The sequence below is a fragment of the Nostoc sp. genome (genome assembly GCF_036916655.1).
In the GTDB taxonomy this organism is placed as follows: Bacteria; Cyanobacteriota; Cyanobacteriia; order Cyanobacteriales; family Nostocaceae; genus Nostoc.
Genome location: NZ_JBALFY010000038.1, coordinates 1 through 57,671 on the forward strand (window position 1 = coordinate 1; position 57,671 = coordinate 57,671).

Annotated in this window: 49 protein-coding genes, 1 other RNA gene and 2 pseudogenes (1 of these 52 running past the window's edge); 21 read left to right on the plus strand and 31 right to left on the minus strand. The window is 40.8% G+C overall.

Features of this window, described 5'->3' with window-relative positions:
- Positions 1-197: 197 nt before the first annotated feature.
- Positions 198-1,010: a calcium-binding protein gene (locus tag V7L31_RS10575; RefSeq protein WP_334696227.1), complete on the plus strand. Its 813-nt coding sequence runs from the start codon at positions 198-200 to the stop codon at positions 1,008-1,010.
- Between the two features lie 124 nt (positions 1,011-1,134).
- Here the strand turns inward: V7L31_RS10575 and V7L31_RS10580 are convergent, their stop codons facing one another.
- On the minus strand, positions 1,135-1,587 hold the full coding sequence (locus V7L31_RS10580) for a MerR family transcriptional regulator (RefSeq protein ID WP_334696180.1): 453 nt from the start codon (positions 1,585-1,587) through the stop codon (positions 1,135-1,137).
- 54 nt (positions 1,588-1,641) lie between these two features.
- Positions 1,642-2,662, minus strand: a pseudogene (locus V7L31_RS10585) (IS701 family transposase).
- A 353-nt stretch (positions 2,663-3,015) separates the two neighbouring features.
- Between V7L31_RS10585 and V7L31_RS10590 the strand changes: the two are divergent.
- From V7L31_RS10590 to V7L31_RS10625, 8 genes are all read left to right on the plus strand, one after another.
- Positions 3,016-3,234, plus strand: coding sequence for a type II toxin-antitoxin system HicB family antitoxin (locus tag V7L31_RS10590; protein ID WP_041565577.1), 219 nt, complete (start codon positions 3,016-3,018; stop codon positions 3,232-3,234).
- A gap of 2 nt (positions 3,235-3,236) precedes the next feature.
- Positions 3,237-3,425, plus strand: a complete 189-nt coding sequence (locus V7L31_RS10595; RefSeq protein ID WP_334696181.1) for a type II toxin-antitoxin system HicA family toxin — start codon at positions 3,237-3,239, stop codon at positions 3,423-3,425.
- Between the two features lie 333 nt (positions 3,426-3,758).
- On the plus strand, positions 3,759-4,328 hold the full coding sequence (locus tag V7L31_RS10600; protein ID WP_334696182.1) for a Uma2 family endonuclease: 570 nt from the start codon (positions 3,759-3,761) through the stop codon (positions 4,326-4,328).
- A gap of 121 nt (positions 4,329-4,449) precedes the next feature.
- Complete coding sequence (locus tag V7L31_RS10605; protein ID WP_334696183.1) at positions 4,450-6,306, plus strand: aspartate kinase; 1,857 nt, start codon at positions 4,450-4,452, stop codon at positions 6,304-6,306.
- A 230-nt stretch (positions 6,307-6,536) separates the two neighbouring features.
- The gene (locus V7L31_RS10610; protein ID WP_334696184.1) at positions 6,537-8,597 is read left to right on the plus strand and encodes a tetratricopeptide repeat protein; all 2,061 of its coding nucleotides are present in this window, start codon (positions 6,537-6,539) and stop codon (positions 8,595-8,597) included.
- A 145-nt stretch (positions 8,598-8,742) separates the two neighbouring features.
- Positions 8,743-8,898, plus strand: a complete 156-nt coding sequence (locus V7L31_RS10615; RefSeq protein WP_334696185.1) for a hypothetical protein — start codon at positions 8,743-8,745, stop codon at positions 8,896-8,898.
- Between the two features lie 91 nt (positions 8,899-8,989).
- Positions 8,990-9,970, plus strand: a complete 981-nt coding sequence (locus V7L31_RS10620; protein ID WP_334696186.1) for a magnesium transporter CorA family protein — start codon at positions 8,990-8,992, stop codon at positions 9,968-9,970.
- 142 nt (positions 9,971-10,112) lie between these two features.
- Positions 10,113-11,618 carry an acyl-CoA synthetase gene (locus V7L31_RS10625; RefSeq protein WP_334696187.1) on the plus strand — a complete coding sequence of 502 codons (1,506 nt, stop codon included), beginning with the start codon at positions 10,113-10,115 and terminating at the stop codon, positions 11,616-11,618.
- A 153-nt stretch (positions 11,619-11,771) separates the two neighbouring features.
- On the opposite strand, the gene V7L31_RS10630 is transcribed toward V7L31_RS10625, so the two are convergent.
- Complete coding sequence (locus V7L31_RS10630) at positions 11,772-12,077, minus strand: DNA methyltransferase (protein ID WP_334696188.1); 306 nt, start codon at positions 12,075-12,077, stop codon at positions 11,772-11,774.
- Between the two features lie 773 nt (positions 12,078-12,850).
- On the opposite strand from V7L31_RS10630, the gene V7L31_RS10635 reads away from it, so the two are divergent.
- The 4 genes from V7L31_RS10635 (at position 12,851) to V7L31_RS10650 (ending at position 16,567) form a co-directional block, all read left to right on the plus strand.
- On the plus strand, positions 12,851-13,567 hold the full coding sequence (locus V7L31_RS10635; RefSeq protein ID WP_334696189.1) for a biliverdin-producing heme oxygenase: 717 nt from the start codon (positions 12,851-12,853) through the stop codon (positions 13,565-13,567).
- A 126-nt stretch (positions 13,568-13,693) separates the two neighbouring features.
- Positions 13,694-15,076 (plus strand): oxygen-independent coproporphyrinogen III oxidase, encoded by a 1,383-nt coding sequence (gene hemN / locus V7L31_RS10640; protein ID WP_334696190.1) that lies wholly within the window; start codon positions 13,694-13,696, stop codon positions 15,074-15,076.
- 354 nt (positions 15,077-15,430) lie between these two features.
- A complete protein-coding gene (locus tag V7L31_RS10645) occupies positions 15,431-15,709 on the plus strand; it encodes a GlsB/YeaQ/YmgE family stress response membrane protein (RefSeq protein WP_334696191.1) in 279 nt (92 codons plus the stop codon).
- Positions 15,710-15,874: 165 nt separating this feature from the next.
- Positions 15,875-16,567: a manganese catalase family protein gene (locus V7L31_RS10650; protein WP_334696192.1), complete on the plus strand. Its 693-nt coding sequence runs from the start codon at positions 15,875-15,877 to the stop codon at positions 16,565-16,567.
- Positions 16,568-17,317: 750 nt separating this feature from the next.
- Here V7L31_RS10650 and psaK read toward each other — a convergent pair.
- On the minus strand, positions 17,318-17,578 hold the full coding sequence (psaK, locus tag V7L31_RS10660; protein WP_292851518.1) for a photosystem I reaction center subunit PsaK: 261 nt from the start codon (positions 17,576-17,578) through the stop codon (positions 17,318-17,320).
- 792 nt (positions 17,579-18,370) lie between these two features.
- Between psaK and V7L31_RS10665 the strand changes: the two genes are divergently transcribed.
- The 4 genes from V7L31_RS10665 to V7L31_RS10680 all read left to right on the plus strand — a co-directional run bounded on the left by V7L31_RS10665 (position 18,371) and on the right by V7L31_RS10680 (position 22,737).
- Complete coding sequence (locus V7L31_RS10665; RefSeq protein ID WP_334696193.1) at positions 18,371-18,616, plus strand: hypothetical protein; 246 nt, start codon at positions 18,371-18,373, stop codon at positions 18,614-18,616.
- Positions 18,616-19,005, plus strand: coding sequence for a hypothetical protein (locus V7L31_RS10670; protein WP_334696194.1), 390 nt, complete (start codon positions 18,616-18,618; stop codon positions 19,003-19,005). Before V7L31_RS10665 ends, V7L31_RS10670 begins: the two co-directional genes overlap by 1 nt.
- A 432-nt stretch (positions 19,006-19,437) precedes the next feature.
- Positions 19,438-20,766 carry a glycosyltransferase family 4 protein gene (locus V7L31_RS10675; RefSeq protein ID WP_334696195.1) on the plus strand — a complete coding sequence of 443 codons (1,329 nt, stop codon included), beginning with the start codon at positions 19,438-19,440 and terminating at the stop codon, positions 20,764-20,766.
- Between the two features lie 243 nt (positions 20,767-21,009).
- A complete protein-coding gene (locus V7L31_RS10680; RefSeq protein WP_334696196.1) occupies positions 21,010-22,737 on the plus strand; it encodes an Rqc2 family fibronectin-binding protein in 1,728 nt (575 codons plus the stop codon).
- Between the two features lie 100 nt (positions 22,738-22,837).
- On the opposite strand, the gene V7L31_RS10685 is transcribed toward V7L31_RS10680, so the two are convergent.
- The 4 genes from V7L31_RS10685 to V7L31_RS10700 form a co-directional block, all read right to left on the minus strand.
- Positions 22,838-23,065, minus strand: coding sequence for a type II toxin-antitoxin system HicA family toxin (locus V7L31_RS10685; protein ID WP_322704835.1), 228 nt, complete (start codon positions 23,063-23,065; stop codon positions 22,838-22,840).
- Positions 23,058-23,267 (minus strand): type II toxin-antitoxin system HicB family antitoxin, encoded by a 210-nt coding sequence (locus V7L31_RS10690; RefSeq protein WP_094330857.1) that lies wholly within the window; start codon positions 23,265-23,267, stop codon positions 23,058-23,060. Before V7L31_RS10690 ends, V7L31_RS10685 begins: the two co-directional genes overlap by 8 nt.
- Positions 23,268-23,335: 68 nt before the next feature.
- A complete protein-coding gene (locus V7L31_RS10695) occupies positions 23,336-23,908 on the minus strand; it encodes a hypothetical protein (RefSeq protein WP_334696197.1) in 573 nt (190 codons plus the stop codon).
- Positions 23,909-24,197: 289 nt separating this feature from the next.
- The gene (locus tag V7L31_RS10700; RefSeq protein WP_334696198.1) at positions 24,198-26,828 is read right to left on the minus strand and encodes a DNA polymerase III subunit alpha; all 2,631 of its coding nucleotides are present in this window, start codon (positions 26,826-26,828) and stop codon (positions 24,198-24,200) included.
- 193 nt (positions 26,829-27,021) lie between these two features.
- On the opposite strand from V7L31_RS10700, the gene V7L31_RS10705 reads away from it, so the two are divergent.
- Entirely contained in the window at positions 27,022-28,314 is a 1,293-nt protein-coding gene (locus V7L31_RS10705) for a dicarboxylate/amino acid:cation symporter (protein ID WP_334696199.1), read from the plus strand.
- A gap of 20 nt (positions 28,315-28,334) precedes the next feature.
- Here the strand turns inward: V7L31_RS10705 and V7L31_RS10710 are convergent, their stop codons facing one another.
- The 5 genes from V7L31_RS10710 to V7L31_RS10725 all read right to left on the minus strand — a co-directional run bounded on the left by V7L31_RS10710 (position 28,335) and on the right by V7L31_RS10725 (position 36,268).
- Entirely contained in the window at positions 28,335-28,514 is a 180-nt protein-coding gene (locus V7L31_RS10710; protein ID WP_334696200.1) for a hypothetical protein, read from the minus strand.
- A gap of 396 nt (positions 28,515-28,910) precedes the next feature.
- Entirely contained in the window at positions 28,911-28,994 is an 84-nt protein-coding gene (locus V7L31_RS32595) for a hypothetical protein (RefSeq protein WP_442944400.1), read from the minus strand.
- Between the two features lie 69 nt (positions 28,995-29,063).
- Positions 29,064-32,081: a hypothetical protein gene (locus tag V7L31_RS10715; protein ID WP_334696201.1), complete on the minus strand. Its 3,018-nt coding sequence runs from the start codon at positions 32,079-32,081 to the stop codon at positions 29,064-29,066.
- A gap of 578 nt (positions 32,082-32,659) precedes the next feature.
- A complete protein-coding gene (locus tag V7L31_RS10720; protein WP_334696202.1) occupies positions 32,660-34,372 on the minus strand; it encodes a diflavin flavoprotein in 1,713 nt (570 codons plus the stop codon).
- A 156-nt stretch (positions 34,373-34,528) separates the two neighbouring features.
- Positions 34,529-36,268 (minus strand): diflavin flavoprotein, encoded by a 1,740-nt coding sequence (locus V7L31_RS10725; RefSeq protein WP_334696203.1) that lies wholly within the window; start codon positions 36,266-36,268, stop codon positions 34,529-34,531.
- A 1,035-nt stretch (positions 36,269-37,303) separates the two neighbouring features.
- On the opposite strand from V7L31_RS10725, the gene V7L31_RS10730 reads away from it, so the two are divergent.
- Positions 37,304-37,795: a helix-turn-helix domain-containing protein gene (locus tag V7L31_RS10730; RefSeq protein ID WP_334696204.1), complete on the plus strand. Its 492-nt coding sequence runs from the start codon at positions 37,304-37,306 to the stop codon at positions 37,793-37,795.
- On the opposite strand, the gene V7L31_RS10735 is transcribed toward V7L31_RS10730, so the two are convergent.
- From V7L31_RS10735 to V7L31_RS10820, 18 genes are all read right to left on the minus strand, one after another.
- Entirely contained in the window at positions 37,792-38,460 is a 669-nt protein-coding gene (locus V7L31_RS10735) for an ABC transporter ATP-binding protein (RefSeq protein WP_334696205.1), read from the minus strand. The two genes, V7L31_RS10730 and V7L31_RS10735, sit on opposite strands and share 4 nt — an antisense overlap.
- A 1-nt stretch (position 38,461) precedes the next feature.
- Complete coding sequence (locus tag V7L31_RS10740) at positions 38,462-39,751, minus strand: ABC transporter permease (protein ID WP_442938146.1); 1,290 nt, start codon at positions 39,749-39,751, stop codon at positions 38,462-38,464.
- Positions 39,752-39,766: 15 nt separating this feature from the next.
- The gene (locus V7L31_RS10745) at positions 39,767-41,350 is read right to left on the minus strand and encodes an HlyD family secretion protein (protein ID WP_334696206.1); all 1,584 of its coding nucleotides are present in this window, start codon (positions 41,348-41,350) and stop codon (positions 39,767-39,769) included.
- 87 nt (positions 41,351-41,437) lie between these two features.
- The gene (locus V7L31_RS10750) at positions 41,438-41,635 is read right to left on the minus strand and encodes a hypothetical protein (RefSeq protein WP_334696207.1); all 198 of its coding nucleotides are present in this window, start codon (positions 41,633-41,635) and stop codon (positions 41,438-41,440) included.
- A gap of 143 nt (positions 41,636-41,778) precedes the next feature.
- Positions 41,779-43,626, minus strand: a complete 1,848-nt coding sequence (locus V7L31_RS10755; RefSeq protein WP_334696208.1) for an ATP-binding cassette domain-containing protein — start codon at positions 43,624-43,626, stop codon at positions 41,779-41,781.
- A 58-nt stretch (positions 43,627-43,684) separates the two neighbouring features.
- On the minus strand, positions 43,685-44,995 hold the full coding sequence (locus V7L31_RS10760) for a type III polyketide synthase (RefSeq protein WP_334696209.1): 1,311 nt from the start codon (positions 44,993-44,995) through the stop codon (positions 43,685-43,687).
- A gap of 86 nt (positions 44,996-45,081) precedes the next feature.
- Complete coding sequence (locus tag V7L31_RS10765; RefSeq protein ID WP_334696210.1) at positions 45,082-46,950, minus strand: cytochrome b5 domain-containing protein; 1,869 nt, start codon at positions 46,948-46,950, stop codon at positions 45,082-45,084.
- Positions 46,951-47,588: 638 nt separating this feature from the next.
- Positions 47,589-47,979, minus strand: a transfer-messenger RNA (tmRNA) gene (ssrA, locus tag V7L31_RS10770).
- Positions 47,980-48,151: 172 nt separating this feature from the next.
- Positions 48,152-49,099 (minus strand): F0F1 ATP synthase subunit gamma, encoded by a 948-nt coding sequence (locus tag V7L31_RS10775; RefSeq protein ID WP_334696211.1) that lies wholly within the window; start codon positions 49,097-49,099, stop codon positions 48,152-48,154.
- 93 nt (positions 49,100-49,192) lie between these two features.
- Positions 49,193-50,713 carry a F0F1 ATP synthase subunit alpha gene (gene atpA / locus V7L31_RS10780; RefSeq protein ID WP_334696212.1) on the minus strand — a complete coding sequence of 507 codons (1,521 nt, stop codon included), beginning with the start codon at positions 50,711-50,713 and terminating at the stop codon, positions 49,193-49,195.
- 182 nt (positions 50,714-50,895) lie between these two features.
- The gene (gene atpH, locus V7L31_RS10785; RefSeq protein ID WP_334696213.1) at positions 50,896-51,450 is read right to left on the minus strand and encodes an ATP synthase F1 subunit delta; all 555 of its coding nucleotides are present in this window, start codon (positions 51,448-51,450) and stop codon (positions 50,896-50,898) included.
- On the minus strand, positions 51,447-52,019 hold the full coding sequence (locus V7L31_RS10790) for a F0F1 ATP synthase subunit B (protein ID WP_334696214.1): 573 nt from the start codon (positions 52,017-52,019) through the stop codon (positions 51,447-51,449). The genes atpH and V7L31_RS10790 overlap by 4 nt, the downstream gene beginning before the upstream one ends.
- 161 nt (positions 52,020-52,180) lie before the next feature.
- On the minus strand, positions 52,181-52,612 hold the full coding sequence (locus V7L31_RS10795) for a F0F1 ATP synthase subunit B' (RefSeq protein ID WP_334696215.1): 432 nt from the start codon (positions 52,610-52,612) through the stop codon (positions 52,181-52,183).
- Positions 52,613-52,935: 323 nt separating this feature from the next.
- Positions 52,936-53,235, minus strand: a complete 300-nt coding sequence (atpE, locus tag V7L31_RS10800) for an ATP synthase F0 subunit C (protein ID WP_292851579.1) — start codon at positions 53,233-53,235, stop codon at positions 52,936-52,938.
- A gap of 121 nt (positions 53,236-53,356) precedes the next feature.
- Complete coding sequence (atpB, locus tag V7L31_RS10805; protein WP_292851582.1) at positions 53,357-54,121, minus strand: F0F1 ATP synthase subunit A; 765 nt, start codon at positions 54,119-54,121, stop codon at positions 53,357-53,359.
- A gap of 60 nt (positions 54,122-54,181) precedes the next feature.
- The gene (locus V7L31_RS10810; RefSeq protein WP_334696216.1) at positions 54,182-54,622 is read right to left on the minus strand and encodes an ATP synthase subunit I; all 441 of its coding nucleotides are present in this window, start codon (positions 54,620-54,622) and stop codon (positions 54,182-54,184) included.
- 434 nt (positions 54,623-55,056) lie between these two features.
- The gene (locus tag V7L31_RS10815; protein WP_334696217.1) at positions 55,057-55,200 is read right to left on the minus strand and encodes a hypothetical protein; all 144 of its coding nucleotides are present in this window, start codon (positions 55,198-55,200) and stop codon (positions 55,057-55,059) included.
- A gap of 33 nt (positions 55,201-55,233) precedes the next feature.
- Entirely contained in the window at positions 55,234-56,415 is a 1,182-nt protein-coding gene (locus V7L31_RS10820) for a class I SAM-dependent methyltransferase (protein ID WP_334696218.1), read from the minus strand.
- Between the two features lie 196 nt (positions 56,416-56,611).
- On the opposite strand from V7L31_RS10820, the pseudogene V7L31_RS10825 reads away from it, so the two are divergent.
- Positions 56,612-57,270: pseudogene (locus tag V7L31_RS10825) on the plus strand (vWA domain-containing protein).
- Positions 57,271-57,280: 10 nt separating this feature from the next.
- Positions 57,281-57,671, plus strand: the 5' portion of a protein-coding gene (locus V7L31_RS10830) for a PP2C family serine/threonine-protein phosphatase (protein ID WP_334696219.1). It continues 380 nt past the right edge of the window; only the first 391 of its 771 coding nucleotides appear in the window; its start codon is at positions 57,281-57,283; its stop codon lies beyond the right edge, outside the window.

A 57,671-nucleotide genomic window follows, 5' to 3' on the forward strand; every position in this document is an offset into this window, starting at 1 on the left:
AACTACGAACTTCAGCTTAACGGATGAGTTTTCAACAATTCTGGTATTAGTAAACCCCCTAATTTATCACAAAATATTTATGCAAGAGTTCTATTGTCGATAACAGTGCAGATAAAATAGTCGAAAACGCTAATGAAGGAACGGATACTGTTCGCTTATCAATTAGCTACACCTTAGGCGAAAATTTAGAAAATCTGATTTTAACTGGCACTAGCAACCTTTCAGGCACAGGTAACGCACTCAACAACATAATCACTGGAAATAGTAGCAGCAATACTCTCAATGGCAAAGCTGGTGATGACATCATTAATGGAGAAACTGGTGACGATACCCTTAAAGGAGAATTAGGCAATGATACCCTTAATGGCAGTGCTGGTAACGACATACTAGACGGCAATGCTGGCAACGATATAATGATTGGCGGTGCTGGTAATGACACTTACTACACTGACAGCAGTAATGACCAAATCATAGAAGTAGTCAATGAAGGAACAGATATAGTCAGTTCTGCCATCAGTTGGACGCTAGGCTACAACTTAGAAAACCTAATCCTCACAGGTAGCAATGCTATCAATGGTACTGGCAATGCATTGAAAAATAGTATTACTGGTAACGCTGCTAATAACACCCTCAACGGTGGTGATGGAAATGATACTCTCAATGGCGGTAATGGAAATGATACCCTGATTGGTGGTACAGGTAACGATATACTCGTTGGTGGTGCTGGCAATGACAAATTTGTCTACGCTAGTCTGGGTGAAGGCATTGATACCATTACTGATTTCAGCAGTACAGATGATGTTCTGGTGGTGCAAGCTTTGTTCGCTAGCTTGAACTACAAAGGTACAAATCCAATTACTAATGGTTACATCAGAGGTATTCAATCCGGGTTAAATACTCTCATCCAAATTGACAATGATGGTGTTGCTGGAAATGCAAGTTTCAGCACCTTAGTAACACTCAGCAACTTTAATGCTAGTAATTTCACTCAGAACAACTTGATTTTCTAGCTAAGAGAAACTTGCTCAGATATCAAAACAGAGATCGTCGCTTCCACGTTACCTGGTTATCAGACTACCTTAATTTTTAGCTGCCGCGATCGCTCTTAGCATTATTCAAAATGTTTAAGTCAAATTAGCTACTAAAACTTTTGAGATTATCCTTCAATTGTTGATGAATGCGATCGCACCAAAAAGGAATCACAGTCTGCCCCTGACAAAGTGCTTCTAGCGCTACTTGCTTGTCAAACTCTGCCAATTGTAAAGGTTTTTCAGGCGATCGCGTGGTTAATAACATTAGCCGCTTCATCTTTTCTTCGGGGACAGACTCATTAAATAACCAAGGTTCCTGTTCGCGCAGTGTTTCCAAGGCTGCATGGCAAACCTCAAAGTTTAACCCAATTGACAGCAACTGCTCCATTACTGTTAACACCAACAGGTCAGCTTTGGAATAGTAAACATTACGACCTTTGCCAGTACTGTTAACCGTAGGTACTATAACTCCCTTCTCCCGCCAATACTGCAACTGGCGGCGAGAGCAATGAGTAATTTCTGCTGCTTCTGTGCTTGTGTAAAACTTTCCTTCCATAAGAATCATCCTATATAGGACTTACGCATTGACAAAAAGAATGATCTATGGAGTCTAGATAATGCGATCGCTACTAAGGTTTGCAAAAATATGTTCACGTACAACTAATGTGAACATATTTCGTTGTACTTCGTACCAATTCTAATTATTTTTTCAGACCGCATAAACTCCAATCTAACAAAAGCTTGAAGGGAGCAAAATATGTGAGTCTTGATTGCATAGGTATCCCTAACCATGAACCGACAAATTCCACATACTTTATGGCTCGATGAAAGGTTTCGATTCCCCAATGGGTATCATGAATTGTGATAAATTCATTTCTGGTTATATCCTTGATTCTTTCCTCATCTGGAATATACAAAATATAGTGCCTAGAGTCTTCTTTCTTGAAGTCTTTCCTAAACAACTTTATAAATCCAAATTCTTTCAGATGAGTTCTTAATCCTGACTCTAGAATCACCAGAGTACTTACTTGGCAATACTTATGCGGCTCATGTGAGACAGTTCTGTTTTTTTCAATTCCGAATAAAAAACCCAATTTCTGGTTTTTTAGAAATTTTAAATTTTCTACTCCTGAATACCAACTATCTCCTGTTACTATTCTTGGCTGGACTCCCCAGCTTATTATCTCACTCACCATTTCTCTAAAATAATCGTTTTTTGTTTTCTCCTCCTTTTTGTCATATATTCTGTAATTTATTGGGACTGAATTACCATTAATATCGCTGTAATATAAAGTAATTAAATTTAAGCCAATAATAGTTTTATGGGCTTTTCCTGACCAAAAATAACTGATTAATTCGGCATTTTTTGGGTCGCTGTAAATCTTTTCTATCACTGTATCGTCTACACTTAGTATTCCTCCTACCAAATTAATGATTTTCTTTATTATCTTGAATAAATCTTTCGGTTCATATCTCTCTCTTAATAAAAACCGATTTACACTATCATGTGAAACGTCTCCCAATATCTCTGCCAACCTACTGCACCCCCCAAACTTTGGCTCTGACAGCAAAAATAAGGTGTAGAGGTCTAGATTGCATTGTCCTGTCGATGGTTTAGTAATTTCTCTAATTGTTCGATACCTGTAAAGTAGACGACCCTTATTTATGAATTCACTCTTTTGTTATTTTGTCAATGCGTAAGTCCTAGCTTTTACTTTCTCATTTTGGTGTTTTCCGCAAGCAAAAGCAGCTTTTACTTATTCAAACCCCAGTTTGCTTTCTCATTTTGGTGTTTTCCGCAAGCAAAAGCAGCTTTTACTTTCTCAAACCCCAGTTTCCTTACTCATTTGAGTAATTCACGCATTCATTTTGGTATATCATTGAGCCGAAAGCTATTGTGCAGTTGTGAATGATGAAGAGCAATGTCTCCCGCAAGAAAAAATCAGCTACGATAAATCATATAATTATCTTCACAAACATAGCAATGTTAATTACATACACTGCAAAATATACAAAAACTAATAGCGGATATATGGGACAACTTATTGAATGGCAAGAAGTCATCACAGAAGGAGAAACCATAGAAGAATGTAGAGCTATGTTACAAGATGCAACTAAAGAAATGGTTCTTGCCTATCGTCAACAAAATAAAGAAATTCCCACAGGTGGTTCTTTGCTGGAACAAATTCCTATAGAGGTCTGAGTGTGTCAGTCAAACGAAAAGAGCTAATTAAATACTTAGAGCAAAATGGCTTTTATTTATTAAGGGAAGGAGGAAATCATTCTATATATACTAATGATATGAAAACTCTTCCGGTAAAACGGCATCGTACAATTGATCGGATTACTGCTAATGAAATTTGTAAACAAGCAGGTTTATCACCTAATTTTTAACTGCCACTTAGAACCGTAGAAGGTAATGAAATTTTGGGCAGCTTGTAAACTCAGTGAAGGCGAGTATTTGTAAGTTAAAGATAAACTATTTGCTAAAGAAACGGTTGCCAGCTTATATGCCAAAATCAAAGAATATCAAGATAATGAGACTCTACTTTAAAGTGTAAATCGACAAGCGATCGCTCTTAAAGACGCGATAAATCGCCGTCTCTACAAAAGATTCATTCTTGTAAAGACGGCGATTTATCGCGTCTCTTGCCTTCACGGAAACGTATTGGATTATAAAATATACTTACCATCAATAAATATCACTCAAACCTTGAAGGTTCAACTATGATAGCCTCGCCCCAACAAAACTATCTTACTGCTGAAGAATACCTCCAAATGGAGGAACAGAGCGATATCAAGCATGAATATATAGACGGCTATATTTACGCAATGGCTGGAGCGCTCGATCCACACGTTACCATTGCGGGAAACCTGTTCGCTCTCCTCCGTAATCATGTGCGCGGCTCTGATTGTCGTGTTTACATCGCTGACATGAAAACCAGAATTGAATCTCTAAATCGCTTTTATTATCCCGATGTGATGGTTACTTGCGATCGCCGAGATCAAGAAACGCCAGGTTATAAAAGATTTCCCTGTTTAATTGTCGAAGTTTTATCTAATTCTACCGAAGCCTTTGATCGGGGCGACAAATTTGCCGATTATCAAACACTGGAAAGTCTGCAAGAATATGTTTTAATTAATACCAAACGTCAGCGAGTTGAGTGTTTTCGCCGCAATGAGCAGGGGTTGTGGGTTTTACAATCTTACACATCAGAGCATCAATCATTTCGACTCAATAGCGTGGATTTTGAGGAAACAATGGAAACACTTTACGAAGATGTAGTTTTTGAATAATCAATTATTATAGGGTATTCGACGCAATATTTAGTAAACTATATAACTGATAAGCCTTAAAGGCTTCCTAACCAGGTGGAAGCGTTGATGAAAGCAGGCACAATTGATTAAATAAAAAGTTATGGCGCTCATAGTTCAGAAATACGGTGGTACATCTGTCGGTTCAGTGGAACGTATTCAAGCTGTTGCACAGCGTGTTTATAAAACTGTTAAAGCTGGAAACTCTATTGTCGTAGTGGTTTCGGCAATGGGCAAAACCACCGATGGACTCGTCAAACTAGCTAATGAAATTTCTCCAAATCCTAATCGCCGGGAAATGGATATGCTGCTTTCTACTGGCGAACAAGTAACCATTGCTTTACTCAGTATGGCATTGCAGGAACTCGGACAACCCGCAATTTCCATGACTGGCGCTCAGGTAGGAATTGTTACTGAAGCTGAATACAGCCGCGCTCGAATTTTGCATATTGAAACTACTCGCCTAACTCGGCACATAAATGAAGGTAAAGTAGTTGTAGTAGCTGGCTTCCAAGGTATCTCTAGCGCCGGAGAGATGGAAATTACGACTTTGGGTCGTGGTGGTTCTGACACGTCAGCAGTGGCGATCGCAGCCGCATTAAGAGCAAATTTTTGCGAAATTTATACCGATGTTCCAGGTATTCTCACTACAGACCCCCGCTTAGTTGCTGAAGCTCAGTTGATGGATGCCATCACCTGCGATGAAATGTTGGAATTAGCTAGCTTGGGCGCAAAAGTGCTGCATCCCCGTGCTGTGGAAATTGCCCGTAACTATGGTGTACCCCTGGTAGTTAGGTCTAGTTGGACGGATCAGCCAGGTACTTGGGTGACATCAGCCAAACCCCAAGGGCGATCGCTCATCAATCTAGAAATTGCCCGTCCAGTGGATGCTGTAGAATTTGACACTGACCAAGCAAAAGTCGCTTTGTTGCGCGTACCCGATAAACCAGGTGTAGCAGCAAGATTATTTGGCGAAATCTCTCGGCAAAAAGTAGACGTAGATTTAATTATTCAATCAGTTCATGATGGTAATAGTAATGACATTGCCTTTACTGTCACCACACCAATATTAAAACGGGCAGAAGCAGTAGCAACAGCGATCGCCCCAGCACTGAGGAGTCAATCTAACCCCAAGTTGGAAGAAGCCGAGGTAATGGTAGAACATAACATTGCTAAAGTTAGCATCGCAGGCGCAGGAATGATTGGCCGTCCTGGTGTCGCGGCAAAAATGTTCGCTACTTTAGCTGAAGCAGGCGTGAATATTCAAATGATTTCCACTAGCGAAGTGAAAGTAAGTTGCGTAGTCGATGCCAACCAATGCGATCGCGCTGTCTTAGCACTCCGCGCTGCTTTTGAAATTGAGGCAGGGGAGCAGGGGAGTAAGGGAGCAGGGGAGAATGCGTGCATAGATTCCCCTCTGCCCCTCCGCCCCTCTGCCCCTCTGCTTAATTGTCCCCCCGTTCGCGGCGTTGCTCTCGATTTGAATCAAGCGCGTCTTGCTATTCGCCAATTACCAGATCGTCCAGGGATGGCGGCGAAGTTGTTTGGATTATTAGCGCAACATAATATCAGCGTTGATATGATTATCCAATCTCAGCGCTGCCGGGTGATTGATGGTGTTCCCAGACGAGATATTGCTTTTACAGTCTCGCGGATCGATGGGGAAAATGCCAAAAAAATGCTTACTCAAGTAGCGGCAGAATTAGGATGGGGTGAAGTTGTTTTAGATAGTGCGATCGCTAAGGTGAGTATTGTTGGTGCAGGGATGGTTGGACAACCAGGTATTGCCGCTAAAATGTTTGAAGCTTTAGCCCAACAACAAATCAATATTCAAATGATTGCTACCTCAGAAATCAAAATTAGTTGTGTTGTGGCGCAAGAGCAAGGTGTTAAAGCTTTGCAAGCCATTCATGCAGCCTTTGAACTGGCTGGAAGCGAGAAATTTGTCGTGCCAGCGTAAAACTTAACTGAATAATTCGTAATTAACCGTGTGGTTTATTTACTCTTTTGGTAAGTAGGCGTGAATAATTAAAGGTTTGTAGTAAGCGGCTCCAGCCCTATTCTAAGGACTGGAGCCGTTTATACTAAAATCTATGTGAGGCTGCGCTTAATAAATAAATATTTATATTTTAAAGCTAATAATAATACGTAAGCTATAATCGAACAATTTATCAGACTATATTTATATTGATGGATAGTCATTTCCTAAATGGACATTATCAAATACTAAAAATTCTCAATGATGGGGAAAAAGGAAAAACCTATCTAGTTGAAGATGTTAATCTTCCTGGCAGCCAATTTATTGTAAAGCAGTTATCTCTTCCTAATAGCAATCCTCAAGCTTTAACAAGCTTACACCGCTTATTTGCTAGTAAAGCAGCAACTTTAGAAAAACTCGGACAGAAACACGAGCAAACTCAAAAGCTAATTGCTTATTTTGAAGAAAATGAAGAATTTTATATAGTTCAAGAATTCATCCCTGGGAATCCTTTAACTGACGAAATTATCCAGGGACAACCTTTGAGAGAAGACGAAGTAATCACTCTTTTATCAGAGATATTAGAAACTTTAGTTGTTATACACAGCTATGGCGTAATTCATCAAGATATTAAACCAGCAAATATTATTCGCCGTGAATCAGATAAAAAGTTAGTTTTGGCTAATTTCGTTACTGTTAATGAAGCTATCACTAATACTGTTGAAAATTCCGAGTATATGCCGATAGAACAAGTTAATGGCAATCTCAAATATAACAGTGATATATATGCTTTAGGTATAATTGCGATCGCAGCACTGAAAGGTTTACCTGCAAAAGAAATATCTAATTTACAAAACCAGAGAAATAAGCTGACAGGTGAAATAGTTTGGCGCGATAAAAATCTCAAAGTTAACAGAAGATTAGCAAAAATTATCAATAAAATGGTGCGTTTTGATTATCGTAAGCGTTACCAGTATGCAACGGAAGTTTTAGACGATCTGAAAAAGATAACAAATGTTGATGACGATGAACAAAAACAGCTTCAAAAAAAATTATTACTAGTTCTAATTGGGGTAATTGTCTGTATCACCCTTGGTGTTGCAGCGTGGCAATTCAGATCACCCAAACCTGTACGTAATACTCAACAAACATTGTACCAAAAGGGAGAAAATAAATATGATGAAGGAAATTATGAAGGAGCAATTGAAGATTTCAATCAAGCTATTAAATTAGATCCGCAAAATGCTTTAGTTTATAATAGGCGAGGTGATGCTTATTATCGATTAGGAGACTACGAGCAAGCACAAGCAGATTCTAGTCAAGCCATTGTGCTTAATCCTCAAGATGCTAATGCCTATTTTGATCGAGGATTTGCTTTTTCGGCATTAGGCAAATACAAAGAAGCGATCGCAGATTATACTCAAGCAATTAAGTTAAATTCTAAAGATGCATACCCTTACTATGGGCGAGGATTAGCTCGTGTTCAATTGAAGGATAATAAAGGTGCAATTGAAGATTTTAGCAAAGCGATCGCTCTTAAGCCTGAGTATACTGAAGCTTACTTGCAGCGAGGAATTCTCCGCCGTCGTCTTAGACAAAGACTTGAAGCTATCCAAGATTTTGATAAAGTAATTAAGATTAATCCTAGTGATGCCAAAGCTTATTATCAAAGGGGTTTAACTCAATCGATTAATAAACAAAAATATGAAGCAATTAAAGATTATACAGATGCAATTAACATCAATCCCAAATATATAGAAGCTTATCTGAATCGTGGTGATATTTACAGCGATTTGGGAAATAAAGTAGAAGCTACTGAAGATTACAAGACTATTTTACAGATAGATCCTAAATTTATTGCAGCTTATATTCACAGAGGTATTCACCGCTTTTCTTTCGGAGATTATAAAGGTGCTATTGAAGATTACACCGCAGCACTAAAACTAGACACTAATAATGTAGCAGCTTACAACAACCGTGGTAACGCTTATCTCGAACTGGGAAATAAAAAAGCTGCAAATCAGGATTATTCACGAGCGATCGCAATTAATGCTAACAATGCCTTAGCCTATTATAACCGGGGCGTGATTCGCACCAAGCAGAAAAATAAATCGGGTGCGATCGCAGATTTCAAAAAAGCTGCAAAACTATTCCAACAGCAAGGGGAACAAGATAGTTATCAAGATGCACGGCGGGAAATTGCAATTCTGCAAAATAATTCAGCGCCAGCGCCAACTACGCGCCCTAAATCTGGGAAAATAGAAAAAAATTGAGCCACAATTCAATATAATGTTGACTGTCAACAGTCAAAACTCTTAGAAAGTGATTGTGCTATTTAAATGTGTTTTACTTTACAAATTTACGACTATTACTTTATCAAACTAGTTTTGAGAGATGGTAGTAAGCGGGAGCATCTCAGTGAAAGCAAATATACCGGCGATTAGAAATCGCGGCTACACAAACCAAGTCCGCCTGCGCGGACTCAAGAAATTTGAAACCCACGGAGGTGGGTTTTGTCTGTATAGCCGCCGCGAATTCTATTCGCCACGGCTAGATATATTTTTACGAAAGTGAGATCCTCTCTAGTCCCTACTACTTAGCGTTATATAAATTATTGCTCAATATGAGTCACCGTATTTTTTCACGACTCAATTAGGATTGCTATATGCTAATTCTCCTGACTTTTTATCCAGATAACCTGGAAATATTTACCAGTAGGGATGTCGATACGGTACTGGAAAGAATTGATAGCTCTCATAATATTTGGTTGCGTTGTATTCACTTCCGCGATCGCACTGGAACAGCTAGAATTATCAAGCACTTTGGACTCAATTCCTCTCGTGTTAACATGATTTTTAACCATTCACCTCTAGGAATTGATGAAGACGTAGAAGATTGTTTATTTGACAGCTATGAAATCCTAACTCCTCAAATAAAAAATCATGAGTTTGAGGTGGTGCGTGGCAATATTGTCGTTGGGAAGAACTTCATTATAACTTTTGAAATCACTGAATTAAAAATTTTAAGTGTTCTAGCTAATAATCTCCAAAAACGAACTCTAGATATTCAAAAATTGGGAATAGACTATCTTTTTTATCTTATATTTAAAGATATTTTGAATAATTACGAAACTGTATTTACCTATATTTCTAGAAAGCTTGATGATTTAGAAGATGAAGTTTTAGATAATTCTGGTGATGAATCAACATACCAAAAAATTGCCACAATGAGGCAATCTACTCGTTCGGGACGCCGTAATTTTCAAAGCCTCAAGTTACTTATGGCGATTATGGATAATGAAGATTTCCAATGGATCGGCCAGCCAGTAAAAGAACTATTCAATCAAGAGTTAGTTCATCACGTTGATAAACTCTGGCAAGAATATCAAGCTATAAGAGCCTGGATGTCAGAATTAATGGAAATTCAACGTGATAATATTGCTAGCAAAACAGGTGAACGAATTAATCGTCTGACTATCCTCTCGACAATATTTTTACCAATCACTTTTATGTCTGGTTTTTATGGTATGAACTTCAAATATATGCCGGAATTAGAACAACCTTGGGCTTATCCTATGGTGATTTGTATGATGGCATTAATTGTAATTGGCAGTATTGCCTATGCAAAAAAACAACGTTGGTTGTAGTGTCTATAAAGTTACGAATAAAAAGATCCCCGACTTCTTCAAGAAGTCGGGGATCTGAGTCTGTTGGTGCAAAGCCAATTAAATCAGATTTATATATATTTTCTGTAAGTAGACTGAATCAACCTTAAATTGATAAACAAACGTGAACCTACCATTGATTATTCGTGCTGAAGAATATAACGAAAAAACAGCAATTGTGACAACGGATGGAGCATTTACTTATCGAGATTTGCTACACACTTCCAGTCAAATAGCAACAAGTCTTCTTCAAAATATAGAAGATTTACAAGAGCAGCCAGTCGCATTTCTTATTCCGCCTGGGTTTGAGTATGTAGCCACTCAATGGGGAATTTGGCGTGCTGGTGGCATAGCTGTCCCTCTGTGTGTTTCCCACCCACGTCCAGAATTGGAGTATGTAATTACTAATTCTGGAGCATCGATTATTATTGCTCATCCCAATTTTGAGAGTATACTGCGTAGTTTACTGCCGCAGGCATCGCTCGCCCAAAAACACAATTTACGATTTATCCTCACCTCAGAAACGCTTCCACATAATATTAGTCGCCTCCCAGACATAGATATCACCAGACGCGCCTTAATTCTCTATACCAGTGGTACAACAGGTAAACCCAAGGGTGTAGTTACAACTCATCAAAATATTCAAGCGCAAGTGACTAGCTTAATCACCGCTTGGGAATGGACATCTAGCGATCGCATTTTACATATTCTGCCACTACATCATATTCATGGAATTATTAACGTACTGACTTGTGCTTTATGGGCTGGCGCGGAGTGCCATATATTGAGCAAATTTGATGCCGAAACCGTTTGGAACCGAATTTGTGATGGTGACTTAACCCTATTTATGGCAGTACCAACAATTTATGTAAAGCTAATTACTGCTTGGGAAACAGCCTCTAAGGAACGTCAAAAAAGTATGTCAGAAGGCTGTGCTAAGATGCGCCTGATGGTTTCTGGTTCGGCAGCATTACCAGTCCAAGTTTTAGAAAAGTGGCAGACTATCAGCGGCCATTTTCTGCTTGAGCGCTATGGGATGACTGAAATTGGTATGGCGCTATCAAACCCTTTACATGGTGAGCGGTTGTCTGGATATGTTGGTAAACCTCTACCTCATGTTGAAGTCAGATTAGTGGATGAGAACGGAGAGTTAGTCCCAGGCGAAACCCCAGGAGAAATCCAAGTTAAAGGCCCCGGAGTGTTTCTCGAATATTGGCAAAACCCCGAAGCAACCGCCAAAGCCTTCCAATATGGCTGGTTCCGTACTGGAGATACCGCCGTCATAGAGAACGGTAGCTACCGCATTCTGGGACGGATGAGTGTAGATATCATCAAAACCGGAGGGTATAAAGTTTCAGCTTTAGAAATTGAAGAAGTGCTAAGAACCCATCCAGATATTCAAGAATGTGCAGTGGTTGGGGTTGCCGATTTAGAATGGGGTGAACGGGTTTGTGCCGCGTTAGTATTGCAAGGTTCACAACCTTTAACATTAGAAGCTTTCAGGAGTTGGGCAAAAGAGCGACTGGCGGTTTATAAAGTGCCAACCCAAATTTTGATAGTTGAAGAATTACCGCGCAATGCGATGGGGAAAGTTACTAAGCCGACGGTGGTTGAGTTATTTCTAGGATAGCGATCGTCAACGCTCAATTAGACTTAGAGTTAAAGTTAGCTGGCTTTGAGTTGACTATGAGACTGTAGCGCGAGGTTATCTGTTTGTTAGACGATGTAGAAACAAAGCTTAATTCTTGCAACAAATAGGCAAACCTGCACTACTTTTGCATAGCTAAGTCAATGAGTAGTTAATATGAAAGCCGTACTCTATACACCATTTGGGCAGGTTGAAAATAAATAAGCTGCCACCTGGTTTAAGTATGCGAATGCTTTCATCAAGCCATTGTTGCGACCAGCTTAAATACTGATCTGCCTTCATCTGATCGCTTATACCTTCACCATATTCTTTGCCGAGATTAAAAGGTGGGTCGGCAAATACCAAGTCTCCTTGGTAGAGTATGCCATACTCACTGATATAAACCTGTTGCAGTCCTTGTTGAGTTGCAACGTCAGGTGCGATCGCTTGAAAGGGGAGCATTCACTTAACCTCTAGTACATTAGTATAGCTTGAGTATAGAAACTCTATTGATTTAGTGAGGGCCATGCCAAACGGTCAGATGAATCCTTAAATCTGTTTTGAGAATATCACATAGAACTCTTAAGAATCCGGTATTAATCTTATCAAGCATACTGAAAGTCTGATTTACATCACTCAAAGCTATAGCAGGCAAGCTTTTCAAGAATTAAATTGGATTTTTATAGAAGATTTAATACTAATTAAATAGAATATATTGTATTAAAAGTATTAGTACAACTAAGAACAAATCAAAAACAGGATAAGATTAAGTTAAATTTTTGCCTCAGTAACATTGAAATCCAAGAGTTGCTACACTGTATTGCAACCTCCTGCCTCCTTCACAATTAGGTAAGTCTGCAATAGATGCCCAACAATGGAGGCTATCAAGGGTAATTTTTGGCAAAATTTTATAATTGGTGAGCGTAGCTTGCGCTGTAGGCATCGCTCTTGCTAATCTCTGCTAGTTTCAGATTAAAGTTAGACGCCTGAATATGAGCATCAGAAAACATAAATAAATATTAATATCCCCATAGTTATATATGAATGAATAGTTAAATACTTTTAGGAGAGATAAAAATAGCTGGGATTTGCATCGGCAGTGATTCTTGCTGGGTAGAGTGATGCAAATACTTTCTAAACCTAAACCTAGAATAACAATTTTTTAGCTGGTCGTGGTAGGCATCGTGAATCGGTGACTGCCCAAAACCTTGCGCTTGAACATGAAGGAAGCAACAATGAGTAGCAATCTAGCCATCAAACTCCGCTCTGGAACTCAACAAGCCCACACATCAGCGGAAAATGTGGCATTCATGAAATGTTTTTTGCAAGGAGTTGTGGATAGAGACTGCTTTGCCAAGTTCTTAGGCAACTTGTATTACGTCTACAGCGAACTAGAAGCCGCATTAGAAAGCCATGTATTGCATCCTGTAATTAGTGCCGTTTACTTTCCTGAACTTAATCGCCAATTATCGCTCGAAAAAGACATGGTGTTTTATTATGGGGATAATTGGAGAGAGCAAGTTACACCCTCACCTGCTGCCCAGAGCTACATTGACCGCATTCGAGAAATTTCTGCTAGTGAACCAGCCTTATTGCTAGGTCATGCCTACACTCGCTACATGGGCGATCTTTCTGGGGGTCAAATGCTACAAAAAGTTGCTCAGTCAGCCCTGAAGCTTTCTGGGTATGAAGGCACGTCTTTTTACAACTTTGAGCAAATTCCTGACAAAAAGGCATTTAAGGATAAGTATCGTCAGGCATTAAATGCATTACCCGTTGATGATATAACAGCAGAACGGATTGTTGCAGAAGCCAATAATGCCTTTGGGTTCAATTTACAAATGGCTCAAGAGTTAGAGGGAAGTTTAATTAAAGCACTCGGTCAAGTCCTGTTTAATAGCCTCACTCGTTCTCGGAATTCAGGTAGCACTGAAGTAGCTGCAACTAATTAATTTTGTCATTTGTCATTTGTCATTTGTCATTGGGCGTTAGAAAGAAGCTTGTTCAATAATTCTCCCCAGCCACCAATCCCCAGTCCCCAATCCCTAATCCCCCTTCATTCATTGGAAAGCAAGTCAATGGTTTTTCTATTACCTGGTGTCAAGTTTGATCTCGATCTGATTCAAAAGTACGACACTCGCGCACCTAGATATACCAGTTACCCGCCTGCTACAGAGTTAAGCGAAACATTCACTGAAACTGATTTTAAGGCCGCGATCGCCGCATCGAATCAACGCAAAACCCCTCTTTCTTTATATTTCCATATCCCCTTCTGTCAAAGTGCTTGCTACTTCTGCGGCTGTAATACAGTAATTTCCAACAACAAGAATATTGCTAAACCTTATGTGGAGTCTTTGGTTCAAGACATCAAAAACACCGCAGCTTTAATCGATCCAGATAGAAAAGTGTTGCAAATCCATTGGGGAGGTGGTACTCCTAATTACTTAGAACATCACCAAGTAGAATTTTTATGGAAAAACATCAATCGCTATTTTAACATCGATCCACAAGCAGAAATCTCAATTGAGATTAATCCCCGCTATATCGATAAAAACTACATTTTCTTTCTAAGACAGATTGGCTTTAACCGCATTAGTTTTGGCATTCAGGATTTTAATCGCCAAGTTCAAGTAGCTGTAAATCGTGTCCAGCCAGAAGAAATGCTCTTTGATGTCATGAGTTGGATCAAAGAAGCTAAGTTTGAAAGTGTGAACGTAGACTTAATTTATGGTTTACCTTATCAAACCCGCGAGACATTTCAAGAAACGCTGAAAAAGACGATTGAATTAGATCCTGACCGAATTGTAGTCTTTAACTTTGCTTATGTGCCGTGGCTCAAACCGACACAAAAAAATATTCCTCAAGAGGCGCTACCCCCAGCAGAGGAAAAGTTAGAGATTCTGAAAATGACCATTGAAGAATTGACAAATAACCAATATCTATTTATTGGCATGGATCATTTTGCTAAAACTAATGACGAATTAGCGATCGCTCAACGCAATGGCACTCTCAAACGCAATTTCCAGGGCTACACTACCCACGCCGAGACAGAATTGTTTGGTTTTGGAGCCACATCCATCAGTATGCTAGAAGATGCTTATGCCCAAAACCACAAAGAATTAAAGGATTATTATCAGACACTTACAGCAGGTACATTACCTGTTAGTAAAGGTATTAAACTTACTCAAAATGATATCATCAGACGGGATGTGATTATGGGTATAATGTCTCACTTTCAGCTTCATAAGCAAGACATTGAAAACAAATATTATATCAGTTTCGATGAATATTTCTCTGAGGAACTAGAGGCGTTAAAACCACTAGAAGCCGATGGTCTAGTCAGTTTATCAAAAAATCAGATCCAGATTACAGACATCGGTAGATTACTAGTAAGAAATATTGCTGTGATCTTTGATACTCATACAAGGACGCGAGAGACAAAATTTTCCCGCGCCATTTGATATCATTTCTGCAAATGTTGCTGCCCAGATCCCCGGCTCCTTCAGAAGTCGGGGATCTAAATTCATCTGATATTTCTAAATAAAATATTTTGACGCATCTCCAAAAAGTTAGATAATATTTGAAATCTTAAGACAGATATAAAAAAATATAAATTAAATATATATTGTGCTGCTGCGCCTAAGAAATTTTTAATAGTAAAGATAAATTATCATCCAATCAATCTGGATATATTGTTTTGTCTAATTTATAAACTATTTTGTCTAACTTTTGGATTTAGCATTTACCCCATCTGGTAGAAAGAATTTGAAATCAGAGTTGATAACTTAAAGACAGGTGAGATTGTTGAGGCAGTTATGAGTATTATTGCTTGGATAGTTTTAGGAATTTTGGCAGGTGCGATTGCTAAAGCTATTTATCCTGGTTATCAAGGTGGCGGAATCCTTTCCACGATGATATTGGGTATCATTGGTGCTTTCGTTGGTGGAAGTCTATTTACCTTGTTACGAACAGGAACTCTACAAATTACTGCGGCTGGTACTGGTTTAACTCTTCCTGGTGTTTTAGTGGCTGTGCTTGGCGCAATTGTTGCTATTTATCTATGGGGATTAATCAGAAGAAGCAGCAATGCCTAATCGCTAATTAGCAGTTATCAAACCTGAGATGACCATTGTACTTTATTCAGTCTTCTAGTTGACCAGTTGAAGAAGCTATCAAACATCAAATTAGCTCTCTCTGGAAAAAGACTAAAAGATAAGCCAATTCATTCTGTAACACCAAATTTTGGGAAGTGTAAATCTATGTTTTTCCACAAAAAAGAGCCTATTCATGCAGTTAACGTTAGTGAAGCAAACCCTCGTTTTGCTCAGTTGCTACTAGAGCAGTTTGGCGGAGCTACTGGCGAACTTAGTGCAGCACTTCAATATTGGGTTCAATCATTCCATGTCGAAAATGCTGGCATTAAAGATATGCTTCAAGACATTGCCATTGAGGAATTCAGCCATTTAGAAATGGTTGGGAAACTCATTGAGGCTCATACTAAAAATGTAGATCAAACAGAGGCTTATAAAAGTACTCTGTTTGCAGTTCGAGGGATTGGGCCTCATTTTCTAGATAGCCAGGGTACTGCTTGGACTGCAAGTTACTTGAATGAGGGTGGAGATGTGGTACGTGATTTAAGAGCTAACGTTGCAGCAGAAGCCGGTGCCCGTCAGACTTACGAATCATTGATCAAGTTGGCAACTGATAAAGGAACCCAAGAGACTTTAGTGCATCTGTTAACACGAGAAATTTCTCATACTCAGATGTTTATGAAAGCTCTAGATTCACTAGGTAAGTTGACAGATCCATTCTTTGGTAATATTAAGCCAGATGACACAGTTGCTCTTTACTACAACCTATCTACAGACGGAAACGGTAAAGACGAGCGTGGCCCTTGGAATTCTGAGCCAACATTCAAATACGTCGCTAATCCGCTAGAAAGCCACTCTTAGAGTATAGATTGATTTTGAGCAAAGAGATTTTTGGGATATTCTAAAAAACTCCCAATAATTCCGGTGGGCAAATAGCCCACCTTTTTTAGTAATTTTTTGGCTATTTATAGCGTTTCCCGACAAGCGTAAGGTACAGCCGTAGGGAACATGCCCATACGTGTCAACTTAACGTGAAACCGCTTGTCCGCCGGGAATTGAAATTCCCGTCTCATAGCTAAAGTCATCTGAAGATGACTAAACATACGCCAAAAATCTCCAGTCTACTTCAGTAGACTTAAGCTAAAAGCCAAAAAAATTTATTTCCGGGTGGGCATGGAAGCCAACAGATAAGCTATTTCCAGCTTAAGTTTGAGAGCAACACCGAACTCACTCAAGCACTACAACAAGTCTCCATCAAGGTATTAGAGTGGACATTTGTTAAAAGTTAGATACGCACAGCTATAGTTGTGGTTGCTGCGCGATCAAAAAAGTCTGTTTCTTTTACCATAAAATTGCTCTAACCGTATTTTTTCTTACGTACTTCACTTTAACTTTACATAACTGAAGCAGCGAAAAAGATTGTATAATCAGTCTTTTATTATTTTGTCATTAGCTGTAGGTGCTGCGATCGCCTCCATCACACTTATTAAAAATAATCGCAAACAAATCCTTCGTTAAATATTTTCGATAAAAAAGAGCCAGAGAAGTAATTTTCTGGCTCAAAGCTGGAGACAAAAGAATCGTTAAATAAAGGCTATTTTGGGTAATAGCCTAAATTCTTCCCAGGTTATGCAGCCCTAAGACAGCACCCACGCCTAAGATATGACCAAAGGCGGTAGTTGCTAAAAGTGCGGGTAAACCAAAACCACCAAATAAATTGGGTGAAGGTAGTGCTGGTTCTGCGTTGGGATACTTGATGCTAGATTTGCCAAAGGCGATGGCAACGATATTAGCGAGAATTATAATCAGCCCAACTGTCGGACTCCATTCCAGGGGTGTGGTTGCAGCAGCGAGTAAGGTCGAAGTAAACACCTGATTTGCTCCTGAAATTTATTAAGGGTTGAAAATATAATCTGAAACTTTCCGAAGCAAATTCAAGAAAGTACCCGATTTTGCATCAATATTTAACAGTTATTCTTACTACTTAATACAAAATGAGTTCAACGCGGTGAGATAAATGTGGTAAGTGGTGTGAACTTCAATATCTAAATTGAACATATACTTATTAAAATTAATACTTACTGATAAGTTATTTTACTTATATAGCGTCAATGCATCTATAAACGAGAAGATCCCTCACATCTTGCACCAAGAAAATTTGATGTAATTTTATTACTCAGTAAAAAACTAAAATCCTTGATTTAACGATAAAAACCCATAAAAAGGAGGTAGCTTTAACGCGCACCTTTTTACTTTAGCTGGGGTTTTACGTAGAGGTGCAAGATATGAGATCCCCGATTTCTTGAAGAAGTCGGGGATACGAATATCTCGGTAGAAAGCAAATTTAAGATTGCTATATCTATGTAGTTAGAGATAGACATGAATTAAAAATATAATTTTCATCTATCAAAAGTATGAGATGCAAATATAACAATTTCCTATATCTGAAGAAATTAAATACAAATATTTAATTTAAAAGTAGACTTCTGACAGAGGTATGTAAGAAAAGATTAGACATAGTAAATTGAAATCAATTCAATATTATTCAAAGTTCCTAAACAAACAAAGTTACTCTGTAGCAAAACTCGATCGTTGAGAATATTTAAATAAGGCGATCACTTCCCTTACTCCCCTGACCCAGCTTGTAGTGCTGGTGCATTAGTGATGGGTGCGATCATTTTTCTGAACTCAAATACAAAGGCGATCGCAGTACAACACTATGAGCAAGCTAAGTTTGTACACTTGGTGACACTATCAGCAAGAACAGCAAGAAAAAGGAGGTTACTGAATTTGCTGAAATCACAAATGCCTACTATATGCCCATTACCAACAGGTATGACAGTTAAAGCTAGTCTGACGGCCTCAGAAACTACCAGACTAGCAGCGCAAAATACGATGGAGTCAATTTAATGGTTAATAAAACCAACCCCACACAGTCTAATAATAAACCAAACTTTACGTTCAATCCTCCCCCTCCCGTTCGTCTACTAGGTGTGATTTTTTGGATAGGAGTAGTTTTGAGTTCTGGTTTAAAGTACGGTTTCCGTCAAGCTGCTGATTCTAAACAGCATGAACAATCTGCTCAAACTGAACTCTATCAGTTTAGCCGTGTAGAGTACGAACAGTTACAAACAGGTATGTCCTTAACAGAGGTGCGATCAATCTTGTATCGAGGTGTCGAGGTTAGCCGTTCTGCAACAATAGCAAAATTTGTCTGGCAAAATCCTGATGGCTCTAAAATCACTGCTACTTTTGAACATGACAAGCTCAAGAGTAAAGAACAGTCTGGATTGAAGTAAGAAACCAGAGGTAGGCGATCTAGTTGGACTGCGATCGCTCTCAACAAATAAAGGCGATGCCTACGGCAGTAAACTACGCACTGGGTCGCCTTTTCCTCTAAGAAGAAGAAGAAGTCGGGGATCTGAGGATCTCGGTAGAGAGCAAATTTAAGATTGCTATATCTATGAAATTAGAGCTAGACATGAATTAAAAATATAATTTTCATCTATCAAAAGTATGAGATGCAAATATAACAATTTCCTATATCTGAAGAAATTAAATACAAATATTTAATTTAAAAGTAGACTTCTGACAGAGGTATGTAATAAAAGATTAGAGTAAAGTAAATTGAAATCGATTCAATATTATTCAAAGTTCCTAAACCATTCAGGCAACTTGTAAACGAGCTTGGAACAGTATAAAACTTTGTGAAAATGAGCCACACACAAACTATGAACTCTACCACCGAAAAACGTATCGCCTTGATTTCTGTCCACGGAGATCCGGCGATTGAAATAGGCAAAGAAGAAGCTGGGGGACAAAATGTTTATGTGCGCCAGGTGGGTGAAGCCCTAGCGCAGCTAGGATGGCAAGTTGATATGTTTACCCGCAAGGTTAATCTGGAGCAAGACTCGATTGTTGAACACAGCGATAATTGTCGAACTATTCGTTTAAAAGCTGGCCCTCTTGAGTTTGTGCCGCGAGATAAAATTTTTGATTATCTGCCTGAATTTGTGGATAATTTCCTTAAATTTCAAGTAAAAAATGAGATTACATACCAGTTAGTTCACACTAACTACTGGCTCTCTAGTTGGGTGGGAATGGAGTTAAAGAAAATCCAAGGGAGTCAACAAGTTCACACCTACCACTCCTTAGGAGCGGTAAAATATAACACTATAGAAAATATTCCTCTGATTGCTAGTGTGCGATTAGCAGTAGAAAAACAAGTGTTGGAAACAGCAGAGCGAATTGTGGCGACAAGTCCACAAGAACAACAACACATGCGATCGCTAGTTTCCACTAAAGGCAATATTGACATCATTCCCTGTGGTACAGATATTAAGCGGTTTGGCTCCATTGCACGAGAAGCAGCTAGGGCGGAATTGAGAATTGACAAAGAAGCCAAAGTCGTATTATATGTAGGGCGTTTTGACCAACGCAAAGGTATAGAAACCTTGGTGCGTGCAGTCAACAAGTCTCAACTACGCAACTCGAAAAATATCCAGCTAATTATTGGTGGTGGTAGCACTCCAGGTAACAGCGACGGAATTGAGCGCGATCGCATTGAAGCTATTATCAACGAATTGGGAATGAGCGACTTTACCATCTTTGCTGGTCGTCTAAGTCAAGATATTTTACCAACCTATTACGCAGCTGCCGATGTTTGCGTTGTTCCCAGTCACTACGAACCCTTTGGACTCGTAGCGATCGAAGCGATGGCAAGCGGTACACCAGTTGTAGCTAGTGATGTCGGCGGACTTCAGTTTACTGTGGTTAATGAAGAAACTGGTTTATTGGCTCCACCGCAAGATGTAGATGCTTTTGCATCTGCCATAGACCGAATTCTCTTAAATCCAGAATGGCGAGATGAATTGGGTAAAGCCGGTAGAAAGCGCGTCGAAAATAAATTTAGCTGGGATGGTGTAGCAAGTCAACTGAGTGAACTTTACACCCAACTGTTGCAACCACAGCCAGTAGCGCCAACAGCAAAAGAACTAGTACGCTCAACTACAGAACTAGTGCAATCAACTGCAAAAAAACCAGTTTTGGTTGCTAAATAACGCTTTTGCGTAACAAATAATGGTGAGTGAGCTTAGAAAACTCAACACCGAAAACAAACTGTATAAAAAACTAACTTATTACCTAAACGCAGAAGCTTATCTTATGATAATTTCTGCGTTTTTTGATTCGCAGCTATCACCAAACCAAGTAACCGCTATGATAGGTGAGGTCTGTTATGCTTTAACTAAACAAAAATAAAGGCATAGCGATCGCTACCATTTGAATGTTAACAAGTAATCGCTTTGCAACCAGTTGACTTTACCACTCTCACAGCTGCTTGTAGCGAAATCCGCGCTAACTGGCTACCATCACGCTTAGAACAGGTTTACCAGCGCGATCGCTACACGATTGCGATGGCATTACGCACCCTGCAACAGCGAGATTGGCTACAGATTTCTTGGCATCCCCAAGCTGCACATATTTGTATTGGCGATCCGCCACCGCGATCGCCTGATACTTTTACTTTTAGCCAACAATTGATACACCAATTGGGTGGTTTAGCACTGGTGGCGATTGAAGCGATCGCCCCTTGGGAGCGGGTTATCGATTTGCAATTTGCCCGTCGTCCTGGAGAAAGCGCCCTATATCATGTCTATGCAGAAATCATGGGCAAGTATAGCAACGTCATTCTCACCGACGCTAACAATATAATTATCACCGCCGCTCATCAAGTCAGTCAGCAGCAATCTAGTGTCCGTCCCATCCAAACCGGACAGCCTTATGAAACACCACCGAAACTGACTGGAACCGTCCCCAGTTTGAGCGAATCTCAAGAACGTTGGCAAGAACGGGTAAGTTTAGTACCAGGGGCAATTAAGCGGCAGTTGCTCAAAAGTTATAGTGGCTTGAGTGCAGCGCTACTGGAATTAATGCTGCTAGAAGCAAATATCGCCCCAGAAACATCTACCGATACTCTCAACTCCGACGACTGGCGACGGCTGTTTGAGCGTTGGCAAGAATGGCTGCAAGCTTTGGATTCTAGTAAATTTCAACCCGCTTGGACAAAAGATGGTTACACCGTAATGGGTTGGGGTGTAGTTGAAAAGGTCAAAAATATTCAGGAGTTACTCAACCACTACTACAGTAACCAGATCGATCAACAGTTATTTTCGCAATTGCGCCATCAATTGAGTCAGAAATTGAATAATATTCTGGCGAAATTACGCAATAAAGCTCAAACCTTTCAGACGCGCTTGCAGCAATCAGATCGAGCGGATGATTATCGGCAAAAAGCTGATTTATTGATGGCTCATCTGCAAAACTGGGAACCAGGGATGAAAGAAATTATCCTGGCAGATTTTGAGACAAATTTGCCAATTGCGATCGCACTTCAGCCAGATAAAAATGCCGTCCAAAATGCCCAAAGTCTTTACAAACAGCACCAAAAGCTGAAACGCGCCCGTGCTGCCGTGGAACCGCTACTATTGGAAGTGCAGACAGAAATTGAGTATTTAGAACAAGTAGAAGCTGCGATCGCTCAGATAGACACCTATCAAACAGCAGAAGATTTACGAGCTTTAGAAGAAATCCGCGAAGAGTTGATTGGGCAAAAGTATCTAGAAGATCCAGAATACCGTAGCCGCAGTGCAAACGAACCCCCCAGCACCAACTTTCATCGTTACCTTACCCCCGGCGGCTTTGAAGTATTAATCGGTCGCAACAATCGCCAGAATGACCAATTGACCTTTCGTGTAGCTGGAGATTATGACTTATGGTTTCACGCTCAAGAAATTCCAGGAAGCCATGTGTTACTACGTCTAGAACCGGGTGCTGTGGCAGAAGAAGCTGATTTACAATTTGTGGCTAATCTTGCCGCTTACTACAGTCGTGCCCGTCAGAGTGAGCAAGTACCAGTAGTTTACACTCAGCCAAAACACGTTTACAAACCCAAAGGAGCAAAACCCGGAATTGCAATTTACAAGCAGGAAAGTATACTTTGGGGAAAACCGCAAATGGTCATTAGTCATTAATCATTTGTCATGGGGCATGGTATTATACTTATCCCCTTTGTCTCCCAATCCCCAGTTCCCTCAACTCGTATCAAATCCAATTCGCACTCAAAGCGATCGCTTACAGATTTTCTATAAACTCTTCCGGTGTAACTTGCGCTTGCTTAAGAATGCCGCTCAATGTCCCTACCTTCAATTCTTGATGCACGGGTACAACACAGCCAGTTGTCCCTTCCGGCGTTTGCTTTTTCATCACAACATGACTACCGGTTTGTCGAATTTGCTCAAAACCCAAACGCTCCAATGCCCGAATTGCCTCTCTACTTGAAATTCGTGGCAACTTAGGCATAGGTGATCTCAATGCTGGTCATGTACCTTGGAGATGTTTCAGGTAGAGGAAATTCCTCTAAGTAAAGCTGCGTTGCCTCTCTTAAGCTAGCAATTGCCTGTTCGATTGTCTCTCCCTGATCGACCGTACCAACTTCGGGACATTCAGCTATATACATATCGTCCTCTTTATAAATGAGGACTGCAAAGCTGCGAGTTTTCATCGTACTGTATCCTCAATCCTTTTTATAGCAAGCATAGCATCACCACTCCCTCACTTTTAAAACATCCTCTAATCAAAGTTTTCCGAAAGTAACTGTTTAGCTGGGTACTCAGAAGGGAAATTTGATATATATTCTTTAAAAACTTTAAATTTTTTTATTAGTTTATTATCTAAATCTTTATTGATATGAAATAATTCATTGTTATTCAGATACCCAAGCGTAACTGCTTCCAATCCAAAACAAATTGCTTCTCGATCCCACTCTAATTCATTTGGATTAACAATTACACTTTCAATGTCTTCAATAATTTTTAATACCATCTCAACATTAGAATTTCCATTATCCCAATAGCCAGAAAGAAAATTCATGAATGATTTTTTTTGAGCGAGTGTACAAGTAGTGAGCAATGATAATAAATGGTTGTCAACAGAATATCGATTTGAAATAGATCGTAAAATTCGTCCTAATTTCCACGAACGCTCAAAGCCATATTCAAATGAAGATGGAGATTTTAATGTATTTAATAAACCTTGAATTACAGCATCGTGAGAGTAGTCATTCAAAAAAGTATCGATTTGATTTTCATGTAAATCAAAAATTTCCTGATGTAAGAAATCTTTTATCTTTTGATTTGAATTCATAATTTAATATTTCACTCCTACATTTAATCCTGCTTCAGCTTGAGCTTTACTTGTAGCTTGTCTAAGTTCTAAATCACCTAGTCCTGGGTCATAATACCTCGCTCTGTGATAATCTAATCCAGTAGCACTATCCCTTTAGCATCACCTTTCTCTATACAGATCGCCGTCATGTACATCTATCAGTGGAACGATCGCTTTCAGCAACCATAAAAATAAAAGTATTTGTCTTGCAAATACGATCGCTGCTAATTCAACAGCGTAATCTCATACTACTAAAGTTTTATTCTGGCTAACTCGGCAAATTATCTACCCGCATCAAATCTAATTCGCTCTCAAATATTTCATCAATTGGCAACATTTGACCATCAACAGTCATAAATTTATGGTCTTTTGTTGCCCGAATTATTGAACCATCCTCTAAGCAATATTCAAACACCTCTTGTTGTCCGCGATCATGCCACTGTGCTACAGGTTGCGTGTAAATATTTCCATTATTATCAACGCTGTACACACTGCATTCAATGCCTTTTTCGACAATTTCTCCAATCGGCATTAATCCATATTCTACTGTCAATATTTCCGTGTCATAGCTTAAACAATATTCAGCAAACTTCAACATCTGCTCAAATAATTCATCCGCAACCTTTTTCTGAACACCATTTTTCGCCGCGCCATCTACAAATTTTTCTCGCTGCTTTTGCATCTCAGAAACTTTCTTTTTACCCATCGCCCGACGCAGCAAGTCAGCTTGTCCTAAAGAATATCCGGCCATATCTTGAGCAATTTTCATGATTTGCTCTTGATAGACCATAATTCCATAAGTTTCGTCTAAGATTGGTTCTAAAACTTGGTGTTGATAATCAATCTTTTCTCGACCATGTTTGCGATTAATAAACTTAGGAATTAGCCCCGCATCTAATGGGCCGGGTCGATAAAGTGCCAAAATAGAAGAAATATCTTCTATATTAGAAGGCTTCAAATCTCGCACAATCTGACGCATCCCAGAAGATTCTAATTGAAATATCCCCTCTAACTCACCTGCTTCTAGTAATTCATAAGTTTTCTGTACATCTTTTGGTAAAGTGCTATGTTCACCTTTAGCTAATATTCTTTGGGCTTTTCTTTCCTGGCGGGGAATTTCATCAGGATCGACCCGATATCCTCTCGTTTCTTGAATCAAATCTACAGTTTTTTGAATTAGCGTTAGGTTCCGCAAACCCAGAAAATCCATTTTCAATAAACCCATTGATTCCAGGTCTTCCATGAAATATTGGGTAATCACAGAACCGTCATTATTCTTCTGTAACGGCACAATTTCATCAAGAGGATCGGCAGAAATTACCACACCTGCTGCATGAACACCAAAAGTTTTGTTAGTTCCTTCAATTCGCATTGCCATATCAAGCCAATGGCGAACATGGGGTTCTTTATCATATTTCTCTTTAAACTCTGGTTCTGGAGTTTTATCGGAAACCATCACCTTGAGTTTCGTTGGTTTTCCCCGCACCACAGGAATCATTTTCGCCATTTTGTCAGCTTCCCCATAGGGAATATTTAATACTCTGGCGACATCTTTCAAAACCGCTTTAGAAGTTAGACGGTTAAAAGTAATAATTTGGGCAACTCTATCTGCACCATATTTTTCAGTTACATAATCAATCACTTTATCCCGTTGTTCAATACAGAAATCCGTATCAATATCAGGCATTGATTTCCGTTCTGGGTTCAAGAAACGCTCGAATAGTAACCCATGATGTACGGGGTCAATATTAGTAATTCGCATTGCATAAGCAACTAATGAACCAGCCGCAGAACCCCGACCCGGCCCCACAGGAATATTATTATCTCTAGCAAATTTGATGTAGTCCCATACAACTAAAAAGTATTTGGAAAAACCCATCTGCTGAATCATTTTCAGTTCGTATTCCAATCTTTCTTTATAGACGGAATCGACTTCTTGACGAGATTTGCGATTTAGGCGTTCTAAAAGTCCATTCCATGCAACATCTTCGGCATAAGTGTCAGCAGTATGACCGGAGGGAATCGGAGGTGTAGGAATTTGAGGCTCACCCATGATATGGTAAGGCTCAACTTTATCAGCCACTTCTTCGGTAGTTGCGATCGCTTCTACAATCACATCATCTGGTAAATGGTCACGAAATAGCTGCCGCATCTCTTCACCAGACTTGAGATACTCAGTACCGCTATAACGCATCCGCTTATCTTCAATGATTAATTTGCCAGTTTGAATACATAGCAAAGCGTCGTGGGCTTCAACGTCAAAACAAGAAATAAAATGCGAATCATTAGTCGCAACAATTTTAATGCCTAGTTCCCTAGCAATTTTGACTATTTCTACATTCACAATCCGGTCTTCTTGGGAACCGTGGTCTTGAATTTCTAGATAATAATCATCACCAAATACCTCTTTATACCATTGGGCAACCTTCCGGGCGGCATCTGGTCTATTACTGAGAATCGCTTGCGGAACTTCTCCACCCAAACAAGCGCTGGTGACAATCAAGCCTTCATGATATTGTTTTAATAAATCTTTATTAATACAAGGACGAGAAAAAATTCCTTTGCCTTGAACACCTTTGAGGTGAGAAATTGTAGTTAATTTAACTAAATTTTTGTAACCTTTAGTATTTTTAGCTAAAACAACTTGATGATATTTGGGGCGGCGTTCTTGTTTCTCAATATCACCGTTAATTACATACATTTCATTGCCGATTATCGGCTTAATATTTTGGCTACGGCAGATTTTGATCAGTTCAACGGCTCCATACATGACACCATGATCGGTAAGGGCGATCGCTTTCATCCCCAGTGCGATCGCTCGATCTACCAACTCTGGTAACTGACTTGCCCCATCGAGCAAACTATAGTCGCTGTGAATATGTAAAGGAACAAAAGACATAAGCATCTCCAACCACAAGCCAAGATCCCTCTAGGGGCCTACCTTGTGGTATACCCTTTTGAGCTAGATTTTGCAAAGCAACGGAATATTAGATTAACAGTTTTTAACTAAAATTAATGCTGTTCTTTTTCGGGAATTGTCACTATCATTAGTGTTGTTTTAATAGTTACAGTAGTTAAGCAGTACCTAGCCAATGAGTCAAACAGAGAGAACTACTTCGCCTGCAACCAAAGCTAGCCCTTGGTGGCAGCGTATCCCTCTCACCTTACAAATTCTCATCGCCTTAGTCGCCGCAGTCAGCGTCGGAATTGCCCTTGGTGCGGGGAATCCCAACCCCAGCAACGCGGTTTTAATCAACAATTTAGCAATTCCGGCTGAATTGGTGCTAAAGGCTCTCCGCGCCTTGGCTACACCTCTAATTCTGGTAGCGGTGCTACATACTTTGATGACTACCAATATCCCTGGTACAGCTGGGCGGCGGTTGGCAGTACTACTTTTAACCAACACAACTGTAGCTATTTTAGTGGGACTTTTGGTAGCGAATGTACTGCGTCCGGGAACTTGGGGCAATGTAAACACCTCAACAACTACGGCAGTAACTACTCAGAGTCTCGATCCTTGGGGAATACTCAAAGATGCTGTCCCGGAAGCAGTTCTCAAGCCATTGGTTGATAATAATGTCATCCAACTGATTGTAATTGCCCTGAGTTTTGGCATCGTTCTGCGGGGATTAAAATCTGAACAAATCGCCCAAGGCAAGAATGGATTCCAGCCGATAGAGGATGTCATCGGAATTTTATTTGAAGCGGTAGTCCGCATCCTCAACTGGGTAATTGCCTTAGTGCCGTTCGCAGTCTTTGGAATTGTAGCCAAAACTATTGCGATGCAGGGCTTTGCACCGTTTAAATCTTTGGGTGCATTTATCGTCGCCGTATTGTTAGCACTAGTATTGCAAGCTTGCTACTACCTCACCAGAGTAAAATTTGGTTCTTGGGTACACCCGCTAAAATTTCTAGCTGGCGGTTCTGATGCCTTTTTAACAGCTTTCTCAACTTCTTCCTCGGCGGCGGCAATGCCCGTAACCTTTGAGGTTCTGCAAACAAAAGTCGGTTTAAGGGAATCTTCTGCTGCCTTGGGGGCATTAGTTGGGGCAAATTTCAATAATGATGGTACTGCCCTCTACGAAGCAATGTCTGCGTTGTATATTTCCCAACTAATTGGGCAACATCTGAGCTTAACACAGCAGTTAGTTGTCATCCTTACCTCGATATTTGCCTCGGTAGGTGCGGCAAATATTCCCAATGCTGGATTGGTGACAATGACACTGGTATTCACTTCTGTCGGCTTACCTACCCAGTACATTGCTTTGCTAGTTACTGTAGACTGGTTTTTGGATCGCTGCCGCACCGCAATTAATGTCATGGGAGATATGACTGTCAGTGCTTTACTTGACGGCAAAAAGCCTCGTTCTGTGGACGAGGCTTAGTTTGCCAGCTTTTCAAATATCTAATGCTGTTGAGGCCCTTTGGCGTCACATTCTTTACTCCAGCAACGTTCTAGAAGTTGCAGACGCCACATCAAGACAAAACGTTGGGGATTCAATACTAATTTAGTCTCGCGGCTAAATAAGGGCTGGTTCAGATATTGCCAAAGAGGAAATTTAATTTTGGTGTGTTTTGGAGTCATAAGAACAAAAAATAATATAAAAGTTTTGTCTAGAAACTACCTGATAGTGTTTTTCTAGTTAAAGGCTACACTGTGCTTTTACAATTGTCTTTGTGGCAATTGCGGAATTTCAGTAGGTGAATTTATGTTGTTTCCGCTTTAATACTGAAATTGCACGCACCATTTTTTTGATTCCACCGGACAGAAGGCGACTGGTTCAAATACTCCTGGTGTTTAGGCGATGAAAATTTCGCCGCAGGGTAGAAACAACCTTTGACTCTGAGCGATCGCACTCAAGAGAGTTTATAGCCAGTGGTTCCTCATTTCAGGAATTTACCAGAAGTTCTCGGAAGTTGGCGATCGCTAATGGTGTAGTTGAAGCTAGCCGCACCACTGACACCAGTTATAGTGAGGCTGCTAGCATCGATGATCGTTACCCAGCAACGTATTTACTTGGATACTCACAGCAGTATTTTTAGCAGCGCTAGCAGTATCCCTCACTGCAAGAGGTGCATCGTTGACTGAGTTGATGTCAGGTTCAAAGTACCAATGGTACTGCGGTTACAAACTTTATTCGGGGGATTTTAACTTACGAGACACCTTTTGATAGAACTCAAAGGCTTCTTTCAAAGAAGAAATATCCTTTTCAAAAATATTATCTTTTCCAAAAGCCTTGGGGTATTCCTGATGTTCAAGTATAGTCTCCACTGCGCTCTCTAACTGCTTTATCAAGGTATTTATTTGATCTTCTAAGTTTACTAATTCTGTTATTGCATCTGAACAACGCTTGCCAATAGCATTTATTTCTCCAAGAAAATCTTGAACTATTTCTAAATCTTCAAGAGGCTTGAATTTTTCAATCGTGATCCAGATTTTGTCGATATTAATATCGAGTTTAGTGGTGTTCTTTTTGAGAGCAATGTTCTTCTCATAAATGATTTTTTTAAGTAGTGCTAACTGCACGGGATACATTGCCTTATCGTGTATTCTTTCATGTTTAATAGCTGAAGCATCTTTTGTTGCCTTATCTAAATAATTGAATTTATTAGCTTTATCTTTGGCAATTTGTTCCCGAACCTCGTCCCGAACCTTGCCCTTAATTTTTCTCGTTCTCCAGTTCTTGATCTGACTGAACTTATGCTCACTACCTTCGATTTGCTCTGGATTATTAATCTGTAGTAGCACTGATTGCTGTTGCGAAAGAGAAACTATATTTTTAAATGATTCAAGTTGACTAGACAGGTTATTAATTAACTCGTTTAATTCCTTCAAATTATTCAACTGATTGGCTTTTTGATTAGCTTTTTGATTCTCTGTTAGAGGAACTGCATTCGAGCGTTTTTCGATGGCTTCTATGAACTGTGGATTGTCTTTGATACTTGGAGCATAGCCCAGTTGAGTACGTTTATCTTGTAGTTTCTGCTGACGTTCTTTATCAATTTTACCCAATTCTTTATGGTTGCCAAAATCATCTGTAAAAAGTCCTGTTCGTTCCCCCTCAGGGATATCAACACCTAAAATGTTGTATAGCTGACTAGGTAAAACTTTATCCTCTCCGGTTCTACCCTTAATTCTTAACTCATATTCTTTTACTTTGTTTTTACTGCTTTTAGGATCGAGAAGCTCATTTTCATCTCTTGCATTGTATAAGTCGAACAATTCTCGGAGCGAAATTCCACCATGTTTATCTGCTTCTCTAATGAGAAACTGAATATCTTCTAGGTTACGCAAGGCTTTTTCTTCATCAAAAACTTGTTGCTTTTCTGGTTTATTACCGGACTTATCTTTATAGGTAGCTGCCTTAAGTACTTTTTTTAAGTGTTCTTGATCCATATTTAAGATGCATTTTTTAGTCTCATCAGTAAGCTTTTTATTCGCATTAGGTAATCCAACAGGAAACGAGCTTGAGTATTCGCCAGTTTGATTCCTAGTCACTTTCGCGATTCCATAATCATCATTATCAATCTTTTTTAAGTTACCTTGATCAAACATATATTGGGTATACGAACCGTCCTTATATTGAAACAGCATATCTAATATTACGGCATCCTGAATTTTTTGCTTATCTATGTCCAGTTCCTTAAATTTTTCAAGAGTAAGTTCTTGTGTAGCTTTTTCTAATTTTTCCTCAAAACCAAATTTCTTTTTGAGTTCAGATTTTGTTTTCGGTTTAATCACGTCTGTTTTCTTACCTGTCTTTTCTATTACAAATTTATTAAACTCTTCATTTACTAAGTCATACGCATCGGAAGAGGGTGATGCAGACATTTTTTTATCTCCAGCTTTTCCTGGTGCTAGAGTAGAAAGAAGATTATTCCGTTTGTTCTTTCTATCTACCTGGCTCTGCGGCATTGATGTAGCAAGCGGCATGTGTGTAAATCCCAATTCATGAGCTACTAAAGGGATAAATACAGCTCGTTTACGTTCTGATTTTCGTTCATCATAATCTCTGTCACCAGGCCCGCCATCGTTTTCTTCCTTGATTACATGAGTTACAGGATCAGCATCTGAACTTCCTGCTTTTTTATAGGAATACACCGTCCCAAAAGCCCCACGACCTAGCGGCATAGTACCTGCTTTCTCAAGAGCGTTTTCATTAGTCAATTGCTCAAGTTCTTGATACTGCTTCCGAGTTTCTGTATTTTTCAAAGTTTTTATGAACTCATCCATTCCTTTTGTTCGCCCAGGTTGAGATGAGATTATGTTCTGATCAGGCTCACTTGTCTGATTTGATTTTTTTCGTTTTCTTGGATCTGGAAAAGGCTTTAAATCTTGTGGTCTCGGATGTTCCTTCAACCACTCTACCGGATCTATTTTTCCGACTTGATTAATAGCAGTTAGCTCTGGGTTAAAACTATCTTCTTTAGCATCTTCTTGGGAAGTGAGACTATCTACTGAGTTATCTGGTAACTCAGCTTTCATGTTTGTATCAATAACTCCTGTCTGATTAATAGATTCTTCCAAATCAGATGGTGTTGTCATATTACCGTCTAACACACGCTGCACCATCGGTTTGTTTTGAAGTTCTTCCCTCGGCATTTTCTCTTGCTGGAGATTATTAGTATGTGGCTTCATTTGCAATCTATCTTCATCTTCTGACATCTTCTCTGGCTGAAGTTTATTAGTTTGTGGTTGATGAATCTGTTGCACAACTTGATATGCTGTTTCATCTGCTTGTTGTTCATATTTATCCCCAGATGCCCCAATTGTCAGCTTTGCCTGAATTGGTGTTGCTTCATTAGGTCGCCTTAGTGAATAATTGGCAATGTTATGGCCAAACTGCTGTGCCGTTTTCAATTTTGACAGCAATAATCCATTCATATTGGCTTGCAATCCATCTAATCGTTCCTGTCCTTGTGGGGTTATTGTGCCAAACTTTGCTTGTAGCTCTAGCTTTGTTGCTTCCATTTTTTGCCCAGCAAAGGTTTCACTCTCTATGTCCTGTTGTGTCTTTGCTACAACTAACTTGTTTTGTGCTTGAATTCCAAAGGGTCTAGGTGCGAGCTGTGATGATGTCGCTGGTGTTTGGGAACTTGAAAGGGTATAATTTTGGAGTTTTTGGACTTTTTGGGCCTTTTCTAATGGCATATTGCACCTACATTTTATTTTTAGCAGATGGTATTTAATATCTGTACCTTGAAGTTAGTAATAATTCAAGATCAGGACTCAATACTGCTGGGGTTTTGCATTTTCAACTCGGAATTTGATTTTGGGAAAAGGGTAAAGGTTAAAGGTTTTTTCTTTCCCCTTCCCCTTTTCCCCAAAACCCGACAAGTATTGGATCAGGACTTACGCAAAACATTAGAAATCTCCGAAAAAGACTGTAGAGACGTAGCACTGCTACGTCTCTACAAGGGTTATGGGTGACGCATATTTAATTTCTGGAGATGTCTATTGATAAAAAGCTTAATTTATCGAACCGCGAAGAGAGAGCATCTCACTTTTGTAAAAACATACCTATCGTGGGTTTCAAATTCTTTAAGTCCGCGTAGGCAAACTACCTGCGGGAAGCTGCAAAGCGTCTATGTTTGTGTAGCTGCGATTTCTAGTTGCTTAATTTCTTCATAAATTTATGTGGTTTATACATAAAATAAAACCCTGTACAAAGTTTTACGTTATTGTACAGGATTGTCTATTATTCTATATATTTAAGACAAGCTCATTGTCTAATAATGAGTGCCAGTTTTACGATGGTTGATGGCAGTAACAGCATCAGGCTTGAGTAATTTACCTTCGTCTACAGTTGCATAGATGACCCAATGATCGCCACATTCTAGACGTTGGTTGACTGAGCATTCCAAATATGCTAAAGCGTCGGTGAGGACGGTACAGCCATTATCTGCAAGTGCTGTACTAAAGTTGGCAAACCGATCTTCTCCAGGGGCGAAAGATTTACGGAAATGTTTCATGTAATCTTGATGATTGCCTTCAGGTAGAATATTTAAGGCAAACTTACCGCCTGGATACATCAAAGATTCGATCGCTCGGTCTTTGGCGATCGCCACAGTTAGTCCCGGTGGGTTGAAGGTGGCTTGAGAAACCCAAGCGCCTAACATCCCCGTAGACACTTCTCCTTGTTTCGCTGTCACCACGCAAACGGAACCAACAATCCGACCAACAGCTTGTTCCACTGGGGTAGCGGCTTGTTGGGGTAAGCGTACCTTTTTAGCCTTTCTCAGTGCTTGGGCAAAGTCTGTACCTAGTTCTTCACAGAATTTGAGAGTGACATCATCAGGTTTAAACTTCACCTTCAAGGTGTCAAAGCCGAAGCGGTATCCAGCGTCCCGGAGTTTACCTTCGATTAAGTCAAATGCTTCGCCACTCCAGCCATAAGAACCAAAAACCCCGGCGAGTTTGCTATTGTCACCACTCGATAGCACAATCCCTAAAGCAGTGTGAATGGGAGTTGGTGCATGACCACCGATGGTAGGAGAACCAATGATAAAACCCTCTGACTGCGCTAGGTTGATGCGAATTTCATCAGGGGTAGCAAATTCACAGTTGATTGATTTAACTGCAACTCCACCTTTAGTTAGTCCCAGAGCGATCGCGTGTGCTAAAGTCGCCGTATTCCCGTAAGCTGAAGCGTAAAGTAAGGCAACAGAAATTTCGCGATCGTTGTGAGAATGGCTCCACTCTCCATAAGCCTTGGTAAGTTCAATTAAGCTACTGCGTACCAAGGGCCCATGACCCACAGCATACATTCTCACCTGCAAATCTGAAATTTTCTCTAAAGCTGCTTGCACATGAAGAGTTTGGGGAGCCATCAGGCAGTTAAAATAGTAACGCTGGTCTTCTTTGAGCGCTTCCCAGTTATCATCAAACACTTCATCACCACAGAGATGAGTTGCAAATAACTTATCTGTGTAGAGAATTTGGGTTTGCTGATCGTAGGTACAAAGTCCTTCCGGCCAGCGCGGACTAGGAGTGGGGAAAAATTTTAAAACATGACCCTTCCCTAAATCCAGAGTTTCTTTCCCCCGCATCACCAAGACATTTAAATCTTGTTCTAGAAAAGCAGCCCGCAAATTGTTCGCACCAGGAAGAGAACAGACAAAAGTTACCTGTGGTGCCAGTTCTAAAATTGCTTTGAGGGTTGCAACTCGGTTGGGGTTGAAATGACCCAGGATAATATAATCCAAAGTTGTCAAATCTAAAGTCTGCCGCAATGCCTCTAAATAAATTTCGGTAAAGCTTTCTGGCGGTGGATCGATAAGTGCGGTTTTATCAGCTTCAATTAAATAGCAATTGGAGGTTGTACCTCTTTCAAGTGCGTATTCAATTTCAAACCGCAGACGTGACCAACTACGTGCCCTGATAGCTTTAGTATTTGTAGCAATTGGTAAAACTTGTACGTCGCGTGGCTTGGAATTGGTCATAGCTGTTTTATAGTTGGGGAACAGAGACTAGGGACTGGGGAATGGGGACTGGGGAATAGGGACTGGGGAATGGGGACTAGAGACTAGCGACAAGGGAAGAGTTTTCCCAATCCCCAATACCCAGTCCCCAATACCCAATCCCCAATACCCAATTCCTTAGTAGTAATTACCTACTTTGCGATGGCGAACGGCTGTCAATCCATCGTTTTTGGAGACACGACCTTCTTGGACGGTGCAGTATAAAATCCAGTGGTCGCTGCATTCCATGCTGGTCTGTATTTCACATTCCATGTATGCCAAAGCATCTGTCAGAATCGGCGAACCGTTTTTCGCGGTTTGAGTTTTTACTCCTGCAAAGCGGTCAGCACCAGGATGCAGGCGTTTGAGGAAGTGTTTTTTGAGTTCTTGATAATTGCCTTCTTCCAAAACGTTGAGGACGAAGCGATCGCCTACTTGCATTAAGGAATCAATGGCGCGGTCTTTGGCAACGGCTATTGTGAATCCTAATGGTTGCAAACTCGCTTGCGTTACCCAAGATGCCAGCATTGCACTTGAGACGTTATCTTTTTTGGTGGTGACTATATATAGTCCGCTGCTAATCCGACCCAGGGCCTTTTCCATGTTGACATCAAGGGACTTAATTTGCTTGATGTTGCGATCGCGCACTAGCAATTGTCCGATGTCTTTACCCGCTTCTTCACACAACTGGAATGTTGATGCTGTGGGAGCCTCTTTAATCCGAATTGGTGGGAAAGCTTCTTTGATGCCAGAGTCAAGAAATTGTCTGCGGAGTGTATCAATGGGTTCATCATCCCCACCGTAACATTCAAACAGCCCAAGAAATTGCTTGTTCTTGGCAACAGCTAGCACTGAACTGATACTAGCTTGGGCGGCGGCGGCGGTAGTCGAGGGCATCCCGATAATGATCCCAGCTGCTCTCCCGGCTAGTTCTTGAATTTCTTGGCTGCCAGCAGTACTCAAATCCAGTACTTCTACGCCAACGCCAGTTTTCAGGATACCTTCAGCAATTGCGTGACCAAGGCGTTCGCCATACCCATATTCTGAGACGAAAAACAAACCAACTGTTGTTTCTGCTTTAGCTTGTTTTTGGCTCCAATTTTCGTAGCACCCGGTCAGAACATCTAAATGGTGGTATAATAGTGGCCCGTGGCCATTTGCGATAATATTAATCTTTCCAAGATCGCCCATCCGCTTCATGGCATTCACCAAAGAACGAGCGTTAGGGCCCATCAAACAGTCGTAGTAAAATCTAAAGTCAGCTTCGATCGCTTCTAAATCTTCGTCAAAGGTGCGATCGTCACAAAAGTGCATCCCAAAAGCATCACAGGTGTAGAGAATTTGGGTTTTGCGGTCAAAGCTAAAGATTGTATCTGGCCAGTGTAGGTTAGGCGCACTCACGAATTCGATTTCGTGTCCTTTGCCAATATCAATCCGATCGCCAGTTTTGACAACCCGCTTGGAAAAAGGATCGTGTACTAAGCCTTCTAAAAACTGAAGCGCAACTTTTGAGGCTAAAACAGTAGCTCTAGGAGCTAACTGGAGAACATCTTCTACTAAGCCGCTATGGTCTGGCTCTGTGTGACTAACAATTATGTAATCAATTGTTTTGGGGTTGACAAGACCTTTGAGAGTTTCTAAATACAGATCGCGAAACTTCTGATGAGAAGTATCAATCAAAACTGTTTGTTCGCCTCTAATTAGATATGAATTATAGGTTGTGCCGTTTTGCAGTCCGAATTCGATATCGAAGCGATCGCGATCCCAATCAAGAGAGCGAATCGCCGTTGTGTTAGGGGCAATTTCTACAGTTTGTATAGTTAGCCGATGTTGAACGTTCTCTGCGTTGGCCTTGCCGGTCGTAGACATCGATACCATTATTCGTCTCCGAGCGCAAATTAACAGGTTTTTCTTCTGCCCCCATTCTCTCTATTATTTAATGTTGAAGTTGTAATGAATATCAGTTTTTGAAAAATTTAACTTGTATCAATTATTGCTGTTTTTTAGCAATAAATATGAATCTTCAAAATCTACTAAATATTAATTAAATTTTCAACTTTACTGAGTATTTAATTTTGCTGATTTATCTAGCCTCATCCTAATTCAAAAATATCATACCAATTATGTTTTTGACCAAAAAGCCATAGTTTAAACAATATTTTATTGCTATTTGATTTACCAACCATAAATCAATACGGTTACGTTAAGGCAACAGACGCGATGAATCGCCGTCAAGATAATAATCAGTCTTTTGTCTTGACGGCGATTCATCGCGTCTTTGTATCTGAACCGTATTACCTTAAAAATAATTAGGAAAGGTAGGAAAAGTGGGAAAAGTAGGAAAATCTTTTTTAGGCTTTTAATAAGCATCACATAAGCTGTTGACACTAGTTAATCCAATGAGTATTGAATATGTTGTTGTCTCAATCAAAAATCTGGTGACGTAAAATATAAACTTTGTGTAAAGTAGAGAAAATAAATATTGTTTTGGAGATAATCAAGTCAAATTTTCAGAGGCTAGTTGAATAAAAAGGAACAAGGCCTGCATATCTTTTTCTACTCATCCAAAGGAAAACTAGTGTCAAAATCATTTTTAAAGTTTCGATAAACCTCCGTAATCATAGGAATAATCTCAGAAATTTAATGATACAGTCCTTTATTATCGACTTTAGACATTAATCAGGACTAACACCAACAAATTATTCTTGTCGTAACTTGAAGCTGTAGCTTATAGCTACTACAAGAACAGGTTTGCCTATATGAGTAGGTTAATGGTGTCATCTCTGATATATCTAACTTTTTAGAAAAATCCATTTTTGATGATAAATGGCAAACTTTGAATGCCAGTATCTTTAATACTTGTAGTCAAGCTTTAGATGTGTAAATACATACTTAATTTTTAAGTATGTAGGCATGAATAGACATAAAAAGTGTAAAAGGTTATTGTTTATGGGATGCCGATTAAAAGTGTTTCTAACTGAAGAAGAAAAGCTGACTTTAGAAGAGTTGAGAAAAGCCAAAGATGTTCCTCAACGTACTAAGGATCGCGCTCAAGTTTTACTGCTGAATACTCGCGGCTTAAAAAATGAGCAAATTGCAAAAGGTTTGAACTGGGCGATTTCAACAGTGCGTCAAACCCTTCATCGTTGGGAAAAAATGGGTTTAGCAGGTTTATGGGATGCTCCTGGTAGAGGAGGAAAACCCCGATATTCAGAATCAGATTTAGTTTATCTCGAAAATTGTTTGGCTCAAGAGTCAGAGACTTATAACTCTAAACAATTAGCCAAAAAACTGGCATCTGAGCGTCAAGTAAACTTGAGTGCAGATCGCTTACGACGGGTATTGAAAAAAAGGGGAAGGAGGTTTGGAAGCGCACATACACAAACCCAGGAACAGCATAATTAGCTGATTAAACCATCTTGGACTCGAATTACTCGTTTCGTTTGAGCAGCGATCGCCAGATCGTGGGTGACAATCACAATTGTCATACCTTGTTGGTTGAGTTCAGTGAATAAATTCATTACCTCTTGGGATGTTTGAGTGTCTAAAGCACCCGTTGGTTCATCAGCTAGCATCAGTGCTGGGCGGTTAACTAACGCACGAGCGATCGCAACTCGTTGTTGTTGTCCTCCAGAAAGCTGGTTGGGAAAATTGCCTAAGCGATCGCCTAATCCCACCTGTGTCAGTGCTTGAATTGCTTGCTGGCGGCGTTTTTGCTTAGGGACATTGGCGTAAATCATCGGCAGCATGACATTTTGCAGCGCGGTAGCACCTGGCAACAGATTAAATTGCTGAAATACAAAGCCAATGCGCTGATTGCGGATATGCGCCAGTTCGTCATTGCCGAAACTAGTCAAGTTTCTACCTTCTAAAATGTAGTGTCCGGCCGTTGGACAATCTAGGCAGCCAATCAGGTTCATCAGTGTAGACTTTCCTGAACCAGATGTGCCCATAATGGCAACATACTCTCCTTGCTCAATTGTTAAATCAATCTGCTTCAACACGGGTACTGTCACTTCACCCAAGCGATAAGTTTTGCTAATCGCCTGCATCCAAATCATAGTTGTCATATCAATCACTCCGTAAGGCGGCAATTGGGTCTAACTGAGCAGCATTCCGAGCCGGAATCACCCCAGCTAGCAATCCGACAATGAACGATAATCCAAATCCACAAACAACTGACCACATAGAGACGATAAAGGGAAAATGGAAAATCATCGCAGCGCCAAAGGCAATGCCAATGCCAATTCCCATACCAATACCGCCTCCGGCGGTAGAAATCACAACGGATTCGGCTAAAAACTGATTCAAAATGGCGGAATTAGTTGCACCAACGGCTTTGCGAATCCCAATCTCTCTGGTTCGCTCAACCACCGAAACCAGCATAATATTAGCGATGCCGATGCCTCCTACTAACAGAGAAATACTAGCGATCGCTACTACCATCATCGTAAACAAGCCCACCACAGTCGTGAAGGTATTAACAACATCCGTCTGATTTCTAATACTGAAATCATCAGATTGAGATGAATTGAGATTGTGACGTAGGCGCAAAAGATTCACAACCTGAAATTGAGCCGTTGCTGATTGCTCTTGATTGGCTAGTTTTACATAAATGCCATTGATCGCAAAACCTTTTAAAGCATTATTCCCCACGATGCGACTTGACATATTAGTTAGGGGAATGAAAACTTGATCGTCCCGATCCATCGGGCCTTCTGAACCTTTCTTTTCAAATACGCCAATAACTTCGTAAATGTTACTTTGAATCCGAATCTGTTCGCCGACAGGATTTTTGCCAGTGCCAAATAGTTCATCGCGTACTGTCTGCCCCAGTACAACCACTGATTTAGCGTTGTCCATTTCTTCTTGGGTAAAAAACCTACCTTGGGTAAGGGAAGTATTTCTGGCTTCGGGATAGTTCAAATCGGTTCCGACAATATTAGTAGAATTATTCAACTTCTCATAAACCACCTGCCCCGGACGCTGGAGGTAGGCAGAAACCACTTGAGCCGCAGGAGCTTCCTCTTGGATAGCTTTGGCATCCTCCCAAGTAAGTGTTGAACTAGAACCCATACCTTGACTGATCCCACCAGAACGGGCGGCACCTGCAAAAACCTGTAAAACATCAGTTCCTAAAGACTGAATTTGCTGTTCTGTCGCTTTTTGTACACCCTGTCCAACGGAGGTAATTGCAATCACAGAAGTAATGCCAATAATTACACCCAACATCGTCAAACCAGTGCGGAGTTTATTGCGCCATAATGCCTCCATTGCCATTGATAAGATTTCGATTACTGATACAGTATGGGCGCGACGAGAAGTCGCTATTCTGCGAGGTAAGCGAAAGGAAATAGTCATTTTTTGTACCTTGAATTAATGAGCGGGAGGAGCAGCGCCAGGTGGTGGCCCCATTGGCGGTTCTTGTTCAGAACTGCCCGCTTTAGAGCTTCCGGGTAAACCTGGAAAAGAAATACCAGACTTATTTTGAGGTTGGGGCGGCGAGCTAATCAAAACCTTTTCTGTACCATTTAGTCCAGCCTTGACTTGGGTACGATTGTTAACCGTTGCTCCCGTTGTAATGGGAGTGAATACAGGTGGTTGATTTTTCCGTGCCACAAAAACACCTGTTACCTTTTGTTGACGTGTTACTGCGATCGTTGGTACAGTCAGGGCGTTTTGCAATTCACCAACATTAAACTCCAGAGATACATTCATTCCAGAGCGCAATAACTTCTTGGAATCTGAAAGCAGAGTAACTTTCACTTCAAAGCTAGTAACATTTTGCTCTACTGTTGCCTGAGCCGCGATTTGCGATACTCGTCCTGGAAATGTTTTACCAGGGTAAGCATCTGCCTTAATTACCACTTGTTGATTGATCTGAATTTCAGAAATGTTGCTCTCCGAGATATTTGCCACAACCTGATTTGTATCAGCTAATGCCAGAATCGATGATGAGGTTGCAGAAGAAACCGAACTACTTGCCGTCATTGGCGTAACAAAAGCCCCTGGGTCAGCATACTTACGAATCACAACCCCATCAAAGGGTGCGCGAATCAATGTGTCATCAATCTGAGTTTGGATGTTTTGTAACGCTCCGCTAGCAGATATCACCTCTGCACGGGCTTGATCGATATCTTCTTGACGGGTTCCCGCTTGTTGCAGAGATAGTACTTGTTGTTGCTGTTTTACTTCTGCACTGGCTTGGTCGATATCTTCTTGACGGGTTCCCGCTTTTTGCAGAGATAGTGCTTGTTGCGCTTCCGTTACTTGGGCTTGGGCGCTGTCGAGGTCTGCACGTTTTTGATTTAAAGCTTGCCGAGAAATTGCTCCAGCATCGTAAAGTTTCTGGTTGCGCTGAAAGTCGTCGTTTGCTTGACTCAAAGTAGCTTGATATCTCTCTAAACGGGCTTGCGCTTGAGCAATATCCTGAAAGCGATTACCTGTCATAAGTTTGCGTAATTTTGCTTTGAGTTCCTCCAATTTCGCCTGCGCCTGAGCAATATCTTGAGGGCGATTACCTGCCATAAGTTTGCGTAGATTCGCCTTTGCTTGAGCCAGTCTCCCCTGCTCTTGGATCAATTGACCCTGCAAATTAGAATCATCCATATAAACCAACACCTGCTTTTCTTTGACATAATCACCTTCCTTAACTAGTAGCCTTTTTAAAGTACCTGCCGTTTTAGGACTGAGGTTGATTGCCCGCTCAGGTTTAACAGTCCCATTGGCTGAGACAGTGATAGAAAAATTCGTCCGTCTTAAAGGCACTACTGCCAAGCGTAGATTTGCTTGCTGTTGTCGTTTAACAAGTTGGTCATGAATCAGATAACTGACACCCACAAGTAAGAATAAGGAGAGAAATACAATTAACCATTTCGTTAGTCCTGGTTTCTTGATGGGTGGGAGTGAAGATGTGGAGTCAGTTAGCTTGGGTAAATTTTGGTAATGATTAAATGCCATGTTCACTCCTTGAGTAAAAACCAGATCCGCCTCTGTTTGGCTGAGATTTATGATTGCTTTTTTCAGACAATTATTGCCGAGAAAACTTTAAGCATATCTACTCTTAAAAAGTTCGATAATTTGCTTAGTACCTTCAACTTCTTTCTTTAATTCTTCTTGTTTTTCTGGCTTAATTTTACTACCAGCTTGTTCCAGGATATTTTTTAATGCTCTCTCCAAGTCAATTTGAATTTGAGTCATTTCATTATGAATCCTATAATTAGATTCCTGCTGATTAACGCTCATAGTTTTTACCTAATTGATATAATTTCGACATGATTTATCACAAATCAAAGGGGTTAAAGCCTGCAATTTCAACACATCTTTTCAGATTCATTTGGGTAATATTCACCTGATGTAGCAATCTTGAATCTAAAAGCTTAGGATTATTAACTCGATAATTTTACTTCATCAATTTTGCTTTCACTTAGATGGTTGTTTGTCGGCACATAGTCAGGTTGAATCTTACCATAATCGAGCTTAATAATTTGGTCAGCGAGGTGAAAGTAACGATCATCATGGGTGATTACTATCACGGTTTTACCACGTTCTTTGAGTTTTACAAGACTCTGCCGATAAAAGAGGTCGCGAAAGTGTGGCTCTTGGTCAGATGCCCATTCATCGAATAAATAAATCGGGCGATCTTCTAGATAAGCTGTGAGTAATGCGAGGCGCTTTCTCTGCCCTTGAGATAGATTAGTTGTTGATAAAACACCATCTCTGACTTTAACTTTATGGTCTAACTGCAATTGCCTCAAATAACTTTCAACTTCTCGGTCGAGATTCGGATGATTGAACCCTAAACAGCTATCGAAAAGGTAGAAATCAGAGAAGATAGCGGAGAAATGCTGGCGATACCATTCCCGGTTTTCATCTGTAATCAGTACTCCATCGAGATAAATTGACCCATTTGTAGGTGGATACAATCCCGTAATTAATTTAGCTAGCGTTGACTTGCCACTACCATTACCACCGACAATATATGTTATTTGTCCCGGCTGGAAAGTTATACTAATTGGGCCTAGTAAAAACCCCTTTTCATCGTCAGTAGGAGGATGCATATCTCTGGGCTGATGTCCCGGTGGCCCTAAGAGAAAATCTTTTTCTTTGCCACGAGGCGGATGGATATCTCTGGGCTTATGTCCTTTTCTAGACTTATGTGTTGGGGGCAAAGATGGATTGTTTGGCCCTAAGGGAAACCCTTTATCATCACTATTAGGGTGATAGAGATAGCTCACCCGATCGAGTTCGAGTTTCAGTTCAATTTGACTAGGTTGTTTGACAATATAAGAGTTAATTGTTGTGTCAACTTCTGCTTGGCTGGTTAATGAGAGCTTCATCATGTTAATTTTTTGCAATGCAACATTACCTTGCAAGAGATCGGGTAATCTGCGTAATAGGTTCTGGAGTGGTAGGGATAGATAGGTAGTAGTGAGGACATAGGTTGACAACATTGGAACTGGGATATGCATAAACCAGGGCAATATGAAAAGCATCAAAGCTAAAGTAGAAAGCTGTGAAAATTGCCCTAACCCATTAGCGATCGCAAAACTCTGCATTGCGGTAGTATTCTTCTGACGCAGTTTTGTGGCACTACCTTGCAAGTTCTTGGAGGAAAAGTCTTCTCGTCTGGTTTTGTGCAGTTTTAGCTCTTTAGTACCTCTAGTGATAGCTTGAAAATGCTTGAATAAATTATCCTCCTCTTCACGTGCTATGGAGAACAAATGTTGTGCTTTGCCGAGTCTGGTTTGCACGCACCAAATAGCAACAGCAGATGTAGCGATCGTCAAGACAAATATAATGTTGGAAATCAAAGACAGGTAGAATAAACATCCCAGAACAGTAGCGAGATCGATACAGATACTCGGAATTGCTGATACAGCGTGCGAAAGAACTCGAACATCATCAGTTAATGTTGCAAGTAAACGATTTTCTCCAAGTCTTTCTAGATGTTCTAAAGGTGAAGATAAGATATTTTGACCTAACCTAACTCGCAATTGGTAGATGGCATTCTGCGAAAGATTAATCAGCATGAATTGTGCGACAGTACTTGTGAAGAGAGTACAAACAGCTAATGCCGCAAAATATAACAGTGCATTGGGGAGTGATGCTTGACTGACAGCCCGATTTATAAGTGAAATCAGCATTGCATTACTACCACCACTAATTAAGCCTGTGATAGTTGCAATCAAGATACTCCGCCATGATATTTCCCAAAGAAACCGAATAAATCTCATACTTGTGTCCTTTCAGATAGCTCAAAACTGTGGTGTTGATAACATCAAGATGATTCTTTTAAACTTTTTGAAATAGAATTCCTTCTATTCCAACTCCAGGTGAAAATGAAAAGGCAATTCCAGTTAATGCTTTCATTTGTTCAGTTGAATCTTTCCAATGGTGATTCGGGTTGTCTAACCCCACATATTCTTTATCGACAGAAGAATTATTTTCATTGCTAAACAGCATACGTTCCATGACAAATAGTACTGAGGGACTAAGCATATTGCCATACTGACGAAGTATCTCCCAACTATCAGCAACTTGACTATCAGTGAGTCCCAAAGAATCTTGTGAATTTTGAATAATGCGTGTGCCACCAGGATGAATAGCCCAAAGATCGATATTCTCTTTGGTAAGCTCATGGCTTGCTAAAAAACGTTCGATAATTGGATTAACACCAGTCCTAATATAGTCAGGTAATTGACGCGAAAGCTGACAAGTAATTCCATTATCCCGTATGCCAAGAACGATGCCGTCTTCGGTATCTTCAACCAGGTAACTTAGGTGATCTTTAATGACGACTTTACCTTGACCGATTGCTTGCTCTGGCTGACAAGCTCCGACAACGACTGCGGCACATCCATCACCAAAAATGCTATGTATAATAACATCATTCATGTCATCTTCAAACACTGCATTGATTGAGCTTATTTCCAGGCATACTACAAGGGCTTTGTGTGTTGGATTAGCTCGCACATGATCGCTAGCAACACGCAGTCCATTCATTGCAGCTGCACAACCCATAAAATTCACTGTTACTCTAGCTGTGTCTCGCCTGAGTCCAAGGCTTTTAATCAATTCTGTATCTATTCCTGGTGCTACGAAGCCTGTACTCGATACAAAAACAATCAGGCGGATGTGATCTTCGATATTCGTATCTGAATACAAATGATTGTTAGTCTTCATACTTTCAGAGGCGCTTAAGAGTGCTTTTTTTGCAACCCGTTCAGCTAGAGGAATCGCAAACTCTTGATACATCTGCATCCGAGATTGAATGGTCTGACTATGCCCGTGAGCGATTGCTTCATCGGATAATAAGTTAACCGCTAGGTGTCTTGTATCAATTCGAGTATTTTTATAAAGCTTATCGATTCGGCTTCGATTTTGCTCCAAGCTAGGAATATTTGCAACTAATCCAGCCGCGTCAGATTGTCGAACGATGTTGTCGGGAGTACCAGTTGCAATGCTCTCAATGATTGGTAAAAACTGCTTTAACCTAATCGTACCAAGTTCAGAAGCATTATATTTGGCTTTCATTTCGGTTGGTTTAACAACAGGCAAATTATTTACTCCGTTGTGCATTACTAAGGTAGTTTTAGTATTCATAATTCTTTTTCCTAGTTGCAGGTATGTATGGACAATTTGAGGATTTTTGCAACACAGTTGCTATGAATAACAACTGTGTTTTCTGATTAGATGGAACCGACACCAAGGAATCCTTGGACAATGTATTTCGCCGATGTCATTAATTGTTGTGGGTGAAAGTGTTCTTGCAACAGTCCAAAGTTCTTTTCTTTCGCCGTTCTTGATGGCCCCAGCAAGTAATGTTTTACCAAGATTGGCAGACGCTCAAAAAAGAAGTTTTTTGGTTTTGACCAGACAACGTTAAATTTCTCTGCCTCTTCTCGGACAATATCTTCGCTGATAATATTTGCAAAACCACTTTTTTGGTATGGAAGTACATGGTGTACGCGGTGTGGACTAAGACCTGCTGATAGAAAGCAGTCAATATACTTGTTCCCAATCATAGTCAAATCATAGGAGTTTCTAATTTGGGATACTGCCCAATCTTCTGACGGATCGACTTCTTCTTCTTCAAAATCATGACTAGCAACAATCATGAAAGTACTTATCCATAGAGTCAAAACAAATTGTGCTAGCCAAGCTCCAAAGTCACCATTCATCCAAAATAAAATCAACTCGCCAACAAGAATTATTCGCATAGAAAAGGTGCCGACATAATGAGGCAAACCTCGTTGCCAAGAGCCATACATATCTTTGACACCAAACTTGAATGCCAGTGTACATATCTCAATCAATCGCACAAACATTCCAGTGATAACGTGACCAAGTTTATGTACAGTATGAACCGGAATTCGATAGAATCGAGGAAGTTCTAACATAGCTGTGAAAACATTTCTCTTGATATCAACTTGACTTTGAGTAAATGGATGATGCATTAAAGTATGACCATCAGTTACTACGAAAGCCATTGGAACATAGCTGATATCAAAAATATTTGCGAAGACTTTATTGAGGCGAACTTGGGCGCGATGAATTAGATAGTGACCTGCACCTGTGAGAGAGATTCTCAGAGCCGCCATTAGTGGAACAAAAAGATAAATTGGCATATACTGCATGAAATTTAATCGCAGCACTTGCACCAGGATATAAACAACGAGCAAAATGATTGTCACCACATCAAAAATCAAGTCCATTTGCTCAATCTTTTTTTTCATTTCTGGCTCGTTTATCCTGGACTTAATCCGATTCAGGAGTTGCTCTTGGTTTTGAAAGTTAAACTTTGGTGTATCTCTCCAGCCGTCAAAACCTTCACGAAACAAGAATGGTGGAGCATTGTATTTGGGATGAACATCTTCAGGTCTAGCTTTTCGCCCCAAAGCATATTTTTTGAGGACTCTTTTGGACTTTTCGGGATTAGGATGAAAAATATTAACCAGTGTCGTGATATCTCTATTCTTCATACGTCCAATGAAGAATTCACCGCCTGGATGCCGCTTAATAAAGTCGGATAGATCGTATACTTCACCATCATAAATCCAGATATTAGGTAACTCAGGTGGAGGCTCTTTGCCAATTTCACCAGGAGGTCGTTGTGGCTTTTCCTGACTGTTGATATCAGGCATAATAGCTGGAGGTGCTTTATCAACATCAGCAGGTAGTTGTGGCTTTTCCTGAGTGTTGCTTTTAGGCATAATAGGTGGAGGCGTTTTTGTGTAGGCGTAGTCCACCGCCGCAGGCATCGCATCAGCAGTTAGTTGTGATTTTTCCTGGTTATTTACACGACTAATATCTTCAGCGATGCTTGCATCGTGAGCAAAAACAAGCTCGGAAATATTTTGATCTTTCTCTCTATTCCTGAATATTTGTATGTGCTTAAAAGCCTGTACTAGTGCGTTCATAATACCTGATACTCCTGAATGTTTTTGAATGTGATTATGCTGCTCATGACGCATCTTTTCTGAAGCATGAGTGCAGTTATTCATCACTTGATGCATCAAATCTAAACTTATGCAGGCATCTAGGCTAGATGCAAGCAAACACAGAAATTAAGTTTGAAAGCTCTTATTTAACCTGAGAAGCTCAGTAGAGGGAATTTGACTTCTTTGGAAATAAATTTATTTACCAACGAAAGCGATTTACAACGCGAAGTCCGCATGTTTATATCGCTGCCCCTACTTTTGACGCACATCTGTGCCGTGTTGCATCTAAACGAAAACTTCACGCCATCAACTGCAATCCATACTTCTGCAAAACAGGTTTTATTTGATGCTTTTAACATTAGAAATTAATCGGGGAGAAGTAGGGGAAGTGAATCTGTAATTGGTATTTTTGCAATATTACCCATTGAATTACAATGCACTTTTCTGTAATCCTGCATACATGATGATGCACGGAGTAAGCACATCTAAATTTGAGTGTTAAATGTATTAAGTAGTATACTAATCAGTGGAAGACATCTGGTAAAATTAATTACACGTTATCCAGAACCATTCTAGAAAGACCTTGGCGCACCGAGTTCCCAGTCTAATTTCGCATCTTTACCAAGGATTTTGGGCTTAACTGAATGGTATTGCTTTAAGTTAGCTGTGCATTCTAGAAAATTCTGATGTGAGTTTCCCATAAAACAAAGTCCACTTAACACATCACAGTGTCAAGTGGACTTGTTAACTATTTTTAGTGGATCCGAGCAGAGTCGAACTGCTGTCCAAATTGGGTATTGACCCCCCGCTCATTCACAGGTTTAGCCTTTCTGACCCTCAAGGCGGGAATCGTTCATTATCCCGAACGTAGGATGCTCTGATTTAATCTTAGCCAGCAAGCCAACCAGAGAACGCTTGCTAGAGCATCCGTTGGGGTTTGGTCTTCAGTCCTTAACGGAGTCAAACCGAAGACGCTCGAACCTGTAAGAGGTGTTTTAGGCTGCTACTAGAGCATCCTTACGAGCAAAGCTAACGATGTTATTCGCATTTACTTTTTGTTTGAGCCTTTGATTTCCGAGAGGAGACTCACTCTCGACCTGAATCACAGAGCAGCGTTCGCCAACCTGTCGAAACCGTGACGGACCCATGCGCTTTATACTTCAATTATAATACGCAATTGTTGAATTCGTAATTTGTAATTCGTAATTCGTAATTAACAAAGTCAGGATGTATAGCTCCAATTACTCAAAATAGCCAATTGCTAATTTTAAAACCATTAGCAATTGGCTATTTGCCACGAGCCACAACAAGTATTTTTCTAAGTTAGTGCTTCAGCACCGCCCACAACCTCAAGGAGTTCTTGAGTAATTGCAGCTTGTCGGGCTTTGTTATAAGACAGGGTGAGAGTGTTAATTAGTTCACCAGCATTTTCACTGGCATTACTCATGGCTGTCATCCGCGCTGCTAGTTCACTAGCCGCCGATTCTTGCAGCGCCCGCAATAACTGGTTACTAAGGTACAGGGGCAATAAAGAATCGAGAATCTGCACTGGATCTTGCTCGAAAATCATGTCAGGAGCCAATGTGCGAACTTGGCTAGTCACTTTCTCCCGTTCAACTTCAAATTTACCGCCACGGGTTGTTAAGCGGAAGACTTCATCATCGGCTGCTTCTAGACCTTGTGGATCGAGGGGCAGTAGGGTTTGGATGACAGGACGGGAGCTAACTAACGAAAGGAATCTGGTATAGATTAATTCGATGCGGTCAACTTCTTCTGAAAGGAACAAGGAAAGTAGTTGATCGGCAATCTGATTAGCTTCTGCGGCGGTGGGAATTTGCTCTAAGCCGCTGTAGGTGGCATCAATTGGCTGATCGCGGCGTTGAAAGTACTGGGTAGCTTTGCGCCCGACGATCACAAATTGATAGTTTAAACCTTCTGCCTGGATTTCTTTGGCGCGGTTTTCTGCACGACGGATGACGTTATTATTGTAGCCGCCGCATAGACCGCGATCGCCTGAAATAACCAACAACCCAACTGATTTAACTTGGCGTTTTTTCAGTAGTGGTAGGTTTGCTTCTTCAAAGCGCAGACGGCTTTGCAAACCATACAATACTTGTGCCAAGCGATCGGCAAAGGGGCGAGTTGCTAGCACTTGTTCTTGTGCCCGGCGCACTCTAGCCGCAGCTACGAGGCGCATGGCTTCTGTGATTTTTTTGGTGTTTTTGACCGACTGGATGCGATCGCGTATTGCTTTTAGATTGGCCATAGTTCGATTTTAGATTTTAGGATTTTAGATTTTAGATTTGGGGTTTCGGATTTTAGATTTAATCCAAAATCCAAAATCCAAAATCCAAAATTGCTACGCTGTAGCTTTGAAGGTCTTTTTGTATTCGGTAAGTGCTTCCTTCAAAGCAGCTTCTTCGGCATCACCTAATGCTTTCGATGCTTGTACTCCTTGAGCATACTGGGTCTTGCCAGTCTTTAAGTACTCACGTAGACCAGCAGTGAAGGTGGTTACTTGATTTACAGGCACATCATCTAAGTATCCATTGATACCCGCGTACAAAATTGCTACTTGCTCGTATACCGAGAGTGGCGAATTTTGTGGCTGCTTGAGGAGTTCACGCAACCGTTGACCCCGTGCCAACTGGTCTTGAGTGGCTTTATCTAAGTCAGAAGCAAATTGGGCGAAGGCTTGCAAGTCGTCAAATTGGGCTAGTTCCAATTTAATCTTACCGGCAACTTTTTTCATTGCCTTGGTTTGAGCCGCAGAACCCACACGGGATACAGAAATACCAGGGTTTACAGCTGGACGGATACCAGCGTTAAACAAGTCAGAAGATAGGAATATCTGACCATCGGTAATGGAAATTACGTTGGTGGGGATGTATGCTGAAACGTCACCAGCTTGGGTTTCGATAATTGGTAGGGCGGTCATACTGCCTTTACCTAATTCGTCACTCAGCTTTGCGGCTCTTTCTAACAAGCGGGAGTGAATGTAGAATACATCTCCGGGGTAAGCTTCGCGTCCTGGTGGACGACGTAGCAGTAAGGACATTTGGCGATAAGCTTGGGCTTGCTTGGAAAGGTCATCATAAATTACCAGGGTAGCTTTGCCTTTGTACATAAAGTACTCAGCAATAGTTGCGCCTGTGTAAGGAGCTAGGTATTGTAGGGTTGCAGGTTCACTGGCGCTAGCGGCGACGACGATGGTGTAATCGAGTGCGCCTTTTTCTTGCAATGTTTGCACCACGTTAGCAACTGTGGAAGCCTTTTGACCGATCGCAACGTAGACACAAATTACATCTTCTTCTTTTTGGTTGATGATGGTGTCGATCGCGATCGCAGTTTTGCCGGTTTGGCGATCGCCAATAATCAATTCCCGTTGACCGCGACCAATGGGAATCATTGAGTCGATAGCTGTGATACCCGTTTGCATGGGTTCGTGTACAGACCGACGGGCAATGATACCTGGTGCTGGAGATTCAATCAAACGGCTTTCTGAGGACTTGATGTCTCCCTTACCATCGATGGGAATACCCAAAGCGTTTACAACTCGTCCAATTAAGGCTTCTCCTACTGGAATCTGGGCAATTTTACCAGTGGCAGTTACAGAACTACCTTCTTGAATTTCCAGCCCTTCACCCATCAACACCGCGCCCACGTTGTCTTCTTCTAAGTTCTGGGCGATGCCAATTGTGCCATCTTCAAATTCCAGAAGTTCCCCAGACATAGCCTTTTCCAGACCATAAATCCGGGCGATACCATCACCAACTTGGAGAACAGTACCAACGTTAGCAACTTTGACCTCTTGATCGTATTGCTCGATTTGTTGTTGGATAATGCTACTAATTTCGTCAGGTCTAATTGATATGCTCATGTGTCTATCTTTTTTGCTTTCGAGACGGAAAAATTCAAGAGTTAGGAGTTAACAGTTAGGAGTGATGAGTTAAGAGTGATGAGTTAAAAATGCAAAAATTACAAGTTAAAAGTCAAAATAAATTACTATTTACTTAACTCCTAACTTCTAACTCCTAACTCCTAACTCCTAACTCCTAACTCCTAACTATTAGTTAAGCGCAATGAAAGGCGGCGCAACTGACCCCGGATACTAGCGTCAATTACCTGCGAGCCTACTTTAATGATCACACCACCAATTAACTCGCTGTCTACCCTGGTTTCTAGTTCTACCTGACGAGCATTGGAGATGGCGATGACCTTTTGGATGATTGCCTGCTGTTGAGCTTCTGTGAGGGGAACGGCTGAAATTACTTCCGCTAATACGGTTTGATTCAGCTGCCGCAACAGCGCCAGATATTGTTGAAAAATATCTTCCAAGAATGCAATGCGCCGCTTATCTACCAGTATCAGCAAAAAATTGCGTAAGTAGGGGTTAGCGCCTTCACCGAGTATTCGTTTGATGAGAGCTTTTTTGTTCTCAGACTGAATAAACGGGTTGCTGAAGAAGTTGTGTAGCTGTTTGTCTGCCCTGAGAAGTCCCAGGAAAGTCCGCGCATCTTCCCCAAACTCTTCGGTCAAGTTTTTCGATTGCGCTATTGACAAAAGTGCCTGTGCATAAGGTTGGGCTACTTCGGCTGAAGCTACTTGACTTGTCATACATTGCCTCCCAGTTGTGCGATGCTGCGGTCAATTAAACTTTGTTGAGCATCGTCGGCAATCCCGCTTTTGAGTTGCGATTCGACTTTTTGCAATGCTAGTGTAGCAACTCGTTGCCGCAGTTGTGCGATCGCTCGATCGGTTTCGGAGTTTAAATCTGCTGCTGCTGTTTGTTTCAAGCGTTCTACGTCTTGCACTGCCTTCGCTAACAAGGCTTCTTTCGCTTTTTGAGCGTTTTCTGTGGCAGATTGGCGGATGCGTTCTGCCTCTGCCTGAGATTGCTTCAATTGCTCTTGCGCTTGGGAAAGGGCAGTCTTTGCCTCTTTCAAGCGCCCTTCTGCTTCCTGAATTGCGGTGGCAATATTGGATTGTCGCTCGTTCAGGATATTGCTTAAAACCTTACGTCCGAAGTAGAATAATATGCCAATCAGAATCGCTAGATTTATCAGGTTGGTTTCAAAAATGTCTATGTTTAGACCGAAACCACCTTCTGCTGCGCCTTCTGCCAATTCAGACTGAACAGCGTTTGCTTCTGCGGCAAGTAATAAGAATGTGCCCATGATACCCATTTACAAGTGCGCTGCTCGCTTGCTAATACGTTGTATTTTCCCGCAGGTAAATAAAGTATCTTTATCTCGTTGGGAAAAAGTGCCTTTTTTGACACTTAAATTTTGCGCTCTGGACTAGGGCCCAGTTGCGCGTATGCTTTCACAGAGCCAGTCTAGTTAGTTTATCTAACTGGAGTTGGCCCCAATAGTTTTTCTAGAATCTGCCGGCTTAAAGCATCAACTTGTTGCTCTAAGGTGCGAAAAGCTTCCTGCTTTTGTTGTTCTATTTCAACAGCAGCTTGTTCTCGTTGAGTCTGAGCTTCCTTTTGGGCCTCAGCAATTTTCTCGGCAGTAATTTTCTTTGCCTCTAGTTGAGCTGCTTCTACAGTCGCTTGCGATTGTCTGCGAGCGTCTGCGAGTTGCTGTTCATATTCGGCGGCTAGACGCTCGGCTTTTGCCAAGCTTTCTTTGGCCTCAAGGGTATTCGTTCGGATATAATTATCGCGATCGTCTAGTACCTTGGTTAGTGGCTTGTATAAAATTGCATTCAACAAAGCTGCTAATAGCAGGAATTGCAATGCCATGAAGGGCAAGGTAGCATCGAAATCAAACATTTCTCTCCTCTTTGGCTGGAGTAGCAGTTTTCATGGCTAGCAATATCATCCAACCTTTCATATTTTAGAAAACCCAAAGCCAACAAAAGGCAAGGGATTTTGGATTTGCAATTTTAGATTGACGATCGCGTAGCTTCAGCAACGTCGGAGCGTCTTGTAGATTTGAGAGCAGGTATAGCTCAGGAGCAATATACCAAAAACTCTCGATCATCCAAAATCCAAAATTGGTAGTAAACTACATCAGAAGGATTAAATACTCAAAATATTTTCGATTGTAGAGGCGTGATGGTTCACGTCTCCACACTCACAAATACTTTTGGGTCTTACGCGAAGGGGTTAGCGAATAGCAATACCAAGGCAATAACTAGACCATAAATAGTCAGGGATTCCATGAAAGCCAAGGTTAATAGCAGAGTACCGCGAATTTTTCCTTCTGCTTCTGGTTGACGGGCAATACCTTCTACTGCTTGTCCAGCAGCATTACCTTGACCAATACCAGGGCCAATTGCAGCTAAACCAATTGCTAGAGCAGCAGCCAGAACTGAAGCAGCCTGAACTAATGGATCAACACCGGCGCCTGACGCAGCAGCTAGAACGTAAGAAGCAGAAATTAATGAGCCCATGTTGATTTTCCTTACCTTGAGTACAAAATGAACAATTTTCGTGTTTAGATTTCCGATTTTAGATTTTGAATTGAATCTAAAATAAGCATCCAAAATCTAACATTACATCAACTGAGGGACTCTAATGTGACTCCTCATGTTCTTCTTCACCATGCCCCTCTAAAGCCTCATGAATGTATGCTCCGGCTAGGGTGGCAAAAACCAGAGCTTGAATGGCGCTAGTAAATAAACCCAAGGCCATTACGGGTAGAGGTACAAACAGAGGAACTAGCAGCACCAGCACCGCTACTACCAATTCATCAGCTAATATATTGCCAAATAGCCGGAAGCTGAGGGAGAGGGGCTTAGTGAAATCTTCGAGAATTGCGATCGGCAATAGAATGGGTGTCGGCTCGATATATTTCTTAAAGTAGCCCAAACCACGCTTGCTAAAACCTGCGTAAAAATACGCTAAAGAGGTCAGCAGTGCCAATGCAACAGTCGTATTGATGTCATTGGTGGGAGCTGCCAATTCACCCGAAGGTAGCTTGATGAGCTTCCAGGGAATTAGCGCCCCTGACCAGTTCGATACGAAAATAAACAGAAACAATGTGCCAATAAATGGCACCCAAGGGCGGTACTCTTTCTCACCGAGTTGGTCTTTCGCCAAACCACGAATAAATTCTAGGGCATACTCCATTAAATTTTGGATGCCACTAGGAATTCTTTTTGCATTGCGAGTAGCTGCTATTGAAGCCACTACTAGAATACTAATCACAAACCATGAGGTGAGAAAAACTTGCCCATGAATTTTAAGATTGCCCAACTGCCAGTAGAAATGATGACCTACTTCTAATGCGGCGAGGGGAAAAGAATTAAAGGCGTTTAAGACACTAAGCATTTGCATTCTTCAAGCGTTTTCCCCAACGAGCGAGGATGGGATTACTATCTTTGTGAGCCTGACTTTTTAAGAATCAGGAATGAACGCAATTTGCACCATATAGACGAGGAGCGTGGCTTTGTAAGTTAGAAATCCCAAAAAAATGGGGAGAATCTGTAGCTCACGCCATTGAGTTGCCACGAGCATTACTCCCATAAACAGAGCAAAACGAGTTTTACTCAGACTGGTTTTCTCACTACCGAGCTGCTCAACGTCTCTAGCCAACATTTTTAAGTAAACCACACCTGTACATGCCCCAATTAAATAATTTAGGGCAATGCTTAAGGAATAAAAAATCCACACAGAGATAAAAATAACCCCCGTCAAGACAAGCGTGATTACCAACAATCGCTGGAAGAGTTGATGGAACTCTTGCATGGAGTTACCTGATTCTGTGTCTCCAGAACCAGTTTTAGCATCTTGTTGCGTTGTCGGAGTGGGCGCAATTGATTCGTCTGACAAGCTCACGGGACTTGAAACCAGTACAGTTAAATATGATGACTGCACATTCAGTCAGCTGAATCATATCACGATCCGGTAACAATACTTTAGGAAAAAACAATTAACTTCTTGTCAACATCAGGCAGTCAGTAAAATCGCGCTCATCGTGGCGAGAGTGCGGCTCATGAGATGGGGAAGTGAAGGGGAGAATTATCAATAATTACTGCCTGCAAAATTCAAAATTTCTTCCAATTTCGCTTTTTTTCGGTGAATAATTGTCCTCCAGGGTCTTTGTATAAGTAGCATCTTGGTGCTTCAAATCAACTAGTGCTTGAGGAGCATAGACGCGGACTGCAAATCAGAAATTGTAGAGTAGCAGACCGCCGTTAGACATTGCACCACTGCTGAATTCCAAAAAACTCCAATTCTCTGGATGTACAATAACCGGTTTCTTGGACACTTTAATAATTTACATTAGATTTACCAAAAGTAGTGATGGGCGATCGCACTTTACCACGAGTATAAATTGCTTTGATTAACTCTGGATCAAAATTCAGAGAATAATCCAGGCTACACAAGCGAAGTCCGCACAGGCGGACTAACATCAAAATAGGGTTTCAAATTTAATCTGACGAGACTTAAGCAGGTGTCAACAAAATCAACTGCTGCTGCACAAGCCTTCTTACTTCATCCAATCCCAGTTCTACACCTACCAAAATTTCTGCAATTGTGGAATGATTATCACATCTTTGCATAAACTCAAACTCTGATACAGATAAATTAACAATCTGATAATCGTAATTAAAGAAACATTGACTGGGAAATCCCTCAATACAAGGATTAAGTTCGGGAATCGCTGTCAGTAGGGCGTTATCCTCTGTCCAATCGGCTTTGATTAAGGGAGGACGACCGAGGAAAAATTCGTAATGAGTTACTTCTGGATCTAGTAATTCTATCAGCCGGTAAAGCTGGCGATCGCTCAATTCTTTTGCCCGTTCTACTAACTCTGGTGCTTTGCCTAAAAGTCTCTCTAAATCCCAGAAACTCGGATTCGAGAAACCAATAAATTCCAATCCCGAAGCATCAATTAATTCAAACAGCGTCTCAATGTTGTAGTCAATTTCCTGGGGATGAACGTACATATCAGCAAAGTATTCATCCTTATTATTTTCTAATGACCAACGTTGTTTATCGTATTTGACAATTCGGTTATTTTCTGGTAGAGAAGCGAATATTTGTCGCCCGACTTGAACACCATCGCGGTAGTCGCCTTTTTTGTCGCCTTGAATAAGTGCGATCGCTTTTTGCATGAGTTGAATTTCCCAGCGTCCCAATTCCCCGTACACAAAAATGTGCATCAAGCCGCCTGGAACTAACTTCTTCGCCAAAGCTTGAATACCGCGAATGGGATCGGGGGTATGATGCAAAACGCCAACACAGTTAATTAAATCAAACTCACCCGGTAACTGTTCCACATCAAACAAACTGAGGTGATGAAATTCAACGCGGGTAGCCCCTGAACGCTGACAACGTTCTTTGGCTACAGCTAAAGCGCCAGTACTGAGGTCAATGCCCACAACTGAAGCTTGAGGATTGAGGTGAACTAGGTACTCTGTACCCACACCAGTACCGCAACCTGCATCTAAAATCCGAATATCTTGCCTTTGGGGTTTTTGACCTGTGCAGAAGTTATGAGCAGCTAGCCAATTCCAGCGCCAGTTGTAGCCTGGAGGCGGTTCATCCAACAGGGCTTCCGGCGGAAAGGGGTAGGTATTGTAGAGTTTGGCAACAGCAGCACTAACAGTTTGGGAATCGGCCATGATGAGGAATAACGCAGCATTTCTGAGTTTAGCGAATGCTGGACACTTCAGGTAGACAAATAATTGCGATCGCCATCAGCCCATATATTTTAAGTAGGGAAGTTGTTTCAGTAAAAACACTAGTGTTTAAGTATTTATTAGCTAATAAAATTTAATTATATATTTTGTATAATAATTTACTCAATAGGAGCATTAAATGGCTGTAGGAATGCCTGAATTCGTTGAAAATCCAGAAAATCGTTGCCCTGTAATTCTGTTGCTCGATACTTCTGGCTCTAGACAGGTAAGCCTATCCAAGAGTTAAATCGAGGACTTGCTGCTTTCAAAGAAGATGTACAAAAAGATTCCCAAGCATCGCTGAGTGTGGAAGTGGCCATGATCACATTTAGCCCCATAGTTAAACTCACGCAAGATTTTGTAACAATTGGCCAATTTACACCGCCTACATTGGAAGTAGGTGGTGTTACGCCAATGGGTGCGGCAATTGAGTATGCTTTGGATTTTCTAGAAAACCGGAAACAGACTTATCAGAACAACGGTATTCTCTATTATCGCCCTTGGGTGTTTTTGATTACAGATGGAACACCAACTGACTCCTGGAATTCAGCCGCGCAAAGATTGAGACAAGCAGAAGCACAAAGCTGACTGTTATTTTTTGCGGTTGGTGTAAAAGATGCTGATATGAATATCCTCAAACAAATTTCTCCTCCTGAACGTCCACCAGTTACGCTAAATGGCTTAGATTTTCGTGAACTGTTTGTCTGGCTTTCTGCTTCGGTGAAACGGGTTTCTAGTGGCAAAGTAGGACAAGCTGTAGCTTTACCGGCTATGGGATGGGGTCAAATTACTAGTTAGAGGAAATTTTGTGAAGTGGAAAGCTGTTCGACGTTCTGAGATTGGAACAAGTCATCAAAAACAGGGGATAGGTTGTCAAGATTATGGGAATTATCGCAGCTTTGACGATGTGATTGTAGGTGCTGTTGCTGATGGTGCTGGTAGTGCTAAACATTCTGATGTTGGTTCTCGCTTGGTGGTAGAAACAGTCCTCAAATGCTTTTCTGAAATTAATGAATTTCCTCAGAAGCAAGATTCTCAACCACTATCCCAAGAAGAAGCTCAGAAAGTGTTTGCTGAGATTGTGAACAAAGTTATTACAGAATTACAGAAGCAAGCAGCGAAAGAAGATTATTCTATCAATGATTTAGCTTGTACGTTATTGGTTTTCGTGGCGAATCCTGACTGGGTTGCAGCGATGC

What these genes read in the sequence shown, in the direction of transcription:
- V7L31_RS10580 (WP_334696180.1), bottom strand. Translation starts at nt 1,587, where the DNA reads ATGGAAGGAAAGTTTTACACAAGCACAGAAGCAGCAGAAATTACTCAT.
- V7L31_RS10590 (WP_041565577.1), top strand. Translation starts at nt 3,016, where the DNA reads ATGTTAATTACATACACTGCAAAATATACAAAAACTAATAGCGGATAT.
- V7L31_RS10600 (WP_334696182.1), top strand. Translation starts at nt 3,759, where the DNA reads ATGATAGCCTCGCCCCAACAAAACTATCTTACTGCTGAAGAATACCTC.
- V7L31_RS10605 (WP_334696183.1), top strand. Translation starts at nt 4,450, where the DNA reads ATGGCGCTCATAGTTCAGAAATACGGTGGTACATCTGTCGGTTCAGTG.
- V7L31_RS10610 (WP_334696184.1), top strand. Translation starts at nt 6,537, where the DNA reads ATGGATAGTCATTTCCTAAATGGACATTATCAAATACTAAAAATTCTC.
- V7L31_RS10620 (WP_334696186.1), top strand. Translation starts at nt 8,990, where the DNA reads ATGCTAATTCTCCTGACTTTTTATCCAGATAACCTGGAAATATTTACC.
- V7L31_RS10630 (WP_334696188.1), bottom strand. Translation starts at nt 12,077, where the DNA reads ATGCTCCCCTTTCAAGCGATCGCACCTGACGTTGCAACTCAACAAGGA.
- V7L31_RS10635 (WP_334696189.1), top strand. Translation starts at nt 12,851, where the DNA reads ATGAGTAGCAATCTAGCCATCAAACTCCGCTCTGGAACTCAACAAGCC.
- hemN (WP_334696190.1), top strand. Translation starts at nt 13,694, where the DNA reads ATGGTTTTTCTATTACCTGGTGTCAAGTTTGATCTCGATCTGATTCAA.
- V7L31_RS10645 (WP_334696191.1), top strand. Translation starts at nt 15,431, where the DNA reads ATGAGTATTATTGCTTGGATAGTTTTAGGAATTTTGGCAGGTGCGATT.
- V7L31_RS10650 (WP_334696192.1), top strand. Translation starts at nt 15,875, where the DNA reads ATGTTTTTCCACAAAAAAGAGCCTATTCATGCAGTTAACGTTAGTGAA.
- V7L31_RS10665 (WP_334696193.1), top strand. Translation starts at nt 18,371, where the DNA reads ATGGGTGCGATCATTTTTCTGAACTCAAATACAAAGGCGATCGCAGTA.
- V7L31_RS10670 (WP_334696194.1), top strand. Translation starts at nt 18,616, where the DNA reads ATGGTTAATAAAACCAACCCCACACAGTCTAATAATAAACCAAACTTT.
- V7L31_RS10675 (WP_334696195.1), top strand. Translation starts at nt 19,438, where the DNA reads ATGAACTCTACCACCGAAAAACGTATCGCCTTGATTTCTGTCCACGGA.
- V7L31_RS10685 (WP_322704835.1), bottom strand. Translation starts at nt 23,065, where the DNA reads ATGCCTAAGTTGCCACGAATTTCAAGTAGAGAGGCAATTCGGGCATTG.
- V7L31_RS10690 (WP_094330857.1), bottom strand. Translation starts at nt 23,267, where the DNA reads ATGAAAACTCGCAGCTTTGCAGTCCTCATTTATAAAGAGGACGATATG.
- V7L31_RS10695 (WP_334696197.1), bottom strand. Translation starts at nt 23,908, where the DNA reads ATGAATTCAAATCAAAAGATAAAAGATTTCTTACATCAGGAAATTTTT.
- V7L31_RS10700 (WP_334696198.1), bottom strand. Translation starts at nt 26,828, where the DNA reads ATGTCTTTTGTTCCTTTACATATTCACAGCGACTATAGTTTGCTCGAT.
- V7L31_RS10705 (WP_334696199.1), top strand. Translation starts at nt 27,022, where the DNA reads ATGAGTCAAACAGAGAGAACTACTTCGCCTGCAACCAAAGCTAGCCCT.
- V7L31_RS10710 (WP_334696200.1), bottom strand. Translation starts at nt 28,514, where the DNA reads ATGACTCCAAAACACACCAAAATTAAATTTCCTCTTTGGCAATATCTG.
- V7L31_RS10715 (WP_334696201.1), bottom strand. Translation starts at nt 32,081, where the DNA reads ATGCCATTAGAAAAGGCCCAAAAAGTCCAAAAACTCCAAAATTATACC.
- V7L31_RS10720 (WP_334696202.1), bottom strand. Translation starts at nt 34,372, where the DNA reads ATGACCAATTCCAAGCCACGCGACGTACAAGTTTTACCAATTGCTACA.
- V7L31_RS10725 (WP_334696203.1), bottom strand. Translation starts at nt 36,268, where the DNA reads ATGGTATCGATGTCTACGACCGGCAAGGCCAACGCAGAGAACGTTCAA.
- V7L31_RS10730 (WP_334696204.1), top strand. Translation starts at nt 37,304, where the DNA reads ATGAATAGACATAAAAAGTGTAAAAGGTTATTGTTTATGGGATGCCGA.
- V7L31_RS10735 (WP_334696205.1), bottom strand. Translation starts at nt 38,460, where the DNA reads ATGACAACTATGATTTGGATGCAGGCGATTAGCAAAACTTATCGCTTG.
- V7L31_RS10740 (WP_442938146.1), bottom strand. Translation starts at nt 39,751, where the DNA reads ATGACTATTTCCTTTCGCTTACCTCGCAGAATAGCGACTTCTCGTCGC.
- V7L31_RS10745 (WP_334696206.1), bottom strand. Translation starts at nt 41,350, where the DNA reads ATGGCATTTAATCATTACCAAAATTTACCCAAGCTAACTGACTCCACA.
- V7L31_RS10750 (WP_334696207.1), bottom strand. Translation starts at nt 41,635, where the DNA reads ATGAGCGTTAATCAGCAGGAATCTAATTATAGGATTCATAATGAAATG.
- V7L31_RS10755 (WP_334696208.1), bottom strand. Translation starts at nt 43,626, where the DNA reads ATGAGATTTATTCGGTTTCTTTGGGAAATATCATGGCGGAGTATCTTG.
- V7L31_RS10760 (WP_334696209.1), bottom strand. Translation starts at nt 44,995, where the DNA reads ATGAATACTAAAACTACCTTAGTAATGCACAACGGAGTAAATAATTTG.
- V7L31_RS10775 (WP_334696211.1), bottom strand. Translation starts at nt 49,099, where the DNA reads ATGGCCAATCTAAAAGCAATACGCGATCGCATCCAGTCGGTCAAAAAC.
- atpA (WP_334696212.1), bottom strand. Translation starts at nt 50,713, where the DNA reads ATGAGCATATCAATTAGACCTGACGAAATTAGTAGCATTATCCAACAA.
- atpH (WP_334696213.1), bottom strand. Translation starts at nt 51,450, where the DNA reads ATGACAAGTCAAGTAGCTTCAGCCGAAGTAGCCCAACCTTATGCACAG.
- V7L31_RS10790 (WP_334696214.1), bottom strand. Translation starts at nt 52,019, where the DNA reads ATGGGTATCATGGGCACATTCTTATTACTTGCCGCAGAAGCAAACGCT.
- V7L31_RS10795 (WP_334696215.1), bottom strand. Translation starts at nt 52,612, where the DNA reads ATGTTTGATTTCGATGCTACCTTGCCCTTCATGGCATTGCAATTCCTG.
- atpE (WP_292851579.1), bottom strand. Translation starts at nt 53,235, where the DNA reads ATGGGCTCATTAATTTCTGCTTCTTACGTTCTAGCTGCTGCGTCAGGC.
- atpB (WP_292851582.1), bottom strand. Translation starts at nt 54,121, where the DNA reads ATGCAAATGCTTAGTGTCTTAAACGCCTTTAATTCTTTTCCCCTCGCC.
- V7L31_RS10815 (WP_334696217.1), bottom strand. Translation starts at nt 55,200, where the DNA reads ATGTTAGTCCGCCTGTGCGGACTTCGCTTGTGTAGCCTGGATTATTCT.
- V7L31_RS10820 (WP_334696218.1), bottom strand. Translation starts at nt 56,415, where the DNA reads ATGGCCGATTCCCAAACTGTTAGTGCTGCTGTTGCCAAACTCTACAAT.